Origin of the sequence: Sphingobacterium mizutaii, assembly GCF_900187125.1 — a bacterium.
In the GTDB taxonomy this organism is placed as follows: domain Bacteria; phylum Bacteroidota; class Bacteroidia; order Sphingobacteriales; family Sphingobacteriaceae; genus Sphingobacterium; species Sphingobacterium mizutaii.
The window spans coordinates 1,787,816-1,845,486 of the sequence record NZ_LT906468.1 but is presented as its reverse complement, the minus strand read 5'-3'; the positions used below and the strand labels follow the sequence as shown (position 1 = coordinate 1,845,486).

Genomic DNA, 57,671 nt, shown 5'->3' with positions numbered 1-57,671 from the left:
AATTACCTACGGTATCATGGTTAGCGGGACCTCAGAATTTCTCTGATCACCCCAGTGCACCTTGGTATGGGGCTTGGTATGTTTCTGAAATCCTTGACATCCTGACCAAGAACCCAGAAGTTTGGAAGAAAACCATCTTTATTGTCACCTATGATGAGAACGACGGTTACTATGACCATATTCCACCATTTAGCATTCCGGACAATAACAAACCTGAAACGGGTAAAGTGTCTAATGGCATTGAGACTGAAGAGGAATTCGTTCGTTTGAGCAACGAAATAAAACAAGGGGTACCTGAAAAGCAAGCCAGAGAGGGCGCTATCGGATTAGGATTTCGCGTTCCCATGCTGATTGCTTCACCATGGAGCCGAGGTGGAAAAGTATGTTCCGAGGTATTTGACCATACCTCAACCCTACAATTCCTGGAATATTTCGTGAATAAAAAATTCAATAAGAACATTCACTTTGATAATATTGGCAACTGGAGGAGAACCATTTGTGGAAATTTGACCTCCGCGTTTTCCCCTTTCAATCCAAAAGAGAAAAGCATCAGCTTCATCAACCGGAATCCATTTATTGAAAGCATTTACAATGCGAAATTCAAAGAAGATCCAGGGAATTTCCATGAGGTCAGCGATCAGGATATCCAGGAAGCTCTGAAAACGGGAAATTATTCAAAACTGATGTCCCAGCAAGAACCGGGAAAAAGAATAGCTACAGCTCTACCTTACCAATTAAGTGCTGATTTGGAATTAGTAGGCAATCAGAAGATCCGAATTAATATGAAGGCGGACAATAAATTGTTCGGCAACCAAGCTGCTGGATCGCCATTCACGGTCTATGCACCAGCTAACTATACAGAAAAAGGAAACAAAGAAAGCTGTAGGAACTGGTCATTTGCAGTTAAGGCTGGGGACGAAATCCAATACGAGTGGCATATTGAAGCTTTTGACGCTGGTAAATATTGTTTGCATTTACACGGTCCGAATGGTTTCTTTAGAGAATTTGCAGGAAGTACGCAAGATCCGAGGATCCAGGTCAAGCTAGTGGATGATTTAAAGCGAATGACTAAAACACCTACAGGAAATCTTAGTTTAAGGATAAAAAACACCACTTCCTCCCCTGTGAAGATCCATGTTAGGGACCTGAGTTATAATAAAGGTATCCTATTAGAAAAAAGTATTCCAGCGAACGCGGAGGAGAATCTAAGCATCAATTTGGTTGCAAGTTTAGGCTGGTATGATTTTGCCCTGACGGTAGCAGGCAAAGGAGACTTTTACCAAAGATTTGCAGGAAGAGTGGAAACCGGAAAAGAGAGTATTACAGACCCACTGATCAATCGGGTCTGATTAAATTGACATAGGCTTTTCTATAATGGAAAAGCCTTTTTTAAAATCCTGACTATTTCATTAATGACTCAATCATTAAGGTCAACATCTGTTCATTTTCAGCATCAACAGTAAAATCTGAATAAACAATCCTTCCTTCTTGGTCAATAATAAAATTGGTAGGAGCAGCAACAATTTGATAGTCCTTCTTAATTTCTTTACTTGCTCCCAATGGAGTAAAACTAAAACCCGTATTGTCTAGAAAAGGTTTTATCAGGTTATCCTGTTCTCTGTAGATATTGATTCCCAGGTATTGGAATTTTTCGCGATCAACGCCTTTAATAGCATTTTCAAAGTGAGGCATCTCTCCTCTGCAAGGCCCACATGCAGGATACCAAAAAGTCAGCAAGGTTATTTTTCCTTTTAGATCTTCAAGAGTGACTTTCTTTTCAGAATCAAAGGAATCAATAGAAAAAGGTTTTGCTTCCTTTGATTGCTTTATGACCAGCTGATAAACATCTTTATCCACTTCCTCATTACTCTTATTCAATTTTGCGCCATATTTATACAAGGCTTCTTGGCTGGCTAATGAAGGTTTGTATGCTTGAAGAATTATTAAACTATCAAATGCTGCCTGCGTCTCTTTGTTTGCATCCAATGCCATTGCTTTCTTCAGCATAAGCAAGCTTCCTAAATCATTTCCATTCAATGTTCTGTATCGTAAGTTGATGATTTGGTCTTTTGCTTCAGCAAATTGTGCAGCTTTCATTTTAGCATCAAAACCTTTGAGACTTTGAGCTAATGTAAGTTTTTCTCCTAAGCCTAAATCAGCTTCGCCTTTATCCTTATATTCCATTGCCAGTTCAATGGCCTTGTCGTATTCTTCGGTCATAATATAAGAATCAATCAGTCGAACTACTGCAACCAGGAAAACCAGACTCTCATTGTCAGGAAACAATTTCAACATGCGTTCACCCGACTGGATTTTATCAGCATCATTTTTTAATACTATTCCAGCAATATTAAAAATAGTAATGGCCTGTTCAGAATTAGGGTATGCATCAATAAATTCATTAGCCTTTAGCTTGAATTCATCTGCATCATCCGAAAACAGGAACACATACCTTGCTTTAAGATCCAAGCTTTCAGGGTTGGCTTTAATGGCTTCTTGGATATACTTGATTTCATCTTCCTTATTTCCTTTAAAAGCAGCATCAGAGGCTAAGTTTTCCCAATTTTCAACATTAGAAGGATCGATCTCGGCCGCTCTTAATAAGTATTGTTTTCTTTTAGGATTAAAATCTCCTAATTTATTGGCTATCGCGATTTGGAGAACTGCAGAATTTGGAAACTTAGTGATCAATTTTGCATACTCTTTTTCTGCTTGCTCGGGTTTAGCAAATCCAGCTAAATACTCTTCATTGAGCTCCATACTATCTGGGTTGGCAACTACCGCAGCTCGAAGGTCTGCCATTTCCCTTGCTGAATATAAGTACTCTTCTTCTGTCTGGGCATTTACATTCAGGATAGCCATAAATATGAATATGAATAGGCAGCTTGCTTTAATATGATTGGTTTTCATAACAAATCCGATTTCTAGTATTTATTCTGTTCAATTTTACCATTACTAGCTTCTATATCCGAAACTGGAATTGGTGCGGCCCAACGTCTTGAATCTTTTTCTAAAGTATAATTCTGAATAGCTTGATCATCATTGACAACCGAATTATTATAAGGATAGAAAGTGCGCTTCATGACGATATCATCAGAGGAAATCTCATTATGGTTATACCTACGCACATCAAACCATCGCTGGGAGAATGGCATTTCACGTCTACGCTCTTCAGAAACCTTTTTAATGGCATCCTCCTTGGTTGAAGCATTAAGGTTTACCCAAGGCCCCGCCAGCATGCGTTTTGAACGCAATGAATTGAGGGTTTCCATGGCAGCAGCTGAATTTCCTAAATGCGCTTGCGCCTCTGCTTTAGTCAATAGGACTTCGGCGACAGTCGGTCCAGAAGGGATTCGATCTTTGTAAAAGAAAACATAGCCAGGATAATCATAAGAAGGTTTGATCATCCCGCGATCATAAGAATATCCTTTGACGATATTGTATTTATAGCGCAGATCATTCTTTTGGTCGTATAAAGCCAATAAATCGGGACTAGGCACATACCAGAAACTAGGATTGGAAAGCATCCTAAAGTAAATAAACTCTTTCCATCCGATCATATCGGTATATTCCTCTTGGTTGTTATGGGTGTAAGGATATTGGATTGTAAATGATTTTTGACTTGCCGTACCGGCATCAAGTGTAACCGTTTTAGGAATTCCAAATCGCATTTGGGAATTATAATCAACCAAGGTGCTATAGCCTGATAGAGCCTCATTGGCATATTGCAGTGTTTTGGCATAATCATTCCTGTTCAACCAATACCTAGCCGCAAATGCATTAACTGCCGTCTTGTTGGCTCGCCAATGCACCGCTCTCCCACTTTGAACTAAGGGAGTATTGATTTTTAAGGCTTCAGCAATATCGCTTTCAATCTGCGCATAAGTTTTTGCCAAAGATTGGCGTTCGCTATTTTCCTCAAAACTGATGGTCAATTTGATGGGCAAACCAGGTTCATTAGCATTTGCTTCTGTATATGGCAGACAATAAGTATTCGCCAACAACCAAAGACTATAGGCCCTAATAAAGTGGGCTTCAGCTTTCAGGTTATTTTTCTGTTCAACCGTTCCACCTGAAACTTGGTCCAAATAAGTTAATACGGTATTTGCATAGAAGATTTTCTTATACTCGGCGGTCCAGAAATCATCACCGGTATTATTAGGTAGGAATTTACTATCCCAAAGGGCGTATTTCACAGCAGTGATGGATAATACGGAAGGATCAGCATCATAAATAGAACTGCTCAGATAATAATCATCAGAACTAAAGACCGCAGTCATGTTTAAGTCTTCCGAAAACACTTCGTCATAGTTATTCAGCAATTGGTTCAATTGATCAAGAGTCTTGATTTCCAACTCTGAAGTCTTGCTTGGCGGTTCATTCAAAAAATCATCGATTTTACTACATGAAGCCAATAAAACAGATGTTAGAAACGATATCGCGAATATTCTTTTTTTCATTTTCTAAGTCTTAAAAGTCAAACTTCAATCCGAAGGTATAGCTAGGCATCAATCGCATCCCTCCCATCGGAAACTCTGGATCTTCCCCAGCTTGGTTGGAATAAATGCTGAATAAATTGTTCCCTTGTGCATATAAAAGCACATTATTTATCCCAATTCTTTTGGTCAATGATTCCGGAAAAGTATATCCCAAATAAATTTCCTGAAGTCGCACATGCGATGCCGATTGGATCAAGTAATCCATGGAACCGGTCACATAACTCCAGATATAATATTCGGCATCATCTTTATTCAAAGGCAGTGGTACCATATTAGCAGGATCAGCAGCATTCACTTCGGCAAGTTTTGAATTGGGCAGTACCCTGGAATTCCAGGTTGGTGGGTAATTGAATCCCATGGTTTGGAATACATGGCCAAATTTACCGGTAAAAATAAAGGAGAAATCAAAGTTTTTATACTTGAAGGAGTTCATAAAACCTAAGGTATATGGAGCGACCATAGTACCCATGTTTCTCAAATAGGTTAATGGATTGCCTTCAGGAAATGAGGATAAAGGGAAAGGTTCACCATCAGGCCCAATCCGTGTAGGTTGATTATCTACGATCCCTGAATACTGCCATCTCCATGCTGTATTGGCATCATAGCCTTTGACATAAGCAGCAGAACCGCCTAAAGGCATTTGGAAAGCATTATAATTCACCACAAACAAATCGGTGATTTCATTTTTGTTGTAGGCAAAATTTACATTAGCTGTCCATTGCAATTGTTCACTAAAATTCTGCGAAGTACCAAGATCAATTTCAATTCCTTTATTGACCATCGCCGCATTGTTCAATTTTTGGATAAACGTTCCATGGATGGAAGGAATGGACAATTCTGCCAACAGGTCTTTACCTGATTTTTTATAGAGGTCTATTTTACCAAATAGCTTATGTTCGAAAAACGAAAAATCAACACCTAGATCCCAATTGCTAGTCTGCTCCCATCTCAGGGTTGGGTTACCATAACTTGCAAATCCAGCATACAATGCATTGATATAAAGATCTGGCGACTGGCTTGGCGTAATCAAAGGCCTGAATGTAGTGGAAGGATCATAGTTACCTAATTTACCATAAGTCAATCGAGCGGTTAATCGGTCTACCCAACCCACATTTTCCATAAAGCCTTCTTTATACAGATGCCACATTCCACCAATGGAAAAGAATGGTGCATATCTATATTTAGGGTCATCAGTAATTAAATTGGAAGCATCAAAACGATAACTTCCAGAAAGCACATATTTCTGTTTATAGGTATAGGCTGCATTTCCGTATGCTGAAAAAAGACGTTGGGTGGTATATCCAAAAGTATTGAGATAAGGAAATGTAATTTCCTGACCCATAAAATCATAGATAGGATTTGTAGGCCCACCAGGTCCATTCGGGAAAATACCGACAGACATGGTTTCCTCATTATAACCATAAGAAGGCGGGTTTTCAACAGTTTCGGCTGTTAAACTTTGGAATTCCATCCCTGCAAGGGCATCTAACTCATGGTCGGTTCCAAATTCCCGATTATATCTTAACTGGCCCCTTACATTATATAAATCTGTACGAACCCTTTTTTGCTTTAATATTCCTCCCTGTGGCAGGTTCATGATAAATAAATTAGGTTCAACTGATGAATCCCAAGTGGTTGCTTCATTTACAGCTTTCCTGACTTCAAAACTGTTTTCATTATACAGATCCCGGGTATTCGCAGTTCCATACTCATATTGCCCCCTTAATTCCGCAGACAAGCCTTTAAGTAATTTAAAGTTCATGGCTCCTTGAAATCTAGCCTGCGTATTTTCAACACTTAGGTTTCTGTTTGCGATTTCTAAAATAGGATTGTAGGTCCAATCGGAATAAGGGAAAGAAGAAGTTGGCACATCCCGATCCAGAATAGGCGTATAGTATTTATGGACATTGGTATAGGACCCATCAGGATTGACCAGCATATCATAAGGAGACCAGCTGTTCAAATCTTCCAAGGTAACACCACTGGTATAATCTTTATTGAAAAGGTAATTAGCACCCAATGTGAGATCCAACCATTTAGTGATACTGGTATTGTTCCTGAAGTTGATCAAATATTTTTTACCCTTGGTTTCTTTAAAGTTTGACTGATCACTTTCATGCATTAGGGAAAGATAATTCGTCATTTTTTCAGATCCTCCAGAAATGGAGAAATTATACTGGGTTGCTGCTGGATTGGCCAGCAAATGATCAGTAATCTGCTTTTTGTTATCCAAAGTTTTTAAATGGGCCAATTGCGCATCACGCTCTGCCGTAGTGATATGGCCATAATTCGCTTCATTCATCAAGATGCCGGCTGTTCCCCAATCGTAACCCACATCATAAAAAGAAAAAGGATCCGGAAGAGCACGCCAATTTTCATAGGCTTTCATTTCATAATCAACGGTTTCTGATGAGGAAGCTAGTGGACGAACATAGCTCAAGTCCAATTTCGGAGAAATTTTAGTAAAGACATTTAGCGCTACTTTTAGTGGAGCATTCTTATTGGCACTTTTGGTAGTGACTACAATTACCCCATTGGCAGAGCGTGCGCCCCAGACAGAACCTGCAGCAGCATCCTTTAACACCGTTACAGACTCTACATCATTGGGATTTATGGAAGAGAAATCTCCTTGAATCGGAAAACCATCCACAACAACCAATGGTGAAGCATTCGCCATTAAGCTAGATTGTCCACGGATTTCAAATTTAGGATTCCCTTTATCATCCAGCGATCTGGCTTGCATTCCCGGAATGGTTCCTATCAAACGTTGGGAGATATTAGTTGAAGGCTTTTCTAATTGAGCCTTTGAAACTGTACCGTATGACCCTGTGGAGCGTTCTTTAGAAATGGTCTGGAAACCAGTATTGACAATGGTAACCTCTCCTATGCTTTCAGGCTTGGGGATCAATTGCACAGAATAGAACTGTTTACCCTCAAGCTGAAGTTGCTTTTTTTCATAACCTAGATACGAAATTTCCAAAATATCCGTCGGCTGGACATCATCGATGCTAAAGCTACCTTGCGAATCTGTTGAATAGTTTTTCTTCGTGCGGAGGTTTATGATGGTGGCTCCAATCAGCTTCTCCCCTTTTTCATTTAGAACCTGACCAGAAATACTTTCTTGTATACTGATTTCAGGTTGATTTGGAGAGCTGGAAGGATTATCTTGCCTTATGGGCTTAGAGGAAATTGAAATTGACTTTCCACTTCTCTTGAATTGCAATGGCCTATCTTCTAGCAGTTGAGGCATCACATCAGAAAGCTCTTTGTTGGAGACTTTAAGATTTACTTTCCATTCAGGATTAATAGCTCCATCCTCAAACACAAAGATATAGCCGGTCTGCTTAGTAAGCTCTAAAAATGCTTTCTTAAAAGTAGCATTCTTGAGGTCCAGAGTGACTTTCTGTGCATTAGATTTTGCCATGACTCCTAGCATGGAAAATAAAAATAGAAAAATGGTCAGTTTCATTTTTAATAAAAAAACGTGTTTTTTATTGCTCATCGGAAATTCATAATGAACAATACATTCCCATAAATCTAGACCGACTTCAATTGTAAAATCCAGTCTAATGATTAAGTTTGTATTGTCTGTTTAAAAAATAGTTAGCTATACTTGATTTATCCAGGCATTACTGCCTGAGGTGTCTTCAGCACCTCGGCAGCTTTTTGCAAATGCAAATAAAAAATTGATGTCTATTTGTATGCAGTCACTTTCCTGTCTTTTACACTAAATTTAATATTGGTATTTAATTCTATTGCTTCTAAAACTTCATTTAACTTCACATCCCTTCTAATGGTGGCCGAGAGTTTTTGATTTTTGTATTTCCCCATATCGACCTCCACATCATACCAGCGCTCGATTTTCTTTCCGAAATCTTCTAGGCTCAGGTTATTGATCATATAGAGACCATCTTTCCAAGAGGCATACTCATCCGTATCAACTTCTTTGGTTTCTATTTGCCCATTGTTGGAAAGGATTGCCTGTTGTCCAGGTTTAATTTTCACTATTTCTTTATTCTGGTCTGAACTAATTTGCAAACTCCCTTCAACTAAGGTGGTCAGTACCTGCCCCTTATCACCATAGGCATTGATATTGAATGAAGTTCCCAATACTTGGACAAACTGCTTGTCAGACTGTACGATAAAAGGTTGTTTTGGATTTTTGGCTATTTCAAAATAAACTTCTCCAGTAATTTTTACCTGTCTTTTATCAGCAATAAATTGGGTCGGATAGTTGATGGATGAGGCAGCATTTAACCAAGCTTTTGACCCATCGGGCAAGGTCACCTGATATTGACCCGAGCGAGGCGTTGTTATGGTCGCCAATTGGACTTCAGGAGTTTTCATAATCGGCGTGCCATCTGCATAACTCATTTGATCCGGAGAAACTACAAGCCCTTCTTGTCCTTCACTTAATGAAATAGCATTCCCATTGGAAAGAGTCAAAGTTGCACGATTGGTCCCAGGAAGAATATCTGCCGCGGCAATTTGTTCTTGTACAGGTTTTTTAGCCTTATTGATCATATAGTACCATACCGTTGAGATGCTCAACAGCAATAATACAGCGGCAGCATATTTTATGTATGCTGAAAATCGATTCTTAGGAAATTCTTTTAAATGATTCTCTTCATTGATTCGTAGGTTCAGTTGCTTCCAAGTATCTTCCACAATTGGAATGGACTTCACTCGCAAGTCTTCCTGATCAAATTCATCCTCAGAATACTGGAAATATTCCCGAAAACATTCCTCCATTTCCTCTTCATATTCTTCAGAGTCAATCATGGAAGTCAACAGGTCTAGTTCATCCTTTTCCAAAGTATCGTTAATATACTTATGGAACAAAACACGATATTGTACTTTTCTTTCCATATCGGATTTTAAAATTGGCTTTATTAATAGTTAGTGGATTATACTTAGAATACACCGAATACCAAAAAAGTAACAGTATAGTTTTATTAAAAAAACAAAATAATTTGTATTTAACTGATTATCAACAAGATAATTTTAACAGTCTAACGGAAATAATTGCCTGATACAAAGGGAAGCAGGAACAAAAGTAGCTGCGGGAGTCTACTTTGCAGAAATGTGCGGATCTGCTTATTAGCAATCTGCAGATGTTGGTTGATAGCGGAATGGCTGATCTGAAGTTGTTCGCTTATCTCTTTATAGCTTTTGCCTTCCAGTTTATGGAGCACATAAACTTCTCTCTGTCTTGGGGTCAAAGAGGACAGCGCTTCTTCGAAAATCTTATTCGTTTCTTCAAACTGTAAATTCTCTTCAACATGCGTATAGAATTCACCGGTATTCAATTGGGAAATACGGTTTTGTTCTCTCACTGCAGATCTGAAGGCATTAAGGGACTGGTTGGTCGCCATGGTATACAGCAATGCCCCAAAAGATTTCTCTTCTTTTATCTCCGTTCTGATCTGCCAAATTTTAAGAAAGATGTCTTGCAAGAGGTCTTGGGCAAGATCTTCAGATTTCACTAACTGCAGGAGTTTTACAGTCAGTTTTTCGGCATATTTATGGTATAATTTCTCAAAAGCAATACGGTCTCCTTTCTGCAATTGCAAAAGCAATTCCCTTTCGTCTATATTACCTTGATCGACCATGAATAAATTTACCTTTTGTAATGAACATCCCTAAATTACAAAAAGGATTGGGAATTGATGGAGATTCATGTTTAAACGTACTCTCTATTCTAAGTAAATTAATTTGATCTGTAGATTCTCCTTTCCATTATTTTCTACAAATTGATTAAAAGCGATGATCTTGCCATCACTGGAAAAATTCGGGATTCCCTGAATTCGGGAATCATCGGTAGCAAATCCTGTTAATTTCTCCAATTTTGATTGCTTTAAATGGAAGAGATATACATTATTGTCTGCAATAAAGGTAATCCGTTCTCCTTTTGGGTCTAGATTAATTGGGGAAGAAACCGACAGATCAAAATCATTCAGATAGGTCAATTTGCCAGAACTGATATCGCATTGTATGATCTGGTTTCTATCCTGCTTGTCTTTTGCCAAGGCGTAGATTAGTTTACCGTCAGGGCTCGCCCTTAACCAATGCCTAAAATTAGATAGGCCTTGCTCCGATCTTGAAATTCGAATTGGATTGATTCCAAAGGGTACTGGCGGATAATCGGATGAATTCTGGACAATGGAGTCCTTTAACAATATATCTTTATTTACTTCTACTACATAGATCTCCGTAATAAGTTTGCCTTCCTTATTTCTTGTATTGCCTTGGAAAGCCAATAGATTATTATCTAACCAGCATTCATCAAATGCTTTTTCAATCTGGTCCGAACCGGGAACAGGATTGGATACAATATTGGCAACAAGTGCAGAATAATAGGTTCCTTGGATATTTCCTGGAATTTCATCGACTTTATCCAGCCCATTTGTTTCAACCATGACCCCAACGGTTCTTAAATCCGGTTCTACAAACTCATCGTTATAGGTGAAACTGATCTTATTCCCCTCCGGACTCCATGCATGGGAATGCGTCCCGCCTCTCAAACTACCTTTTGAGTAAGGTTTTGTGATATCCCTTGAATCAGCTGGTATTGCTAGGTTTCCTTGATCTATATCGACCAACATTCCAAATCGACGGGTCATTGTGTATGGTTTTTCGGCATTTGCATTGGGTAACCCGTGTATAAAGATTACTCGGTTTTCATGCGGATGAAAGGATGCAGCACCTACACCAGGTCCAAATTGACTTGGGTTTTTGGTTTGGTATATTATTCTTTCTTCCTTGGTTTTAACATTGACCATTCCGATTTCTGTACATTCCCCAATTTTAGTATCGTCGTTACGGGCATCAAAAACGATCCATTCATTATTGAAGTTGAATACGGAATTATGGTGAAGGGTATGTCCTCGATCTGATTGGGTAAGGGTTTCAATTTTGTACATGGTAGTCGGGTTCGATTTGCAGCTTAATAAAAGACAGCCGCAGATGATAGGGAGCAAATTATGGAAATTTATTACATTCATTGCAACAACAATATTTTTAGGTAGAGTAATTGTTAATTACTCTACCTATATGTTTTATAGATTTCTAAAATTTTCAATTCTATGAAAGGTTAAAAAATTGGCATCATGATTATTATGAGCTTTATTTTTACCATCAAAAAAAGCAGTCCGGGAAAGAACTATGATATCATTTCCTTCAAATAGCCAATCGACATATTGAAAACCTGAGTTTTTCACATCTCCATCTTCCAAAATTATTTTCACATCTTCCCAGGTTTTAAGATCCTTAGACTTTCTAAGCATTAAAACATTTCTCATAGAACTTGGGTTTCGATCAGGAAATTCCTTAGCATATTTTTCTGTTATAACATTTGCCAAAGTATAATAGTTACCTGTTTTTTCATCGAATTTTATCACGAACTTTTTACTACCTCCAGGGAAATCTACAAATCCAGTATTGGGATCAAAACTGAGTTTTTTCCCATCAGGAGAGATTGACACAAATGCTGCTTTCTCTTTTTCTTTTCCCTTAACATCTACTCTAAGGATATTCCAAAGTTGGTTATCTTTACCAACTACAAAATTACCTTCAAGCCAGCCACCAAATTTTCCATCTAGGTAAGTGGAATCATATAGGAGCGAATTCGAAACTTGCCAAGATTTTGATTTCATCAAATCTGAATTTACATCAGCGCTCATCACCATGGCTCCATATCTCTTGCCCCATTGAAGAATGGGTCCATGAGCAGTTTCCATGGGACGCCACAATCTTCCGTTATGTTCAACAACAGTCATCGGAGCACCATGGAAAAGACCAGTTAACAAAACCCCATTTTCTTGGTTGCTAGGTTGGGTCCAAGATTTACCTCCATTGGTAGATTTACGGATCATAACAGTACCATGATGTCTATCAGGCCCTAATAGATATAAATCTCCTTTATGTACAAATAAGGAACTCCAAAAAGCTCCATTGATTGTGCTGATTTCTTTCCATTTTTTTCCTTTATCTTTTGAGGTGAAAATTCTGGTAACAGCCTGTTGCCATTCTGAACTTTTAGGACCAAAGAGATCATGGGATGCTACATAATCACCATTGGGAAGAATCACCAAGCTAGGAGATCCAATATATTTCATTTCTTCTGCAGAAACATGGCAAACAATATTTCCCGGAACTTCTTGACTAATGGAATGGAATGGTAGCGTGTAGATAGCTAACACAAGTAAATAAAATTGTTTGATTTTCATATTTTTCAGTTTAATAGTTTTCATTTTGTTCAATTGCAGTATCAGAATCAATCACTACTTGAGGGATTGGAAATACCACCTGATATGGTTTAGCAGCTTTCCCTCTTTTTATGGCATCTGAGATAAACACCCCCATTCTGATCATATCCGTCCTACGATGGCCTTCATTATAAAACTCATGCCCTCTTTCAGTTAAAATCAAATTCCTTAACATTTCTTTACTGGTAATATTTGAAGCAATTAAATCATTTAATCCAGCCCTCTTTCTTACCATGTTGATATATTTTAAGGCTTCCTGATTTGGATATTGGGTTTCATTTAGAGCTTCTGCAAGAGAAAGATAGATATCCGCGAATCTAATTTCTGGAATATCATTCCCGTGAGCAGCACCTGTATTGTTTTGGTCAGGCCAATATTTAAAAGATCGCACATTATCATTACCCAATAGTGTAATTTCAACATCTGAATTATTGATATATTTTGTGATCATTAATTCCTTCCTATTATCATTGTTTTCAAAAGAATTATAAAAATCATCATATATACGGAATTCATTAGGCCAATTTAGCCAAGTACTTTTGAATGTAAGCCCTATCTCGGGTGCAGATTTAAAATTTTCAGGGAAGGAAACATTGCTCCAACTATTTGCGGTAACCCTATCAGAAGAAGGAATTGCAGGTCTAACCCAAATATATTCCTTATTTCTTTCATTTTCTACCTTAAATAAATCCTTATATACCGGATGCAATGAATAGTTAAAATCGTTTATGAATTGTTTTGCTAGATCTGCAGATTTTTGCCATTGTTTAGAATTAAGATAAAATTTAATCAAAAACCCCATAGCAGCTGCTTTATGCGCACGATAATGTTGAGGTTCATTTCCAGGATTTGGAAGAACCTTTATCGTTTCTAACAATTCATTTTCAATAAAACTATTAAGTTCTACCTGGGTAGCTCTTTTCAGGCTAAGCTCCTGAGTTGTAGAGGTCCTTAAAGGCACAGGGCCAAAAAACAATGATAATTTATAATAAGAAGTAGCCCTCAAAAATCTTGCTTCAGCGGCAAATAATGCTTTTTCAGCATCTGTCAAATTGGATTTATCAATATTTTCTAAAATAATATTTGCATCTCGAATACATTGATAGGGTGAATCCCAATTTTGAATTAAGAAATCCATTGTTGGATCCCAATTGAACTCACGATAGTTTTTGATGGTTGCTTCAACATTATCACCAGATTGGTATAAGATATCTGTTGAAAATTCTTGAGGTCCAAGTACATAAATAGAATTATTACTATTCATATTTGCTCCTTTGGCATAAGCCTCATATAATACAGAAGTCAATCCTTCCTTTGTATTTAAATAATTTTCCGGTGCAAGCTGAGAATATACTTCTTCCTTCAAAAAATCTTTACAAGAAGAAAGGTTTAACATCAAAGCTAGGAAACCTAAATATTTCGCAGTTTTAAACATTCTTTTCATAACTCTATAAACTTAAATTTACACCTAGCATAAAAGTCCTAGCAGTAGGATATGCATTCCAATCAATTCTTGCTCCACTTCCATTTGGATTAATTGTAGGATCATAACCAGAATATTTGGTAATCATGGCTAAATTTTGTCCTACTAGAAACACATTAAGTCCTTTGACATATTTGGTGCTCTGCAATGGAAATGTATACCCTAATTTTACAGTACTCAGTCTGATATAACTTGCATCTTCAACTGTATAGGTATTCACTTCTTTTTTGCCTTGACCATTCGGATTTACAAAAGATGGGTATTGAGTAGAAGGATTATTTTCAGTCCACCTATTCAATACAGGCTCGGCGATCCTATTTCTTTTTAAATTCGCAGGGAAATAAGTATCCACTAGATTATTATTAAGCATATCTACATCAAATACTCCATCAATAAAGATATTTAGGTTGAAATTTTTATAATCTATATTATTGGTTAATGAAGCTGTATATTTTGGAAAGGAATTTCCAATGACTACCCTATCATCTGCATTGACAATTTTATCACCATTAATATCTCTGTATTTAATATCCCCAGCAACGACTTTATCATTAGTTTGACTAAAATCATCAGCTTTTTGCCAAATGCCATCAATTTGATAACCATAAAATGAATACATAGGCAATCCAACTTGAATAATGGAAATATTTGAAGTACCACCTGATGAACCCGAATAAATAATAGAGTTTGATCCAAGATCAAGTACTTCATTTTTCAACCAAGCTAGGTTAAGGTTTGTTTCCCAATTTACAGAGCCTTTAAGATTGACAGAGTTTAACATTAATTCAAAGCCTGAATTCCTTACCGCTCCTATGTTAGTCATCATTGTGGAAAAACCTGTAGTACGAGGAACAGCCAAATTTAATAGCATATCCTTGGTGTCCTTAAAGAAATAATCCAAACTTCCAGATAACCTGCTATTAACAATGGAAAAGTCCAGTCCAAAATTAAGTTGCTCGGAAGTTTCCCATTTCAGGTTCGGATTAGGCAGACGGCTAGGTGTTGTAGTACTCACTTGAACTTCGCCAATGACTGCTTTCTGACCAGCAGCATAAGTTGACATGGATTGGTAATTACCAATTTCTTGGTTACCTGTTCTTCCCCAACTTGCCCTTAGTTTTAGGGAATTAAAAATATCCAAAGATTTAATAAAATCCTCTTGGTCCAATTTCCATCCAAAGGCAAAAGAAGGGAAAACACCATATTGATTATTTTCGCCGAATCGAGAGGAACCATCTATTCTTAAGGAAGCAGTAAACAAATATTTATCGAGCAGATTGTAGTTCGCTCTTCCTAGATAGGATAATAAACTGTTTCTTGATCTAGAACTTGACACGATAAATTTTGTAGGATCTCCAAGTCCCATATTGTCGGTTTTTGTAGCATCAGATGAAAACCCACTTCCCTGAGAATTACCAGCCCTATCATTAAACTGTTGCCCTGTTATCCCTAAAAGGAAATTAAAGTCATGAATATCTATTGTTTTTTTATACCCTAATGTGAATTCAGCTAGGTAACTATTGCTATTTCCTTGCAATATACTTGCAATCCCACCATTAGCCCTACCCTCTATGGTTTGTCGATCAACATAGGTATCTCTTCTTTGATTGGATATATCTGCTCCTAAATTTAATTTTGCAGTAAAGTCGTTTAAGAAGTTTATTTCTCCATAAATAGTTCCTAAAGTTCTATATAAGTTAGAAATGGAAGTTTTTCCATTTGCAATTGCTAATGGATTATCAATGTTCATATCTGGAGAAAGCATGTATCCTCCATTTTCATTATAGATAGGCAAAGTGGGATCATATGCTATTGCTGCATAAATAATCCCAGCACGTTCATTTAAATCCATACCATTAGCCACATAATTATCTTTTATAAATGAGCTTGTCATATTAGCACCAAGTTTAAAAATGGAACCTGTATGCTCTAAATTCAACCTAGCACTATATCGATTGTTATTAGAATTTATTAATAACCCATCTTGGTTGTAATAATTTAGGGAAGTATGGTATTTAGTTTGTTCATTTCCTCCTGAAAAAGACAAATTATGATTTTGTATTGGCGCATTTTTATTGTACATCATTCCTAACCAATCCGTAGTATTTTTCAAGTCCGATATCCTTTGGTTTGCATTGCCACCACCATCATCGATTATAGCATTAACTACAGTCCTATATTCTTCGGCATTTAATATATCCAAATCATGTTGTACATTCTGAACGCCGTAATAGCCGTCATAATCTACTTTTAATCCACCTGTTTTCCCTCGTTTTGTGGTAATCATTACCACGCCATTCGCACCTCTTGAACCATAAATTGCGGTTGCTGAAGCATCTTTTAACACTTCAATTGAGGCAATATCATTCGGATTGATAGCATTTAATGGATTTCTAGCAGATTTCATCCCAGTAAAATTCGCTCCCGTCCCTCCAACTGTTACAGAGTTATCAATAGGGAATCCATCAACAACATATAACGGAGAGTTACTAGCATTGATTGATCCCATTCCACGAATATTTACAGAAATACCTCCACCAGGCTCGCCACTACTTTGTACAACTTGAACCCCTGCAACTTTACCAGCTAATAGTTGTTCAGGTGAAGTATTTACTCCTTTGTTAAAGTCTTTTTCATTTAAGCTACTCACTGCACCCGTTATATCACTTCTTTTTGCAGTTCCATAGCCAATTACTACGACTTCATTCAATGCATTTTCTGAAGATGTAAGGGTAATATCATAGAATTCCCTTCCATCAATTGATTCGGTTTTTAACTCATACCCCACAAAACTGATGGTAATCGATTTGTCATTAGGATTAAGATTAATGGAGAATTTCCCATCTGGTCCTGATGAAGTTTTGATACCTGAGCTTGAAGTTATGGTCGCCCCTATGATGGCGTTGCCCGTTTCTCGATCCTTAATTAACCCTGAAATACTCCCTTGGGCCTGAACTTGGACAGACACAAACACATAGAGTAAAACGAGTAAGTGTTTTAAATTTTGCATCATAACATTCTAGTTTATTTGGTTATTTATTTTTTGGTTAACTATAATTTCAATTGATCATAAGATATTTTTAGTTGTTTTAATTTTTCTTTTGTTTCATCATCTAAAGGCTCAATATCTGTTCTTCTGCAGGAGGTTTGGATTTCAAAACCAGTTAATTGTAGGAAGTACTTGGCTGATGCAGGGTATGCATAATGCATGACATCCATGTTTTCTATGAGGAAATTTTGAACCTTATCAATTTGCACCTGTAGGTTTGGATCGTCGTAATTTTTACAAAGCCACACGATTAATTCTGGAAAATAATTTCCTTGAATACAGGAGAGACCTGCAGATCCTGCTTGGAGGGATCCGACTGCATGTACCATATAAGCATCAAAAAGTCCAAATTCTGGAAAACCCTGCGTTGCATGTAGTTTAGATTTGATGCTATTCAGATCCAAAGAAGTATCTTTATAATATTTAATTCTATCTGATTGAACAATTTCTGACAGGAATGTAGGAGACATTATTCTTTTATAAGGAATCGGACATTCATAAAATCCCAAAGGTATATTGGGAGTTAGTTCCATTAACTTCCGGACATTATCTTCAAATAAGCTCTCCTCATCGTTTTCCTCAGCCAAAAGACTTGTAATTACGATTACCGCTTCAATACCAGTAGCATATACTTCCTTTATAAAATCAGCTTGTTCAGAGATTGTATTTCCAAAAGATCCTGTGGCAACAATTGGAACTCGACCATGAACTTCATTGACAATAAAGTTTATAGAATCAATCATTTCATCTTTTCCCAATTCAAACATTTCACTGGAAAGACAATTGGCAAAAAGTCCTTCTGCACCTGCATTTAAATAGAATTCTACTAAATCTTTCAGGACTTTATAATCGATCTTTTTATCTTCCGTAAAGGGCATAAGCATTACAGGAATAAATTTTTTATTACTCCGAATCATAGTTTTTATATGTTTAAATAATTATTTCTTAGCGAGCTTTTGACTTAGGTTTCCTACTAAAAATATAGCTAATGTACCAACCACGATGATCATGTTGGCATGTAATGGATTTCTCAAAAAGGCAAGATGATCTGGTATTAAAAATGAAAATGTCATCCAAAGAATTACCATGATCCCTACAATTGTTCCGATAATAGCTGCCTTATTTTGAACTTTTTTGCTGATTAAACCCAACAAAAACAAACCGAGCATACCACCAGCAAAAATACCTGATAAGGTCCACCAGACATCTAATAGGCTTTTTACACCAATCATGGCAATACCGCATGACATACCAATTAGGCCAACGATTACTGTAGCAATATAGAGAACCTTTAAATTGGTTTTCTCCGTTCCAGCGGGATTGAAATATCTTTTATAGATATCTTCCGTAAATACCGTAGCAGAGGCGTTCATACCTGAACTAATGGTACTCATTGCTGCTGATAAAATTGCTGAAATTATTAATCCTAATAGCCCTGTAGGTATCATGTTCACCATGAAGTGCGGCATTACCTTGTCTCCGTAATCTTGAGGTTGTAATTTTGCAGCTAAATCTATTACTTGGGGATTTTGAATGGCTAAACCTAATTGTTCAGCTGCAGCTTGTAATTTAATATCAGCTAGTAAATTTGGATTATTCTGATAATAGGTGAATAGACAGGTACCTATAAAGAAAAACAATAGTGAGACAGGAACATAGATCCATACACATAACCAAACTGATTTATTGGCCTCCTTTGCGGACTGTGCAGTGTGATACCTCTGAACATAGTTTTGATCCATTCCAAAATTATTCAGGTTGATAAAAAAACCATACAATAATACTACCCAAAAGGTTGAACTTGAAAAATCAAAATTGAAAGATCCTAAACTAAATTTATTATTCTGCATGCCCACATTCACAATTTCATTCAAGCCACCTGGGACCTTAATCACAACCAAGTAAATAATAATAAGTGCACCGAATGTTTTAAGTATACCTTGAACAACCTCGGTCCAAATAACAGCTTCTATCCCACCCATAACCGTATAAATGACAATACAGATGCCTGTAACTAACATTATTGCCAACATATTATAACCAGTCAATGCCTGTAGTGTAAGGGATATTCCGAAGAAAATAGAACCAATTCTTGCTAATTGTGTAAGGAGAAAACATACAACTGCATAGGTTCTTGCCCAGGTTCCAAAACGTTTCTCCAAATTAGTATATGCTGAAACTTCTCCTGTACTTCTATAAAAGGGAACAAAATATTTAGTAGCAAACCAAGCAGCAAATGGCATCGAAAGACTAAATACAAAAGCATTCCAATCTCCCCCATATGCTTTTCCAGGAACTCCTAAGAATGTATTAGAACTAAGGAAAGTGGCATATATTGAGATTCCAATTGCCCAAGAAGGTATTCTCCCAGATGCTTTAGTAAACTCATCAACCGAATGATTCTTGCGAGAAAAGTATACACCTACGAGTACCATCCCAAGTAAATAGAGAAATATAATAACTAAGTCTATAATAGGTAGGTTATTCATGTTTATTGATTTAAATAGTATTAAGTTTCAGTAAATATTATATCCGATGTTAATCGTATGCTTTTCATTCAGAAGAGGTAATGGTTTACCTATTGGCTACTTTACAAAATTCAGATAATAAATTACTTGAATCTTTTGAAAAATTATCAAAAGGTTCTAACATATTATCATAAAGTATACTATTATAGGGAAAATTCATACATTAGTTATAACCAAAAATAAAACTGAAGTATGAAAGCCAAATTTCATCAAGTTCCAAAACAGACCAATACGACCTTTAGTATAAGACATGATGTTCTTCCTCATTTTGGAACAATCTGGCATTACCATCCTGAAATAGAATTACACTATCTGATTAAAGGAGAGGGACTTAGATTTATTGGAGAAAATATTACTGACTTTAACCAAGATGAATTAATCCTCCTGGGATCTAATATTCCGCATATGTGGAAATGCAATAACAAATTAGATTCAGATGGTTTTGTAGAAGCTATTGTAGTTCATTTTCATCCTGATAGCTTAGGAAAAGATTTTCTTGGGATCCCAGAAGCAAAAGAGGTTCGCAATTTCCTTCAAATTGCAAAACAAGGACTATTGATTACCGGAGAAACAAAAGACAAGGCGAAAAAATTAATGCTTAAGATGAAATCTGAGGTAGGTATTAATAAAATTGTCATTCTACTTAGGATATTTGAATTATTATCAAAATCCAAAGAATATGAAATTATTTCTTCAAGCTACATTAATGAAAACTTCCAAAAATTAGATGAAAAAAGAATCAATAATATCTTTACCTATACTTTCAATAACTTTAAGAGAAAAATATTGATAGAAGAACTTGCTGAAATAAGTAATCTAAGTGTGACGTCCTTTTGTCGATTTTTTAAGACAGCTACCAAAAAATCATATTTTGAATTTCTAACAGAAATAAGATTAAATTATGCTTGTAGAGAATTACTGAATACTAATAAACCTATTAAAATGATTGCTGAAGAAAGTGGGTTTGAGAATCAATCAAATTTTTATAGGCACTTTAAAAATTACATCCAAATTTCCCCATTGGAGTATAAAATCAAAAATAATATCCCCTCTTAGAATTAGTTTATCCAAACAAATAATTCTAAACTAAAGTTCAACCAACAACTAATAATTGAAATAATTTTAGTGTATTACCCATTTCATTCCTTGATTCAGCGTTGATTTAAAGTTTGGCCGGCATTAGTTTTCGATAATTTTTTATCCAAACTGTATCAAAAGCGGTTAATAACTTTAATTTTATTTTCAACTTTTTAAAGTTTTCATTAGAAATTTCTTTAAAAACCTTCCTCAATGCGATCAACCGAATTCCCTATTCCTGTTAATAATTTAACGTTAATTGTGAAAACAAATTGAAAATTAGATGGTTAAACATTTAATTGTTCTTTTTAAATTTATTAACATAAATCAATGGATACTTATTAATCAGGAAATATCTTTGAAATAAGTTTTTGATTTTAAACATTAATTTAATATCCACGAAACTACTTAACTAAATATTTTTTTCACTATTTAATTACAAAGACCATGACATCTAAAAATCCAACCCCAGCAAAATCACTTTTGACACCGGACAATCATGCCTTAGTTTTGATCGACCATGAAGGACAAATGGCTTTTGCAACTTCATCCATCCCAATGATGCAGTTGAGAGCCCACGTAGCATTGCTAGCCGGAGGATCGAAAATCTTCAATGTTCCTACCATTGTAACTACAGTAGCAGAAGAAACTTTCTCAGGACCTGTATTCCCAGAAATCGAAGATGTATACCCTCAAGCATCTCATCCTTATATCGACCGTACGACCATGAACACTTGGGAAGATCAAAATGCACATGATGCCATCGTAGCAACAGGAAAGAAAAGACTTGTTTTGGCAGGTTTGTGGACCAGTGTATGTATTGCAATGCCAGCTCTTTCAGCAATAGAAGAAGGTTATGAAGTGTATGTTGTAACTGATGCCTGTGGTGACATTACGCCTGAAGCACATAACATGTCATTAATCCGTATGCAGCAAGCTGGTGTGATTCCAATTACTGCAGTTCAATATGTATTGGAACTACAGAGAGATTGGGCACGTCAAGAAACTTATGAACCAGTAAACAACTTGATCAAACAAAGAGCAGGTTCATACGGTTTAGGTGTGCACTATGCTAAACACATGCTTAATAAAAACAATTAATCCTCGAACCCTATTATTTTAAGGTAGAAGATGATCAAAACCAAAAACTGGCAAATGACTATAAGCAGATATATTTTTATTTCAATCATATCATCAATTCCAGTTTTTGGTTTTTCCCAAGTCAGAGATTCCATAGACAAATCAAACAAAATCAGTTTCAAACAGGGAGGAGATATCCGCGTGCAATATTTTCATTTCGACAATCAAAATTGGAAAAAGGAAAATGATTCCAATTACTTATTGACCCGATTTTTATGGAATGCTGCATTGGATGTAGGAGCATCCCATCAATTTAAAGTCGAGTTCCAAAGTGGTTTGGCAAATGGAATTCCCCATCCAGTATCTCCTGTGGACGAAAATGTCCTAGATCTACATCAAGCTTTTTATAGATACTCCCATAAGACCGGTAGCTCCAGTAAGATCTCTGCAACCATAGGTAGACAGGAACTCCAATATGGATCGCAAAGGATTATTTCAGTCCGGGAAGGTCCCAACAATAGGCAATCCTTTGATGCCATAAAGCTGAAATATGAGCAAAAGGATCTGACCATTGATGCTTTTCTATCCACATACGTTCAAGCGAAAACCGGTTTTTTCAACGATAAGTTCCTAAACAGAAACAATATCCTCTGGGGCGTATATGCGGTTAAGCATAATGTGCCATTGATCCAGAATTTTGATCTCTACTATTTGGGGATCAATAGAAAAAAGGAAACCATCAACTTACATAGCTATGAAACCAAGAAGCACTCTTTAGGGCTTCGAATATGGGAAGGCACCTCAAACTTCACTTATGATCTAGAAGCACTCCTGCAATGGGGTAAGGCTAGCACAGGTGAACAGATCAACTCCTCTACCGCTTCTGCCCATATCACCTACAAGTTTGATGAAGTAAGTTGGAAACCGATTTTAGGATTAAAAGCACAATACATCAGTGGAGATAGGGATTCAACGGACAATCAATTGAACACTTTTGACCCCATCTATCCTAAAGGAGCCTATTTTGGTTTAAGCCCAATCATCGGTCCTAAAAACTTGACAAACCTTCATGTATATAGCAAGATCAATCCGGTCAAGGATCTCACGGTTTCGCTAGAGTACATCTATTTCTGGAGGAACTCTCGTGAAGATGCTGTTTATGATGTAGGTGGAAATCCTCTGATAAAAAGTTTGAATCAGGAATCTTATAATATTGGTAGCCAATTTCAGATCAGCCCGCAGTATCATCTTAAGGAAAAACTTGTCCTAATGGGTGACTTTGCCTATTTCAAAACCGATCAGTTCTTAAAGGAATCGGATGCTGTAGATCTGTTCTCAGCTGCATTGGGAATTCAATATTCATTTTAGAAGTATAAATTTTAAAACATAAATAATCATGAAAGCAGACATTATATTATATAACGGAAAGATTAATACTTTAGATAAAGAAAACCAGATAGCCAGTGCAGTGGCTATAAAAGACGATAAATTTATTGCTGTTGGTACCGACAAGGAAGTGATGGAGTTTTCGGACAACAAGACCAAATTGGTAGACTTGCAGCAAAGAACCGTGATACCAGGCATCAATGATTCCCATACCCATTTAATCCGTGGTGGTCTGAATTACAATTTGGAACTGCGTTGGGATGGGGTTCCTTCTTTGGCTGATGCCTTGAGAATGTTGAAGGAACAAGTGGATATTACACCTAGCCCACAATGGGTAAGGGTTGTCGGTGGATGGACTGAGCAACAATTTGCTGAGAAAAGAATGCCGACCTTGGAAGAAATCAATGCCATTGCTCCTGATACCCCTGTTTTTATCCTCCATCTATATGATCGTGCTTTTCTAAATGCAGCTGCTTTACGTGCTGTAGGTTATGATAAAAATACGCCTAACCCTCCAGGAGGAGAAATCCAGAAAGATGCATCTGGCAATCCAACGGGTTTGATTCTGGCTACCCCAAATGCAACAATCCTGTATGCAACCTTGGGTAAAGGTCCAAAATTGGGCTTTGAGGAGTCCTTAAATTCCACTAGACATTTTATGAGGGAGTTGAATCGTTTTGGAATTACCAGTGTAATCGATGCTGGTGGTGGTTCCCAAAACTATCCTGATGACTATAAAGTCATCGAAACCTTAAGGGATGAGGATGAATTGACCGTAAGGATTGCTTACAACCTATTTACCCAAAAGCCGAAGGAGGAATACCAAGATTTCCAAGGTTGGATAGACAGTGTTAAGCTTTTCCAAGGCGATGATAAATACAGACATAATGGTGCCGGAGAAATGCTGGTGTATTCAGCTGCAGACTTTGAGGACTTTTTGCAACCAAGACCTGACCTTCCAGAAACCATGGAAGAAGAATTGGAAAAAGTGGTTAAGCTATTGGTCACCAATAGATGGCCATTTAGGTTACATGCCACTTATAATGAAAGTATCAATAGATTCTTGAACGTCTTTGAAAAAGTGAACAAAGAAGTTCCTTTTGATGGTTTGCATTGGATCTTTGACCATGCAGAGACCATTACGGAACAAAACATTGAACGTGTTAAGGCATTAGGTGGTGGTATTGCAATCCAGCACAGGATGGCTTATCAAGGTGAATATTTCACCGAACGCTATGGCAAAGAGTCCGCAGAACACACGCCACCAGTGAAAAAGATGTTGAAAATGGGTGTGCCTGTTGCCGGTGGTACAGATGCAACCCGGGTTGCGAGTTATAACCCATGGATAGGATTGTATTGGCTGGCCGCAGGAAAAACAGTTGGTGGTCAAAAAATCTATTCCGATCAAACCGTGCTTGACCGTCAAACGGCACTTGAGCTATATACCAAAGGTGGCTCATGGTTCTCGAACGAACAAGGTAAGAAAGGAGAAATCAAAGTGGGGCAGTTAGGTGATTTAGTTGTCTTGGATCGCGATTCTTTCAATGTTCAGGAAGAAGAAATCAAAGATATTGAAGCGGATCTGACCGTAGTTGGCGGTAAGATTGTCTATGCAAAAGGAGATTTCCGAAATGAAGCCCCTCCTGCCCTTCCAATTCTACCAGATTGGTCGCCAACCAAAAACTATAATGGTTATTACCCAGGATCAAACAATCTGGAATTATCAAGCTACAGCAAGAATGCCAGCGATGCGAAAACAGCGAAGGCAAAGGCTATGGCACAAGCGCAAGCTCAATATATCCATGCATGTATAGGTTCCTGCAACGTTCATGGCCATAACCATAATGTAGCCAGAATGAGCAATGTCCCAGTTAATAATTATACCTCTTTCTGGGGTACTCTAGGCTGTTCTTGTTTTTCATTTTAATATAAATTCATGCAAGAGCTAATAACCAAAATATTATACTCTGATTTAGGATCAGAATTTAACAATTGGGTATTCCTTGGATTCAGGGTGTTATTGATGATTGAACTGATGCGAGTTCATGGTCTAAAAAAAACAGACAGCCATCACGACACCCCAAATCCTTTGGGTTTGCCTCAAAAACTGAATAATTTAATTTCCCTATTCGCCACCCTTTATCTTCCATTATTAGGGGTCATCGGGTTTGGTACCCGCTTAGTTCTGCTGCCAGCATTGATGATCACGGCCATAGGGTATTTTGTGATCCACAGGAAAGACAGCGTGGTTGAAAGGGATGTACCCTATATGTACAGCCTTTCCTTACTGTTGCTTGTCCTTTTGGGAGCAGGGACCAAATCGGTGGATTACTGGATCATAAACAACTTTCTACAATAAAAAACATGGAAAACAACATTTCAAAAATCATCTCTAATTTTCTTTTAGTATTTGTTGCAGGCTATGCCGATACCGCAACATTCACTTCAGGAAATGAAGTCTTCTCTGCCCATGTGACAGGAAACTTTGTAGTCTTTGCCAATAAATTGGTTCACAATCCGCAACTTTCCGACTATAGGATTCTGCTGACTTTCCCGGTATTTATAGTTGCAGTCTATTTTACAGGATACTTAAATAGCATCATTAAGAATGAACGCAGTCTTTATCTGATAATGGGTACTATCTTGGCCATTTCTGGACTCCTTGCCCATTTTATTGGTAAAAACTATGCTATTGAATCGGTAGTGAATTTTTACATAGTCTTGGTTGTCGTTTTTGCTTTAGGAATAAAAAATGCAATCAATAAGCTCTATGGTAAATCCACTTTTGGGCCTACTACGGTGATGACGGGAAATGTGACTAAAGCAACATTGGATTTCTGTCATGCTTTTATGGGCAAAGAAAAAGATGTTGATGCTAGAAAAAGTTTCTGGAGGATGCTCATACTAATCGTTGGATTCTTGATTGGCTGTATTTCAGGGGCTTTACTTTCTGCACAATATGGCTTAGTTGTATTGTTGATTCCAGCAACATTGATCCTCCTATATTATTCCTTGTTTTTTTCGAAAAAAGAAATCGCTAGCAGTTAATCCTTAAACTTATCTATCATGAGAAAATCAAATCACATTATCACACTTAGTACAACCATTCTTCTATTATTTTTTTGCAGCTACCAATTATCAGCGCAAGGAAAGGCCGATATCATAATCCATAACGCCAAAGTACATAGCATGGATAAAGGCAATCCGACTGCTGAAGCCATCGCCATCAAAGGCAACAAGGTCATGGCAGTAGGTAGCAATGCCGAGATCAATAAGTTGAAAGGAAAAGCAAGCAAAAGTATTGATGCGAAGGGCAAAACGGTAATTCCCGGCCTTTTTGACTCGCATGCCCATGTAATCCGAGCGGGCCGATTTTACAACAGTGAATTGCGTTGGGATGGTGTCCATAGTTTGGAAAGAGCACTGCAAATGCTGAAAGAACAAGCGGAACGTACTCCGAATGGTCAATGGGTTCGAGTAGTTGGAGGTTGGTCTCCTTATCAATTCAAAGAAGAACGCTTTCCAACCTTAGAAGAAATCAATAAGGCTACTGGCGATGTCCCGACTTTCGTCCTTTACCTTTATGGCAAAGTATACTTGAACAAAGCGGCAGTTGCTGCCTTGAAACTGAATTCGGAGAGTGAAAACCCTCCAGGTGGTTTGATAGAGAAAGATAAGCATGGTAATCCAACAGGAATGCTATTCGCGGAGCCTAATGCTTTTATCCTATACTCTACCCTTTCTAAACTCCCAGAATTGAGCGACGAGGAAAAAATCAATTCTACTTTGCTTTACATGACTGAATTGAATCGTTTGGGTATCACTTCAGTGATGGATGCCGGTGGTGGTTTTCAAAATTATCCAGATGATTACAGCATCACAGACAAGTTAAATGAAGAAGGAAAGATCAGCATTCGACTGCCTCACTATCTTTTTGCGCAGAAAAAAGGTGCAGAACTCAATGACTATACCAAATGGGTAGGTATGGTCGATGTGGGTATACATCCAAAAGCTACTGCAGTTCCCAAGGATTATTATGTAGCTGGTGCTGGCGAGAACATTGTTTCTGATGCTGGAGATTTTGAGAACTTCCTTTTCCCAAGGCCTGAATTACCGGAGTCCATGGAAACGCAGTTGCTGCCTGTAATCCGATTATTAGTGAATAATAAATGGCCGTTTAGATTGCATGCTACGTATGATGAAACGATCGGCAGGATGTTGGATGTGATCGAAGCTGTAAATGAAGAGATTCCATTGGGTGATTTGGTTTGGTTTTTCGACCATGCGGAAACCGTAAGTGATGCAAACCTAAAAAGAATCAAAGCATTGGGTGGCGGTATTGCCATTCAAAATCGGATGTCCTTCCAAGGGGAAAACTTTATCAGAAGGTACGGCAAGAAGGCTGCAAATCAGGCGCCCCCTATCCATAAGATCCTAGAAATGGGAATTCCAGTAGGATTAGGAACGGATGCAACACGGGTCTCATCCTTTAACCCTTGGTTAGCCATCCATTGGTTAGTCTCAGGTAAGACCGTTGGAAACACCGAAATCCTACAAAAAGAAAACAGATTGGACAGGACATTGGCGTTAGAACTCATGACAAAAGGTGGATACGACCTGATCAGACAAAGCAATGAAAAGGGCTTGTTAAAACCTGGCTATTTCGCCGACTTGATCATTCTTGATCAGGATTATTTCAGTATACCAGAGGATGACATCAAGAAACTGAAATCTAATCTAACCATCGTTGATGGGAAAATCGTATATGCTGATGAACAATTTAAGGCATTCAGCAAAGAAAAGCTAGAGGTAATTCCGGCTTGGAGTCCCGTCAAATATTATGGTGGATACCAAGACAATTAATTAAATCTTAAAAAATGGGCTACAATAAATTTGGAGCCCATTTTTTTATTCTAAACCCAAACCTTATTCTTCCTCGGTATTCTTTAATTTCATCAATAGCGTATAGGCATTCTTGCTTACCACTTTCTTCTTTTGGAAATCCTGATCGTTCAATACCTTGACAAATCCTCTATCGGACTCTCCGATAATAATTGGAACCATTCGGTAGGTATTCTTGCTTTCATTGACAAACACATAATTCTGTCCTTTGAAGTCCACTATGCTTTCCTCAGGCAGGGCTTTAGAGAATGCAGTCTGCGAGGCAATATCTACATTCATGTATGTTCCTGGAACCAAGTTCATATTACTGTTAATGAACTGGCATTGCACGTCCGCCAATCCATTTTCGTCAAGTACAGATCCTATCAATTGAATCCTTGCGGGATACTTTGTTTTCGGATCTAGATTAGAATATGCTTCTAAATCCTGCCCGATCTTTAACTTCTCTAGATCCTTTTCAAGAACTTTGATGTTCAGATGGATATTGCTAGGGTTGATCAATTCGAAAAGAACATCTGTTGGACTTAGGTACTTTCCAATATTCACATTTACCTTACTAACATATCCACTGATCGGGCTGTAGATAGCTACACTGTTGACAATATTCGATGAACTGATTTGTTCAGGATTGATATGCACCATCCTCAATTGCTCTGCAATAGTGTTCATTAGGATTTGCTGGTGGTTCATCTCAGATTGAGCTGCTTGCATTACCTTATCACTGCTGGCTTGGGCCTGATTCAAGTCTCGCTGACGGATATAGTCGAGATTAGCAAAATTGTACTTCGACTTAGCTGTCAAATAATCTTGTTGCAACTGGATAAACTGCGGGTTTTCCAAAACAGCCAATACCTGTCCTTTCGATACCTTCATCCCAACAACTAAGTCAGTTTTCTTTAAATATCCCCCCAGTGGAGCACTAATGGATATTAAGTTTTGCGGTGGTACATCAATTTTGCCGTTCATTTTCAACATAACGGAGATCTGCTGATCGGAAATCTCCATTTCTTCGATTTCCGCATTCTTCAATTGCGCATCGGTTAAGGTGACAACATCCTCATCTACTCCGGTTTCAACGTTTTGTTTTTCACTTACCTTAGTAGAACAGCCAAACAGGGAGCTCATAAAGAATAAGGATATGTATAAATAAAATGATTTTCTAATTTTCATGATTATTGATTTAGGAGTAGAAATTTGTATTGTATGGCCGCTTCATTAAGTTTCCATAGGGCATCTACGTAATTGTTATTTACAATTACAGACTGGTTTAACAACATCACGTAATCCAAATAATTTATCTCTCCATTATTGAATTGATTCTGAGCGGTCTCCAAAATTATTTGGGCATTCTTTAAATCACTTGCTTCGAATTGGTTGACAATCTTCAAGTTATTTTTGTAAGTCATCAACAGTTGTTGTTTCTGAACTTCCATTGTGTATTTGAAGTTTTGAAGATTGCTTTCGGCAATACTTTCGGAGATCCTAGATGCTTTTACCTTTGCTTTTTGTCCTTCAGAAAATATAGGCAAGCCTATTCCGAATTGCACGGAATGGAACCTCGGCACAGCATCATAATATATATCATTTGGCCCCATCCCTTTGAAACTATTCAAGCTATAGCCTAAGGTCAATTCAGGTAATAGCTTGGATTTTTCCAATTGTGTTTGCCGCTCGGAAATAACGATATCTTGTTCCAATAGACCAATTTGGGGATTCTCTTGAAATTCTTGAAAAACAAGCTTGGCATGGCTTTCATCCTTTACGGTTAATGCTGAACTAGCATTGAGCAGCCAGTTGAAGCGCTTATGCAACAGATCGAGCTCTTGATTGATCTGCATAATTTGTACAGCAATCGATGAACGTTGGTTTTCGACGGTACTGAGCTCTAAAATATTGCTCTCCCCAGCCTTCTTGCGTAAGGTCGCTTTTTCAACCATGTTTGAATACAATTGATGAAATCCCTCCAAAAGCTTGACCTTATCTTTCCAGAATAATATCTCATAATAGGTCAAGGACACAGCTTTCTTAAGCTCGTACTCTTTCAAAGCTATGTTCAATTCACTTTTCTTCCATTCTTCAATAAATAAGCTTTTTTGTTTTGAATACACCGTTGGAAAAGCAATGCTTTGGGAAGCATTTAAGCTAATGTCTGTATAGGCACTATTTACCTGTCCATATTCAGAGTTAATTCCTAATTGAGGGACCTCGGCGGTAGCAGTTTTAATCAAGCTCTTCGCATAGTCTGCTTTAAGTTTTTCATGTTTTATATTTCGGTTCTCTTTTACTGCCATCTGAATCGCATCCTCCAAAGATATTGGAGTTTGGGCTATCAATTGATTTCCAAATAAGGAACTCAATAGAAAGAAAATAATTACTGGCAATTTAGGCTTGATGCTCTTTCTTTTAAAGCCATTTTCAATAATTACGAAAAGCAAAGGCAGTACGAACAAGGTCAGCAAAGTTGCTATCATCAATCCTCCAATAACTACAGTTGCCAAAGGTCTTTGGACTTCAGCTCCGGCTCCTGAACTGATCGCCATAGGTATAAAACCTAAGGATGCAACGCTCGCAGTCATCAATACGGGTCTCAATCGGCTTTCACCACCATCGATTACTATCCGCACGATATTCTTAATTCCCTTTTTCTTCAACCTGTTGAATTCCGAAATCAGTACGATTCCATTCAGTACTGCCACACCAAATAAGGCTATAAACCCAACTCCGGCGCTGATACTGAACGGCATCCCTCTTAAGGCCAATAGAAATACCCCGCCAATGATGGAAAGTGGAATGGCGGTATAGATCAAAAGGCTCTCTTTTATGGATTTAAATGCTAGGAACAGCAAGATAAAAATCAAGGCCAATGCAATAGGAACTGCTATCATCAAGCGACCTTTTGCATTATTCAAGTTTTCAAAAGAACCGCCATAAGAGATCGAATAACCTGCCGGCAGTTTAATATTTTGTTCTACTTTCCCTTGAAGTTCTTCTACAATACTCTGTACATCCCTGTCCTTGATATTAAAGCCGACCACAATCCTCCTTTGTGCATTCTCCCGCTGGATTTGATTGGGCCCTTGTACAATATCCACTGAGGCTAATTTTGACAAAGGGATCTGCATGCCCTCCTTCGTAGGGATAAGCAGATTCTGAACTTGTCGAAGGTTTTGACGGAGATCTTGGTTTAATCTGACCACAATATCGAAGCGCTTCTCCCCTTCAAAGAACTGCCCTGAGTTCTGCCCTGCAAAAGCAGCATTGATGACTTTATTGATCTCTGCAATCGACAGATGATATTGGGCAATGACTGGACGGTTGAACTTCACAACGACTTGGGATAATCCCGAAATTGGCTCAATATAAAGATTCTGCGTTCCTTCAACCTCATTAATGATTTTGCCGATCTTCTTTGCACTTTCCATCAAGGAATCGAGATCATCTCCGAAGATCTTGAGCACCACATCCTGCCTAGCTCCTGTCATCAGCTCATTGAAACGCATCTGAACAGGATATTGAAAACCTACCGTGATTCCCGGAACATCTTCCAATGCCGTCGCCATCTTCTCCGCCATTTCAGGAAAGGTTTTTGCCGAGGTCCATTGCTTTTTATCTTTCAGGATTACCATCATATCCGAAGCCTCCATCGGCATCGGATCGGTAGGCACTTCTCCACTACCAATTTTTGTTACCACTTTTTCGACTTCCGGGAAATTAGTTTTTAAGATTTTCGCTGCCTTCGTAACACTTTCAATCGTAGTATTTAGGTTGCTTCCCGGCAAAATCCTTGTATCAACAGCAAAATCCCCTTCCTCCAGCGAAGGGATAAACTCTCCTCCCATTCTACTCAATATCCAAATTGACAGTCCAAATAGGATTATTACTACGGAAAAAATAAGCTTAGGAAACCTCAATACCTTGATCAGGATTTTCTGATATAATGTTTCCAGCTTTTTCATCATTCGATCCGAAAAAGAAGGTTTTAGTTTCCTTTTCTTTAATAATACCGAACTCATCATAGGGATATAAGTCAACGAAAGCAGGAATGCTCCCAAAAGAGCAAAAGCGACTGTCTCTGCCATGGGTTTAAACATCTTCCCTTCGATCCCCTCCAAAGTCAGGATCGGTAGATAAACGATCAAGATAATGACCTGTCCGAAAACCGCACTGTTCATCATTTTACCTGCTGAATCAACCACAATGGAATCCATCTTTTTATTTGGAATATTGGTCAGTTCTTGGAATTTCTCATTCTTGCTCAATTGATGCATAACCGCTTCAACAATGATAACCGCACCGTCAATGATCAACCCGAAATCCAAGGCTCCCAAACTCATGAGGTTTCCACTGACTGAAAACAGGTTCATCATACAGATGGCAAATAGCATGGCAAGAGGTATCACGGAAGCCACTAAAAAGCCTGCCCGAATATTTCCAAGGAATAAGACCAATACAAAAACGACAATCAAGGAACCTTCCAAGAGGTTGGTCTCCACGGTGCTGATTGCATTGTTCACCATCTTAGTCCTATCCAAAAAAGGTTCTAAAACCACCCCTTCCGGTAGAGTTTTTTGGATTTCCGCGACCTTCTTCTTTACTTCTTTGATGACTTGGCTGCTGTTGGCACCTTTCAGCATCATAACCACGGCACCTGCCACCTCGCCTTCATCATTATAGGTCATGGCGCCATACCGAGTAGCATAGCCAATCTTCACTTCCGCAACATCCCGAATAAAGAGCGGGACCACTGACTCCTTGTTGATCGCAATATTTTCAATATCTGCAATGGAATCAACCAGCCCTTCACTGCGGATGTACAAGACCGTAGGTCCTTTTTCAATATAGGAACCACCGGTATTCTGGTTATTATCATTCAATGCTTCGAAAACATCGTGGATGGTAATTCCATAGGAATTTAACTTATCGGGATTTACAGCAATTTCATATTGCTTCAACTTCCCGCCGAAACTGCTGACCTCCGCAACGCCCTGTACACCTAAAAGCTGACGCCTTACCACCCAATCCTGAATGGTCCTCAGCTCGGTGACATTATATTTTCGTTCAAAGCCGGTTTTGGCGCGAATGACATATTGATAGATCTCGCCAAGGCCTGTAGAAATAGGTCCAAGTTCAGGTTTACCTATTTCAGCTGGAATCTCTTGTTGTACCTGTTGGAGACGCTCAGCCACTTGTTGCCTAGCCCAATAGATATCAATATTGTCTTCAAAAACAATGGTGACCAAAGAGAGGCCAAACCTTGAAAAGCTCCGTATTTCCTTCCTTCCGGAAATATTGTTGTTGGCCTGTTCGATTGGAAATGTAATCAATCGTTCAATGTCCGTTGCTCCATAGGAAGGAGCAACCGTAATGACTTGCACTTGATTGTTGGTAATATCTGGAACAGCGTCAATGGGCAGCCTCGTCAACTGATAAGACCCCACCGCAATAAGCCCCAATACCAAGAGTGCTATAATGAGCTTGTTCCTGACGGAATACTCAATAATTCTTGTAAGCATAATCTGGATTCTGTTAATCTTAAATAAATGAAGTAGGCCTAATTGCTGAACCCTTAAATACAGTCCAAATCCCTACAATTGCGGAAATGGATTGTAAAGCATGAAGGTTACAATTTCTTATTAGGCAGAAATGATTAACAGGATTTTGGGGGCTGCCAAATGGATGAAAGGTAGATTTGGTTTATTAAAAATTCATTTTCAAAAGGGAAATCACTTGCCTTCTCGACATAGGTTTTGTCTGCAACATCAAGGTTGATATTTAGCGGAGAAATAAATACGAAATTCAGCGTCGAGCTATGCATCATAAAAGGAAGTCTCCTATCTTGATCATAATCTTCATCATGTGGATGACCCTTGAAATGGTCTTCGGAGTAATGTAATTCTAAGAAAGCTGAAAAACTGAGGTCTGAGTTTTTTTCTTTATGTTCAAAATAATGCTCTATTAGAATAGGTAATTTCAACAATTGACTTAATTCAGTTGTCGAAAAAACGTATAGAAATAGAAACAATATGGCGAACTGTTTTTTCATTAAGTCGAATTTAAGAAACATTGTTCTGAATAATTGATGGGTTTACTTATTTAAATCTGTTCAAAATAAGGCTTTTAGGAATCCTTTTACCCTATGTCCCGCTCCTATCCTATTTATTTTGATCTTAAAAAGGTCTTACAACCATATATTGTTTAATTCATAGATACCACAAAAATACCTAAGAAGCTCTTAAGCAAGAAATTAACTACCAATTATCAATACCGAAATTATAAAAAAGTGATTGCCTAAAAATTTATTTTTGAATAAAGAAAGATTTGCTGGTTTTACCCTCTACTATTAATAAGGCAAACTAGGTGAATTGTTCAATTTTCTCTGTAGAGAATAGTAATTGACCTAATTTTCAAAGTCTACAATATTTATGGACTTTTAAATAATATTGCTATTTTTTTAATTATTTACCAATTAATTTCATTCTCTGTAAAAATATTGATAACAAATCCGGTAAAGGTAACAAAGTCGTGACAACGATAATTCTGAATTGTAAAGCTGTTCCAATTAAATTAGTTTTACCGCCTATTAACTTAACAAACCGAATTTAGCCGTAGCCTAAGCCTAGAAAATTTTCTAGAAATTTTTACTTTTTTAACCTAAAAACAAACCCTAATTAATCAATCTTATGAAGAAACATAAGCTGCTCTATGTGCTTTTATTTTGGCTTAGTCTTGTTCAAATGACTTATGCCCAAACAACCATCTCAGGAAAGGTGGTTGATGGACTTTCAGGTTCAGCACTTTCAAATGTCAGTGTAAGAATTAAAGATACCCGAATCGGGGGTGTCACTGACAACAATGGAAATTTTTCCATCAATGCCCCAAAACTTCCTGCTACCTTTCTCTTTACGATGGTCGGATTTGAAGACCAAGAAGTCCGGGTTTCTGCGGCAAGCAATAACCTCATGATCAAAATGCAGGAAAACATGAACAACACTTTGAATGAAGTTGTTGTGACAGGTTTGGCATCTTCTATCAAAAGAAAAAACTTAGCAAATGCAGTCAGTTCGGTTAATGCGGCTGAATTAACCGGCGTTGCTAAACCGCAAACAACTGACGGTGCCCTATATGGTAAAGTCACGGGCGCAAACATCCGTTCCAACTCGGGTGCTCCAGGTGGTGGTATGTCCATCCAACTACGTGGCCTTTCCAGCCTTGTTGGTGCTTCCCAACCTTTGATCATCTTGGATGGGGTCTATGTGAACAATACTACGCAATCAACGGGTAGAGCGACTGTCAGCGGAGCAGGAAACTCAAGCCAAGATGATGGCTCTAACCGACTTGCTGACATCAACCCAGACGAAATCGAAAATATCGAAATCCTAAAAGGTCCTTCAGCTGCTGCGATTTACGGAACACGCGCAAATGCTGGGGTAATCATTATTACTACCAAAAAAGGTAAAGAAGGCCGTACGAAAGTTTCAATTTCGGAAGACTTTGGCTTAACTACCCCGCTGAAACTGCTTGGCTATGATGATTGGTCAGAAGAAAAAATCAATTATTTCTATGGCGGTACAACGCAAAGTCAAACCAACCGTAGAAACCTTGAACTGGAAAGATTCCGTGAAACTAAAGCAAACAACAATTTTGTGGACTATGAAGATTACTTCTATAATCACCAGCATTTTTCTAGTAACACACGTTTAAATGTTTCTGGGGGTACGGATAAAACAAAATTCTTTGTTGCCGGCGGTATCAATGATGAAAACGGATTGATCAAAAATACAGGTTTCCAACGCTATACCGTTCGTGCTAACATCGATCAAAAGATCACGAATGCTATCCAATTGTCCGTAAACTCAAGCTACATCCGTTCGAATACCGACCGCGGATTTACAGGTAACCAAAACAGAACTGGTGCAAGTATCGGTTATGCCATCGCTGCAACACCAAATTACTACGATTTGAGACAACGCCCTGATGGAACCTACCCAGACAACCCTTACTTTACAGAAAACCCAATTGCATTAACTGATAAATCAACCAACAACTCTCTGGTAAATAGATCAATCAGTTCTTTCAACTTAGGTATCGACCTATTCAAAGGCGAAAGCAGCTACATGAAATTCGTATTGAATGGAGGTCTAGATTATTTACAGAATACAACCAACATCCACCTTCCAGAGGATTTACAATACCAACGCAGTATTGCCAATCCTGGTGATATCATGAACGGAAAGCAAGAGAGTTTCAATACGAACTTACAAGCTGCCTTAGTTTACAACTTCAACTTGAAGCGTGTAAACATGAACTCCCAAGTCGGTATGGTGAGATTGGACTTCAAGGATGACCTTCTATTCGTAAGAGGCCAAGGCTTGGCACCACTTCAAAAAAATGTTAAACAAGCTGCTGTACAGACCATCTTCAACCAGTTCTTTATGAGAACCCAAGAAGCCGGTATTTTCTTGCAACAGGAAGCAAACTTTGAAGATAAGATCATTGGAACCTTAGGTGTTCGTTTCGATAAATCTTCTTTGAATGGAGATCCTAGTAAATTATTTGCTTTCCCTAAGGCATCCTTAGCGATGAACTTGACAAGTTTCGACTTCTTAAAAGATCATTTCATTTCGCAATTGAAACCTAGGATTGCCTATGGTGAAACGGCAGGTCCTGTAGCTTTCGGAGCAACCTACTCTTCATTGGTTGGTGTCAACATTGGCGGACTATTAGGTTCTTCCCTTTCCACTACGGTAGGAAATGTAAATATCCTTCCAGAAACTGCAAAAGAATTGGAATTAGGTGTGGATGTCGGTATTCTGAAAAATAGACTTTCCTTGGAAGCTACCTATTACATCAAAAATACAGCAAACAATATCCAACCATTGAACCTTTCACCTTCATCCGGTTTTACTTCGACTTCCAGCAACCTTGCTGAGTTGAGCAATAAAGGTATCGAGTTGAGCCTATCAGGTACTCCATTCGAAAGAGAAAACTTTAAATGGAACAGTAGATTGATGTTCTGGAAAAACGATATCACCATTAGCAAACTAGGTATCCCTACTTATACTACGGGTGGTTTCGGTGTTAGTTACGGAACGTTCTTGATGAAAGAAGGCGAAAAGCTAGGAACTATTGTAGGTACTCCACAGATCAATCCAGGCGAGTATACTGTTTGGGGCAACTCACAACCGAAGTTCAACATGAGTTTCAACAACAACTTCACGATCTACAAAAACTTCGATTTCTCATTTTTGTTTGATTGGAAAAAAGGTGGCTACAACGTCAACCTAACCAACCTGAACTTGGATGAAGGTGGTAACTCAAAAGACTGGTTCGGAGATAGAAACGGTGATGGTATCCCTAATGGTAAACAAAGAGAACCGGAACCATTCAACAATGCTGGCCGTTTTGTGGAAGATGCTTCCTACATCAAATTAAGAGAAGTTGGTTTATATTACAGCATGCCAACTGAGGTTACCCAAAGATTGTTCAAAAACAAAGTTCAACGTTTTAGAGCTGGTATCTCTGGTAACAACCTAGTAATGATAACAAAATACTCGGGTTATGATCCTGAAACTTCAACATTTGGAAATGGTCTTGCCAACAACATCGACGTTGGTCCATACCCAAGTGCCCGCAGATTTTTCTTAAACCTTAGCCTAGATTTTTAACCACATTATCATGAAAACGACAACATTAAAAAACTCCATATTCATGCTCTCGTCAGTTTGCTTGCTAGCTTCTTGCAATCCGTTTGACATCGAGCCTATGATAGACCCAAACAACCCGTCGGTTGCTTCGGTCAATAACAATGCAACTCCACAACAGATCCAATATTTAGTGACAGGCTTAGAATCTAGACACCGTGATTATGTCTCCAACGTAACGAATGGTTGGGCGAGCTTAGGCCGTGAAATCTGGTTATTGAACTCTTCCGATACTCGAAACATGACCGAATGGTTAGGATTGAATGACTATACCCTTAACTCCAACGTCTTCGGCTATGGAACAACAGGTGGTGGTTCTTATGCCTCTCCCTACGGTGCAATCAACCAGGGAAACTTGATCTTGGATGCCTTGGCTAATACCGACAAAATGAATGAAACTGATAAAGCTGCAGTTTCAGGATTTGCAAAGACCATCATGGGATATCAATACATGATTCCTGCCAACTGGCTGTACCAAAACGGTATCCGCGTGGATGTTAAAGATGAGTTGAACCCCGGACCTTTTGTATCTTATGACGAAGCTCTAAATTACATCAAAGTTCAGTTGGACGCAGGTTTCGAGGACCTTAAAAAAGCAGGTACTACCCTTCCATTTAAATTAAGCACTGGATTTTCTGGTTACAACAATCCTGCAGGCTTGGCCAAGGTTAACCGTGCCATCTCTGCCCGCTTAGCGATCTATCGCAAAGATTGGCAAGGGGCTCTGGATGCATTATCGGGTTCATTCATCGCAGAGAACGGAAATTTAGAAGAAGGTCCTAAACATACATTCAGCAGTGGCGCGGACCTGAACAACCCCTTATTTATGGCTTTAAATATTCCAAACCCTGGAAACTTAAGAGTCGTGAATCCGGGACTGATTGCCGATGCGACTCCTGGGGATAGCCGTGTTGCCAAGAAGTTCTTGAAAATGACTACGCCTTTCGTAGTTACCACTTCTACTGTGGCATTAACCGGTGAATACCAAGACAACCGCTATCCGACCAATACCCTGCCGGTAACTTTTATCAAAAACGAAGAACTGATCCTAATCAAGGCCGAAGCGCAAGCACAATTAGGACAAACCAGCAATGCAGTGGCTAGCATCGATATTATCCGCGAAGCAGCTAACATTGGCAAATACACTGGTCCTACAGACAAAAACAGCCTGTTGAAAGAAATCCTTTACCAACGTAGGTATTCTCTTTGGGCAGAACCTGCTGGTCACCGCTGGGTAGACGTAAGACGCTATACCGGACCAGGTCTTTTATATACCAATATGAATGAAGCAATTGATGCGACTTATGATAAAGGAAAAGTATTTACCCAATTCCCATTGCCGCAAGCTGAGGTGAACTGGGACCTTTATAAAAATAAATAACATCAAAAAAGTAAAGTAATATGAAGTTAAAATATCTATTATTGATGGGAGCTGTATATATGGGCAGCTCCCTTCAAGCCCAACAAAAAATAACAGAAGAAACGAGTTTTTCTATGCCATCCATCGCTGGGCAAGCATTATCTCCAAATGGCGAAAAGTTAGCTTATGTTCAAGCAAAAACCAATTTGGAAGCCAATAAAGTACAATCTGAATTGATTATCCTCGATATCAAATCAGGCAAGAAAGAAACCGTTGCTACCCAAGTCAGCGATCCACAATGGTCTCCTGATGGAACTAAACTGGCATTCCGCGGCAATATCAATGGCCAATCGGGAATATTCTACATTACAACTGGCGATAATACCCCTAAATTTGTTGCTCCAGTATATTCAAGCAACCATTTCCTAGGCCACTCAGCTAGGAAGAATTATGCATGGAGTCCTGATGGAAAATATATCGCTTACGTAGGTGCAGATGCCGAAAAAGCACAGGTCAAAATCGACCCTGCTGCCCCTAAGGTTATCGAAAGGATCCTCTACAAATCCAGAACTTCCTTCTCGGATAATGTATTGACGAAAATCCATTTGGTGGACGTAGCTTCCGGCAATGTAAAGGTATTGACTGATGATAAATTCGACAGCCATTCCTTGACTTGGTCACCAGACTCAAAAAGGATTGCTTACGTATCCAATCACACATCCGATCCGGACAACAATTACAACAACGACCTGTTCATTGTCGACATCTCCAACTCTAACGTAAAACAGATTACCAATACCATTGGTACTGAACATAACCCGAATTGGAGTCCCGATGGAAAATATATCCTTTACCCTGCTACTATCCGTCCACTAAACACCAAAGATAGTTCCCCAGAAGACCTTAAGCTTTACCTATATCAAGTTGCTAATGGCGAGGTTACTTGTCTAACGACTGATTTGGACGAACGCTTAAGCGGTGGCGAATGGATGGATGATAGCAAGCATTTCTACTTCGGATTCCCAAGACATGGCAAACGTGTCTTATACAAAGGAAGTATCGATGGCAAAACCTTTACTCCAGTAATTGACAAGGAAGCTAGCGTTGGAGCTGTCAATGTATCCAACAAGAGAATCTCCTTTACCATGTCGGACTTCAATTCAGCAAATGAAGTATACATGTCTGATAATGAAGGCAAAACAGTCACCCAATTGACTAACGAATCCAGCAATTGGTTAAAAGACAAGGACCTTTCTAAAAAAGAAAGCTTCTGGTTCAAATCGCATGATGGAGTCGATGTACAAGGGTTTATTGCTTATCCAGCCAATGTTCCAGCTGGTACCAAGATCCCGGTTATCCAACGGATCCACGGTGGTCCTCACGGCGCTTTCGGTTATAGTTATACCGATATCGTAGAAGTGTTGACCGGAAAGGGATATGCCGTAGTATTTATCAACCCTAGAGGATCAACAGGCTACGGACAGAAATTTTCTGACGGTACTTATCAAGCTTGGGGCGGAGGAGATTACCTAGACCTGATGAAAGGATTGGATTATGCCCTTGAAAAATATCCATTCTTGGATAAGAACAGAATGGGGGTAACCGGTGGTTCTTACGGCGGATTTATGACGAACTGGGTAGTTACCCAAACCGATCGTTTCAAAGCTGCTGTAACCAGCGCATCGGTCAGCAACCTGATTTCATTCTATGGTACCTCGATCTACCCTGATCTGATTGAGACTGAATTCAATGGCATGCCTTGGGATAATTATAGCCTCTTATGGCACTTCTCTCCTATGGCTCACATCAACAAAGTGAAGACTCCTACCCTTATCGTCCATGGTGAAAACGATATGGATGTTCCAATTACCCAAGCTGAAGAATTCTTTATCGGCCTGAAAAAAGTAGGTATCCCTACTCGATTCGTTCGTTATCCGAATGAAGGCCATGGAATGGCTCAGCCAAAAAATAGGCTACACAACAACAAGGAGTTATTAGCTTGGTTTGACAAATACCTAAAATAATGGCTAGATCAATATTATGGAAATGGACGGTTAGTCTATTCCTTTTGCTTGGCATCTTTTGCTCGCAATCCATTGCCCAAGCAATCAATCAAGATTCCATTTACTTCCGCGAACATTACGATAAAAAGGAGTATATGGTCGGCATGCGCGACGGTGTAAAATTATTCACCGTAGTTTACAGTCCAAAGGACAAAAAAGAAAACTACCCTTTCTTGATGATGCGTACGCCTTATAGCTGCGCACCTTATGGTGAGGAAAATTACCCTAGCAGTCGTTTTGGCCCTTCCATGGAACTGGTTCGCGAAGGCTATATCTTCGTTCGCCAAGATGTACGTGGCAGGTTTATGTCCGAAGGAACATTTACCTGGATGGCACCTAATCAAGCTGATCCAAAAAAATGGGATGAGAGCATGGATACCTACGACACCATCGACTGGTTAGTCAAAAACATCAAGAACAACAATGGAAAAGTAGGCACTTACGGAGGCTCATATCCTGGCTTCTATGTGGTTGCCGGAATGATTGATGCCCACCCTGCTTTAAAAGCCGCAATGCCTTCTGCTCCTATGGCAGACCTATGGCAAGGGGACGACATGGTCCACAATGGTGCATTTCTGATGCCACATAACATCAATTTCATTAACAATTTTGGTGTAAAGAGACCAGTTCCATTGAAAAAGTACCCAGCTGGAAACATGCAATACGATACTCCAGACGGATATGATTTCTGGTTGCGCCAGGGACCACTTTCCAACCTGAACAAAAACTTTTTCAAAGGTGAAAACATCCACTGGGAGGAATACCGAAACCATCCTACTTACGATGAGTTTTGGAAATCCAGAAATGTTCGTCCACATTTAAAGAACATCACACCAGCGGTAATGACTGTGGGTGGATGGTTCGATGCACAGGATATCCGTGGACCATTTTATGTGTACCAAGGCATCAAGAGTCAAAGTCAAAACACCTCCAACCGCCTGATCTTAGGCCCATGGTACCATGGCAGCTGGTCATCCCAAAAAGGTGACCGTTCTGCTAATATCTACTGGGATAGCAATACTGGTGAGTACTACCGTCAGGAATTGGAATTGAAATTCTACAACTATCACCTAAAAGGAAAGGGTTCTATGGACCTTCCAAAGGTCATGGCTTTCAATACCGGAGCAAACAAATGGCATAATTTGGATCAATGGCCACCAAAAGAGCTACAAACTAAAAATCTGTATTTAAATCCTAACGGCGAGCTAGCTGAAAATGCTAAAACGGACGGTGAAAACTTTGATGAATTTATCCACGACCCAAAGAAGCCAGTTCCTTTTACCCAAGAAATTACCACAAGGTTCGGCAATGATTGGATGGTTGAAGACCAGAGGTTCGCAAGCAGAAGACCAGATGTCCTGGTTTATGTTTCTGAGCCTTTACAAGAGGACTTAACGATTGCCGGCAGTATCGGCGTTCATTTAGTAGCCTCAACCTCTGGAACAGACGCAGACTTTATTGTCAAGGTGATCGATGTTTATCCAAACGACAGTAAAGACCCTAAGGAAAACCCTCAGAACATTAAAATGGGAGGATACCAGATGTTATTACGTGGCGATCCTATCCGTGCTAAATTCAGGAATAGCTTGGAGAAACCAGAACCAATGGTTCCTAATCAAGCTACCAAGTTGAATTTTGACCTTACGGATGCATTCCACACTTTCAAAAAAGGTCATCGTATCATGGTACAGGTTCAAGGATCATGGTTCCCAATGCTGGACATCAACCCTGGTAAGTTTATGGATCTTTACAATGATTCAAAAGAATCCGATTACCAAAAAAATACCCAAAGAATTTACAGGTCTAACACGGAGAAATCCTTTATTAGCCTACAGGTTTACCAACCTTAATAAAGATTCTATTTAATTGAACTAAGCAATAAGAGCAGAAGAATTAATTTTCCTCTGCTCTTTCTTTTATCCCTTTTAAAGCTCTTTGCATATACACTTGAATCCCCATAACATCCCAATCAATTCCATCCTCCAGACATATCGCTTCTAAACACAACTTTGTTCCGAGTATGTTATCCTTCAACCGATAAGTATAATCTATATTTCTATCGATATCCCAATGCGTAATACACTTCTCTTTGTGGTCCACTATCAATTCCTTATAGATTTCAAACCCTCTTTCCCAAACCTTAATATGATCATATCGAACCAATAATTCTTCAATCAATTCTAAATCTGCATTGATAGCTATTTCTTGATAATACTTCATAAACTAATTTATTTACCCTTAAAATGAATCTGTTCAAGGGCCAAATTAATAGTTTACCAAGCTCATTATGTTTTGAGTTATAGATCAGAACAACAAAAGCCTATCCATATATAACACACTAATATTCTACACTTTACAAGTTCAAGTTTATAAATTAGCACCAATTAAATATTGAAAAACTGCTATTTCCTGGAATTTCTGAACTCAGAAGGTGTCTGTCCAGTAATATTTTTGAAAACGGTATTGAAGGCAGTCTTGGAATTAAAGCCTGAAGCATAGCCAATTGAAATCATATTATAGGGCATCATTGCTTCATCTAGCAATAACTCTTTCGCTTTATCTACTCGATACCTATTGATGAATTGAAAGAAATTCATCCCAAACCCAGAATTAATAATGTAGGATAATTGATGGATCGTTATCCCTAAGTGATTTGCTAATTTCAGTGAATTAAGTTCACTATCTAAAAACAACTCCTCCCGTATCATCAATTGACTTAATTTTTCTTTATAAACAGCCAACTCTTCATCTGACAAGAGTTTAATTTTTAGTTCAGTTCGATCCCCTTCATCCTCATCTGCCATATCCAAGGTTTCTTCTACATCGATCCCTTTAGGATAAATTTCCCCTTGACGCATTGAATAAAATGCCACTAAATAGAGTACAGCCAAGAAAAACATATTGATAATGGTATTGAGGTTACTTTCAGGAAATAATAGGTTATAGATCAGAATTAGAATCGAAGAAATTATGCAACTGTAAATAATGTATTTTATCCAGCGCAAATCAATGTTTAAAGTACTGGAAGAAAAGGATTGAATGACCTTTTGATGTTTCCTTACTTTGAGGTAGGCTAAGACAGTACACAACAAGGCTTGTACAAAAAACAACATCATCAATATCGTTTTATTATATCCTTGAGGATTCCCCTTCCCAATTATTAAAACACAAAGAAAGACTAGTGGTAATAAAAACAACAAGTAGTCTTTCTTCTTTAATTTATATTGTGGATTTGTGTAATAAAAAACGCTAATTAAAAAACTCAATGGAACTAAGAATTGAACAAATCGGAAAATGATATTGATTGAAATATTCGGGAATACATTATCTGGAAAAATCATTTCATCTAACCAGAAGGTAGACCATAATAAAACAAAAAAGCCAAACCAAATATTTGCTTTTCTATTTACTCGGATGGCATTACTAAAATTTAGAAAGGCCAGCAGAAACATCCCGCCAACGATCACACCTTTGATTATCAATTCTAGACTCATCCTTAAATCTTTAATTTGATGGTTAATTTATACCCTAAAGAAAAATAAAACAAACCAAACCCCAAAACTTATTGTTATGTTCACAATTTGTGATAATTTTTTTATCCTAAAATCTATTTGTTTAGACATAAATCCATTTAAAGAGATTACCTTTGTTCTCTATCGAGTCAATCTACTTATGAATCTAAAAACGCAACTATTAACTATTCTAGTCTTTTTTTTGAGTTTTGGTATGCAGGAGCTATATGCTCAGGAAAGCAATTTGAATGCTGATGAGTTGTTCCAAGCCGCTCGCAAAGAAGCATTTGACAACAAAAACTACCCCGCTGCAGTAAATTTAGCAAAAACAGCCTTAGCAAAAAACCCAGATTATACTGATATCTCTGTATTCTTGGGAAGGTTATATACTTGGATGGACAAGATCGACTCTGCTCGAATCGTATTCAAGCAACTTGAGGTCAAAGAAACCAAAGATCCTGATTTTTATTTTGCTTTTGGATCCCTTGAATACTGGGAAGACAATTATCCCGAAGCACTTCGAATTGTCAATAAGGGAATGACCTATGATGCAAAATCAATGGATCTTCTTTTGTTAAAATCCAAAATCGCGAATAGTACCAAAGACTATAAGACGGCTAAAGCAACTTTAGATGAAATCTTGGAAATTGACCCAAAAAATGCAGATGCCAGAACCCTTCAAATGGCCATTAAAGAACAGGTAGGCATCAATGAGGTCGGTGTCACTTACAACTGGATGTATTTTGACAAGCAGTTTGAAGACAATTGGCACAATATAGCCTTAAGCTATAAAAGAGGTACTCCAATCGGATCATTTATTTTCAGGGCAAACCTGGCAAACAAATTCGGAAGCAATGGAACTCAATTTGAACTAGAGGCCTACCCCCGCATTTCCAAAATGTTCTATATGTACCTAGGAACAGGTTACTCAAATAGCACAGGATTGTTCCCAAAATTCAGAACCGCAGCATCCCTTTATGCCAACCTTCCGGCAAGCTTTGAGGCAGAGGTCGGTTTCAGGCAACTAAAATTCACTGATAATGTTTGGATGTACACCGCATCTATCGGTAAATACTATAAAAACTTTTGGTTCAATGCCAGAACTTACCTGACCCCAAGTGAAAATAATATCTCTCAATCTTATGCGGCTACAGTTAGATATTACACCAAGGGCTCGGATGGCTATCTAGGATTTATCGTGGGAACAGGTATCAGTCCCGATCAAAACAGAGATTTCATGCTCTTTGACAACCTCTATAAATTGAAAACTTTTAAATCTGGACTAGACTACAACTTCAGTATAAAATCCAAGAATATATTCAACATCTCATCAACTTATTATAATGTTGAATACAAACCAAAAACTAGAGACAATCAGGTTGATTTCACCGTTGGATATAGAAGAAGATTCTAAAACCTATCGTTTAAAATAAGAAGTAAAAACACTGTCAGGCAATAGCTTCATTTTTGAGGTAAATTGCCTATTCATTTTTTTGAAGGTCTCAAACCTTTGGCTCAGCTCTTCAGCACTGGTTTTATTATCAATCCTATCTTCGCTCAGGTCCTTATTTAATTTATATACAGCTCCAGAGTTCAAATGGAGATCCGCAGAAACAAAATCAATCAACTGCGATTTACTCTGCATCATTGGAATCCCCAAGCTTTTTTTGCTAGCCCCAATATCCAAACCCTGTCCTACCCAGGTTACCTCATGCGGTACCTTCAATTGATAATTCTGTTTATAATAAGCTAGAATGGATGGGGCAAGATCAAAATGGCTGACTACATTTTGGAACCTTCTCTTTGTCTTTAATAAAGGCGAATAAACAATCAATGGTACATGGTAGCGATCTATCTTGCTCTGCAATGGAATCTCAGGCATACTGTGGTCTCCAGTAATGATGAAGATCGTATTCTTGAAATCACTTCGCTGTTGATAGGCCTGAAAGAAATTCTTCAAAGCATCATCCACATTCAATACCGAGATCAATTGCTTTCTATTTTCTAGGGCAAAGTTCTTTTGGATATTGTTCAACTTAATCTTCTGCACTCTTTGATCAAACATGGCAGCATACTTAGCCTCGTCGTTTATCAGAAAAGGATTATGGGTAGACAAAGTCAGGGCAATATGGAAATGTGGGTTATTCTTAGCCTGATCGGCCAATCTTAATTGATCCAACACCGCTTGATCCTCATAGCCCCAACTTTCACCATTACTGCTCGGGAGTTTCTTATAACCTTCTGGGAAGCTTTTCTCATCTACCAATCGATCAATTCCATTGGCATTCAGATATTTGCTCATGTAGTCGAATTCAGCATTTCCTCCATAGAAAAAAGCCGTCGAGAAACCGTTTTGCTTAAGAATATTGATCAGGTTAAAATGGTCCGGATATTCCTTTAATTCCAAAAATCCTGAATTCCCAAAAGGTAATGAACCAAGTAGCGTTGGAAGTACAGAGAAGGTCCTTCCAGAAGAACTTAGGTTATTTTCCCAAACCAAGGAACTATCCTTTAATGAACTTAAGAAAGGTGTAAAGTCTCCGATATAGCCATTTGGATTACTGTAGGCTTCTCCCAGTCCCTCCACGATGATAATGACCAGATTCGGCACAGAATCACTCTTATGGAACAAAGGTCCAAGCAAATCTTTGCTTTGGTCTACTCTCATAAAAGGGAATTCCCCAGAAAATTGAGCATAGCTAGCAGTAGATGAACCCATACCTAATCCTTCCTCGATATCCTCCAGTAACAACTTGGCATTGCTTTCCATAAAAAACCCAAGTTTACTTCTTTCAGCAGTTTCCAGAAATTCATTTTTCGCAGAGCTCTTCACCTCTTCCCCAATCGTTAGATAACCAAAGGCAAGGATCGCTAATCCCAAAAATACTGCTGCCAATTTACCGGAACCTTTGAAACGCTTACTCGATTTATAGAATACAAGGAACAGAACGCCTAAACCAAGAATTAAGATCAACACATTTAACCAATTCAACACCCCACTTGCCAACAAGATATTCTTTAACTCATCTGCAGAATAAAAGAATAGATCAGTACCCAATAGATTTCTGGACTCTGCAAAATAAAAAGCCAATACAAGTTGAGAGACTAAAATCAAACTCGCCAATGTATGAAGCGCAATCCTGGACAGATTCCTATTAAAAATTGCTAGAATAGCATAAATCACAAAGAAAAGGACAAGGATCACAAATCCAATCAGCACATTGTTCAACAACAGCACAAAGAATGAACCCAGCCCACTGAATTGCTGGATATTATGGCTGTAAATAAAGTATTCCAATATACTGAAAACCGAAATCAGGATCATAAAAACACTGGCTACGGAACTGAACTCACGGAACATGGATTTTGCTATCCGAATTGCCTTCTCCTTGAAGGTTTCATGGACTTGATCCGAGAACCCTTGCCTCTTCATCTCGCCCCAAGTATGGCCTTTCTTGAAATAATCGACCATTCCTCTGATTCCTGCCATCGTGACTATGGGATGAAAATAAAAGGGCTCAATTACTGCCGTCAGGATTAATTTGGTCAAATCCTTCCGCTTCGTATAGACTTGATAACTAACCAAGTCCACTGAAATGGCATAAATTGAATAGAGAATACTTGAAAACAAGACTAAAGCAAATAAGGCAAAGAAAAAAGTCCAATTCAAAAGACCCATAAAAAGAAATATCCAGAAAATAACATAACCTGAAAATTCAACCAATGGACCTAGAAACTCGAAAAAGAACCAATAAGGTAAACTGATCATACCCATCTTGCCATAACGCGGGTTGAACATCATTTTCCTGTGTTTCCATAGCGTCTCCATTGTTCCACGCATCCATCGGTTCCGTTGTTTTTTCAAAACAGCCTTATCCTCGGGAACCTCAGTCCAACATAATGGATCAGGAATGGTAATAACCTGATGGGGCAATTTATGCTCTTTCATGTACCTGCGCATCCTAACCACAAGCTCCATGTCCTCGCCTACGGTCTTCGGATCATAACCTCCACTTGCAAGCACAATCTCCTTGTCAAAGGCTCCAAATGCACCTGATATCAAGATCAAGCCACTGGCTCTGGACCAGGCCATTCGCCCTAATACAAATGCTCGGATATATTCCAATGCCTGACTTCTACCCAACCAGCTCTTTGGCAAATTAACCTCAACGACCTTCCCCTTCTCAATCTTACAATTGTTCGCTAGACGGATTGTACCTCCACAAGCTATCAAACGCTTATCAGTCTGCTCCATAAATGGTTTAGCCAACCTCAAAATAGCATCCTGCTCAATGATACAATCCACATCAATACAGACGATATACTCAGCCTTCGAAATATTGATCCCTACGTTTAAGGCATCTGCCTTACCACCATTGACCTTATCGACAACTATTAATTTCTTAAATGCCGGGTTCTTACTCTTGTAAACCTGCCGTACTTCTTTGGTCGGTATATTTCCAGGAATTATATAGGAAACCTTTTCTAATTGATATGCTTCAATCAGCCTGTCCATAGAATCATCCTTAGAACCATCATTGACAATAATGATCTCCAGTTTATGGTAATAAATGGATAGTAATGAACGAACATTTTCCACCACGGTCATCCCCTCATTATAGGCAGGAGCAATCAAACTGAAACTTGGTGCATTCGGATTGGAAGCAATTATGGAATAATCCGTAAAGATATTTCCATGCTTATAGCGCAGAACTGCACCGTAGGAAAATAGAGCAATCCAGGTGTATACACTGAAAATTCCAATGGAATAAAGTAAGAATAACCAAACTATGATTACATAGATAATTTCCGCCATAATTAGGATTTTTTCTGAAGAGCGTGATTTAAAACCATCAAAGTAGGATCCTCAGGAGCCAACTGATTACTTAAGTCTATTAAATATTTAAATTCTCCCAAATTCGCTAGAGCTTCAGCTGCAGAAACCTTAACCCGATTGGAAGGATTTTCCATTAAGTTCGATTTTAAAAAATCTAATTGATCAAAGGCCCTCGTCTGCCCAAATCCCTTGAGGATTTCAAGCTGTAGGTCTTCTTGCATTTTGCCATAATATATCGCCAATAGCTTGGAGGTATCTTGCGAATCCAAACTGAAAAGAGTTTTTATGGCATCTTTTATTATTTGCTCATTATCATCTCCCAAGAGACTGATCACCTGATCATGCAACTCGAAAATTTGAAATTTACGAACCAGCTTCAAGGCAAAATGCAAAACCGATGGATTATTGGAACCCAACCATTTGCTTATCTTTTCAACGGCATTTTTGGGTAAAGATTTAATATTGTTCAAAATCCGCAACTGTTGCCAATTTGAAAGAATCCCCTCACTTGAATCTAAGAAGGACAAACCTTCAAAACCATTGAAATAAACCATAGCATATTGCACCTCATGCTGCACATTCATTTTTCGATGCTGTAGTTTTGATTCTATTTCGGGTAAGGCTTCCCGAACGTTCATAATCGTCAAAGCCTGAATTCCACGAGCAATTAAATGCCCTTTATAGCTTCTGAGTAAACTATAAGATTCTTGATCTAACTGATACGAATAAAAGACTTTTTGCAGCACAGCAGCAGAAACTCCAGAAAACTTACGATCTGCTTCTATGAGTTGCCCTAAGAAGAACCGCCTGAAATTCTCATGCTTAAGCAATTCCGATAAATTAGGATCAATATATAAATCCTTATGGTTCCCCTCCACGATTACTTGCATCAAGTATTCGTTCAACATATTCTTCCAATATTTTCTATTGATTTCCAGCTTATATGCTCGGAAACTATAGATAAGTAAGCCAAGCGTAAATAGGAAAACCAAAATCAATATGGTTAGAATTCCTAATGTCAACTCATGAAGGGTAAACATTTTTTCCATAGGCTATTTCAGCAGTCTATTTACTCGAATGATCAATTCATTGGGACTGAATGGTTTGACCATAAAGTCTGATGCTCCTAAATCAAAGGCTTCCAGAACAGTCTCCTCTTGTCCCATACTGGAAAGCATGATAATAGGGATCCTCTTTTCTAAATTCTTCAGTTCGGAAAGGATTTCAATACCCGAAGCAAAAGGCATCATGATATCACTGATAATAAGGTCGATCTCTTCCTTATTCAACAGATCGATCGCTTCCATTCCGTTCCTTGTCAAAATAACTTCGTAACCCTCTTTTTTTAGTTTATGTTCGATAGTTTTGAGGATTAATTCATCGTCTTCAGCTAATAACACAACCATTTCTTCACTCCTTTATATCAATTAATAATTTCTGTAATATCTCTACCTCTAATAACACCTTGGGCAAATGCTCCCATACCTCAATCCCTCTAGAAAACTGACTGTCCAATTCAACCAACATATGGTTCAATTCTGTCAATCCGGCACTTCCCGAAGTTCCTTTCAATTTATGCAAAACTCGACCTAATAGATTTTCATCGCGGTCTGCTATCAATTGCTTGATATCCATTTCCTGCATTTGCAGTTCTTGGATGATCAATCCATAAAACTGTTGCTTAAATTCAGGATCAGAATCTGTGGCTTCTTCAATCACATCGAAATCAATATGTTTTACTTCATTTATTTTAGATAGGCTTTTGTTTGCTGCCTGGAGCAGGGATCCATAAACCACATCCTTAAAGGTCTCAACCTTGATAGGTTTGGTCAGAAAATCATTGACACCGACCTGTAAACATCTTTCCCTTTCGCCCACTACATTCCCCGCAGTAATCCCGATAATGGGTACATTTTTATATTTCTTAATCTCCCGAATTCTTTTGGTTGCTTCCAACCCATCCATTACTGGCATCTGAATATCCATTAGGATCAGATCAAAATGTTTCTTTTCACAAGATTCCACTGCCAATTTCCCATTCTCTACACATTCTGTCTTACAATGAGGCAGGATATTCTCGATCAAGCGATTATTCAAGGCCATGTTAACTGGATTATCATCAGCAAGCAGGACTTGATAGGACTTGTTGAAAACCTTATCCTCCTCATTGCCCTCTGCAACTTGCGCTTCATTAAGTGATTTATTGCTTTCTGAATCCTTTCTCAAGATCCGGTATAGATCTTCAGAAATAATGGGTTTAGTTAGAATAAAAGAATTTGGTTCTTGACGGAAATGTCCGATATGTTCTTCATCATCAGATGACGTATGCAAGATCAAGATGGGTAAATCCTCTACATTTTGCTTGTACAATTCCTTGATCTTAGAAATGGTTTCCAGTCCATTCAAGATTGGCATTCTATAATCCATCAATATCACATCAAATCGCTTTCCAATAGATAGCAGCTGTAAGGCTTCAAAACCATTTTCAGCCGTTTCGGTCTCTACACCTTTATACGCCAGCATGTGCTCTAATATCAACCTATTGCTCGCATTATCATCCACGATCAAAGCTGTCTGAACCGCTAAATTATGTTCAGCCTCAATGGGATTTTCATAAGGTACTTCTATCTCAAAAAAGAACTCTGAACCTACGCCAACTTGACTTCTTAAGGACAGGTTGCTACCCATATAATTCAAGATATTATTGGAAATCGTCAATCCCAATCCAGTTCCACCAAATCGTTTGCTAACCGAACTGTCTTCTTGGATAAATGCGTCAAATATCCGTTGCTGTTTTTCCTCTGGGATTCCAATTCCGGTATCTCGAACTGTAAAACGCAAACCTACCTTTTCTTCATTTTTATAAGTTTCCTCAACCCGCAATTCGATCTCCCCTTTTTCAGTGAACTTTACCGCATTCCCCAAAAGATTAATAAGGACCTGCTTAACCCTAGATTCATCAATATAGATCATGGTTGGCAAACCTTGCTCTATATTCAGCAAAAGCTCAATATCTTTATTTTGGGCTTGATAAAGGATCACATGGATGACCTGATTTACTAATTCATATAGGTTGTATTGATCGATATAGAATTCAAGCTTGCCAGATTCGATCTTCGAAAAATCCAGGATATCATTAATGATCGCCAGTAGATTACTGCCGGATTCATTGACATATTTTAAATACTGCTTTTGTAAATCGTTTAGTGGGGTCTTCAATAAAAGATCGGAAAAGCCTATAACCCCATTTAATGGGGTCCTGATTTCATGGCTCATATTAGCCAAGAATTCTGATTTAGCCTTACTGGCTAGATCGGCAAGCTGCTTCGCCTTTCTTAATTCCTCGTTGTTCTCAACCTGTTCGGTGATATTCTGTGAGAAAATGATGATGCCCCCGATGGTTTGGTCAGAAATTCGCCATGGTCTGACTTCCCAATTATAGTGTTGGTTTTCTGCAGCTCCCTCGACCTGAACAACTTCATCCACATTTTTATATGGGACTCCCTCCAATGCACGCTTATAGATCTGCTTCCTACTTTCTGGAACATTCGGAAAGAGCTCAAAGAGATTCCTCTTCTCTTCCGAATTCTGACCTTGATGGAATTCTTCAATCCATTGCTGGCTGAGAGCCAAATAATTAAGATCAGTATCAAACATGGCTACTGCAGCCGGAACATGCTTGACAAAGGTTTGAAGCATCGCTTCTTTTAACTCGATATCTAAATATAGTTTCTTGCTCTGATCGATATCCTGTATAATCCCAAATACGCGTTCACAGCGCCCTTCGATAATTTCCGGAATACCTTTAATCCTGACCCATATTTGTTCAGCATTAGCTTTTCTCATCAGCATTTCGAAATCATAGGAATGCCCAGTCTCCATGGCTTCAGCAAACTTACACTCAATAAATTCTCGCTCAGCAGGATCGAAAAAAGAGAACACATTTTCCATATTGGGCTCAAAATCTTCTGATACCCCGTGGATTAAACGGGTAGAGTCGGACCAATAGATTTCATTTTTCTTCACATCCACTTCCCATCCACCTACCTGTGCTACGGTATTGGTTTGTTCGAGAATCTGTTTGGTATGCTCCAGATCCTTCTCTAACTTAATTCTATCCGTTAGGTTCAATGCTGAGCTGACAATATACTTCTTCCCATTCTGATCTTTCTCCAGCATATTGTTATATAACCAATATATCCACTCTCCAGTCCGTTTCTTCAACACCATCATGCCGGAGTCCTCTCCGTTTTTTAGGATCCTGTCCAAATAAGGCTGTATGAGCGATTTGTTTTCTTGTGGTACTAAATCCCTAAGGTTTAAGTTAGGAATCTCCTCCAATTCATAACCTAGGACTTGTCTACCCTTCTCATTGACTTCCAAGATATTCCCATGAATATCATGCATGCTGGTCAAACCAATCCCATTTTCAAAGAAATTCCTAAAGCGTCTTTCGGAGACCTCAAGCTTGACCCTTTCTGAATTTTCCTTGGTCATATTTCTGCCAAATGCAAAAATCTCTTTATTCTCCTGCCCATGCTTCAGATGCCAATCTATGGTTACCGATTCTTCCTCTGATAGTGCAGTTTGGGTTTGCACCATGACTTCTAAATCTGAATTGGAAACTGATTTTATTTTCGATGCGATCTTATTATCCCTAATTTTCAAGACCTCTAAAAAAGGAAGGTCACTGAAAGCTAAGATTGGAATCTGCAGCAGATCTGCAAACGCTGGATTTACTTCCTTTATCGTAAAGTCTTCATTCAGTACACAGATCATGTTCTGCGTCACAGAAAGGATATCTTTGAAATAACCAGCCTGGTTTAATTTTCTCTTTGCCAAAAGCACCGATAGGGCAGCTTTAGCTAAGTCCTGAAGTTCCTTTAATTGTTGTTGGTTCAAGGTTTTCGGATGGTAGTCGATGACACAAAGTGTCCCTAATGCATGGCCACGTTCGTCCAATAGAGGTACACCAGCATAAAACCTGATCTGTCCCGCTATGATAAGTGGATTATTGGCAGTCCTAGGGTCCAAAAAGGTATCCTCGATCATCAAAGGTTCCTCACTCAATATGGTATATTGACAAACCGTGTTCTTACGATCTACCGTATCTAAATCAAGACCAATACAGCTTTGTATTCGCTGTTGGTCCTTTTCCATAATGGCAATTATAGATGATGGGCAATTCGTAATTCGACATGCCAGTTCAGCAAATACATCGAGTTCCGGCATTTTCCCAATAGCAATCAGTCCAAAAGAATATAGGATATTTAAACGCTCCGATTCATTTTCCGGGACAATAGGCATGCTCATACAATATTGGTAGATTAATAACTAATGCAAGATAGTTATTACTTATGTTATAACTTCTTTTTTATTAATTTAAACCATAAAATTGCCATATAGTTCTAAAATTATTTTATCATTTTAAAAAAAATTAACAAAACTAAAATCATACTGAATAAATAACTTTCATATAGCAATATATTAGCGCTTTTAATAACAGAACTGAAACGCTAGAATATTCTTTGCCGATAATCCAAAATCTTATTTCAGCCAAGCCTCAATCCACAAAAAGAGGGATGCAAAACATCCCTCATAAAATCCTGTATTTAACAAAAAACTATCCTATTTCAAGAATTCCTTAATGTTTTTATTGCTTCCATAAATCACAATAATTTCACCTTCCTGTAACATGGTATCAGGCTTTGGAATTCCATGCAAAATCGTTGTGACGATCCTGCTTTTCCCAAATAGGGTATCTCTTTCAGCACTTTTCAGGATAGTTAGCACCAAGATTTCGTATTTTTCCCTGAAGCCAATTTCCTGTATGGTTTTTCCGACATATTGCTGGGGAATAATAGCCTCTACAATGCTATAATTGGCGTTTAATTCAAAGGAATCCACCAGACCTGATAGACAGAGCTTCTTCGACCAGCGCTCTGCAGTCTCTTCTTCGGGATGTACAATTTCCGTTACGCCGATCGCATTCAATACTTTTTCATGCAAAGCATTTACTGCCCGGCTCACCAATCGCTTCACTTGTGCTTCTTTACACAATGCCGTGACCATGATATTCGCGCCTTCATCCTCGCCTATGGCTACGATGACCACATCGGTATTTTTCAAGGGCAAAGAATGGAAAGCACTCGGTTCGGCAGCATCAAGTGCAATGGTATGTGTGATTTTTTCTTTCAATGCGGTAATTCGCTCCAGTCTCAAATCCACCCCAATCACCTCATTCCCTTGGGCGGTTAGTTTCATGGCCAATGAGGCTCCAAAATTCCCTAATCCTATGATGATAAATTTCATTGCTTAATTTATTGTAAGTTCTTCTTTTGCGTATCTATAATTTGTGAATTTCACTTTCTTGAACATGGCAATCATGATGGTCAGCATGGTCACCCTACCTATGAACATCAGTATGATCAGGGTAATCTTACTCCCAGCAGATAGCTTTGCTGTAATCCCTAAGGTCAATCCCACTGTACTATAGGCGGAAAAACATTCAAAAGCGATTTCAACCAATGTACATTCAGGATCAAAAACGGAAATGGAAACTATGCAGCAACCAATCACAAAGAGTGATAAAGTCATGATGGCAAATGCCCGTTTAATGGTAATCCCGGCAATTTCTCGTTGAAATACCTCTACCCTTTCTTTTCCTTTTACCAAGCTCAAGATATTCAATACAGCAACCGCAAAGGTACTGGTCTTGATACCACCTCCTGTTGAATTTGGAGACGCACCAATCCACATCAATAGAATAATGAACAAAATACTATAGATATGCAATGATCCATAATCAATGCTGTTATAACCCGCCGTACGCGGTGATACCACCGTAAACAGTGCTGTCACAAACTTCCCTATGCCCTCATGTGTCACCAAGATATTATCATATTCCAATATAAAGATCAATATCGTGGCAAAAACTGTAATGCTCAATGTAGTGATCAAATTGATCTTACTGTTGATATTGATCACCCAAGGCTTATAATCGAATTCCCTGTATGCTATTTTTTTGAAAATCCGATTGAATACGTGTTTTAGGTATTTCAATATATTGATAACAATAGGAAAACCCAATCCACCAAAAATAATCAATATGATCAGGACCATCTGGAATGCATAGTTATGGATCACCAAAGGATTGGTCAGGCCATCCGGCACTACGGAGAATCCAGCATTACAAAAGGATGAAATCGAATGAAAGACCGAAAAGAACAAATGCTCCAGAAAGGATTGCTCCATCAATTTTGCGGTAAAAAGAAAAATAAAAATAGCTCCCACCAGCTCTATGGAAAAAGTAATTATGATAATCCTTTTCAGCATCAAAAAGACTTCGCCTAATTTCTCGTTATTAGAAAAATTACTGGTAGCGATTTGATTTTCATATGTGCTTGCGCCCTTGAAAAAATAAGCGAAATAGTTGGTAAAGGTTAGGATTCCTAGTCCTCCGATCTGGATCAATAGGATTATAATAAAATGGCCTATTGGGGTAAATGCAGTCCCCGTATCTAAGGTGGTCAATCCAGTGACACAGACCGCACTGGTCGCTGTAAAGAGTGCATCGATGAAATTGATAGGAACCTGTGTTGAAAATGGCGCCATCAACAATAAACATCCAGTCAAAATGATCATAATAAAACTGAACGTAAAGAGTTGCGCAGGGTTATAGAATGCTTTAACGTTTTTCATATTTTCAGCGTGCAGGCAAAGTAAGGATAATTTCAAAAAAACTGCAATAATTCATCAAACCGACGCTAAAATTGCTTATAGGTTTATTTTTTAGTACCTTTGTATCACATTTATTAAAAACAAGTGCAAATTAGCATTCTTAATTTGCATCCAATCCCATACTATCTTTAACGCTTCGAGGTGATTAACCATGGGATTTCTATTGTTCCCTGTAAGGGATCATCTT

General features: G+C 38.4%; 35 protein-coding genes (1 of these 35 cut by a window edge). 13 read left to right on the top strand and 22 right to left on the bottom strand.

Going from position 1 to position 57,671, the window contains the following annotated elements; all coding sequences use genetic code 11:
• Positions 1 to 1,349, top strand: partial view of a phosphocholine-specific phospholipase C gene (locus CKW03_RS07865; RefSeq protein ID WP_093095596.1) — the 3' portion only. Its footprint begins 1,180 nt before the window's first position; the window shows 1,349 of its 2,529 coding nt (coding positions 1,181-2,529); its start codon lies beyond the left edge, outside the window; its stop codon occupies positions 1,347 to 1,349.
• Between the two features lie 52 nt (positions 1,350 to 1,401).
• Here the strand turns inward: CKW03_RS07865 and CKW03_RS07860 are convergent, their stop codons facing one another.
• The 11 genes from CKW03_RS07860 to CKW03_RS07810 form a co-directional block, all read right to left on the bottom strand.
• On the bottom strand, positions 1,402 to 2,910 hold the full coding sequence (locus CKW03_RS07860; protein ID WP_093095594.1) for a redoxin domain-containing protein: 1,509 nt from the start codon (positions 2,908 to 2,910) through the stop codon (positions 1,402 to 1,404).
• Positions 2,911 to 2,924: 14 nt separating this feature from the next.
• Positions 2,925 to 4,460 (bottom strand): RagB/SusD family nutrient uptake outer membrane protein, encoded by a 1,536-nt coding sequence (locus CKW03_RS07855; RefSeq protein ID WP_093095593.1) that lies wholly within the window; start codon positions 4,458 to 4,460, stop codon positions 2,925 to 2,927.
• Positions 4,461 to 4,470: 10 nt separating this feature from the next.
• Positions 4,471 to 7,923 carry a SusC/RagA family TonB-linked outer membrane protein gene (locus tag CKW03_RS07850; RefSeq protein ID WP_169918986.1) on the bottom strand — a complete coding sequence of 1,151 codons (3,453 nt, stop codon included), beginning with the start codon at positions 7,921 to 7,923 and terminating at the stop codon, positions 4,471 to 4,473.
• 269 nt (positions 7,924 to 8,192) lie between these two features.
• Entirely contained in the window at positions 8,193 to 9,368 is a 1,176-nt protein-coding gene (locus tag CKW03_RS07845; protein WP_093095590.1) for a FecR family protein, read from the bottom strand.
• Between the two features lie 143 nt (positions 9,369 to 9,511).
• The gene (locus CKW03_RS07840) at positions 9,512 to 10,111 is read right to left on the bottom strand and encodes an RNA polymerase sigma factor (RefSeq protein WP_093095588.1); all 600 of its coding nucleotides are present in this window, start codon (positions 10,109 to 10,111) and stop codon (positions 9,512 to 9,514) included.
• 84 nt (positions 10,112 to 10,195) lie between these two features.
• Entirely contained in the window at positions 10,196 to 11,422 is a 1,227-nt protein-coding gene (locus CKW03_RS07835; RefSeq protein ID WP_093095586.1) for a DUF3748 domain-containing protein, read from the bottom strand.
• Between the two features lie 135 nt (positions 11,423 to 11,557).
• Positions 11,558 to 12,727, bottom strand: coding sequence for a sialidase family protein (locus CKW03_RS07830; protein ID WP_093097715.1), 1,170 nt, complete (start codon positions 12,725 to 12,727; stop codon positions 11,558 to 11,560).
• A gap of 10 nt (positions 12,728 to 12,737) precedes the next feature.
• Entirely contained in the window at positions 12,738 to 14,210 is a 1,473-nt protein-coding gene (locus CKW03_RS07825) for a RagB/SusD family nutrient uptake outer membrane protein (RefSeq protein WP_197700993.1), read from the bottom strand.
• 4 nt (positions 14,211 to 14,214) lie between these two features.
• Positions 14,215 to 17,262, bottom strand: coding sequence for a SusC/RagA family TonB-linked outer membrane protein (locus tag CKW03_RS07820; protein ID WP_093095581.1), 3,048 nt, complete (start codon positions 17,260 to 17,262; stop codon positions 14,215 to 14,217).
• Between the two features lie 38 nt (positions 17,263 to 17,300).
• Positions 17,301 to 18,215, bottom strand: a complete 915-nt coding sequence (locus tag CKW03_RS07815) for a dihydrodipicolinate synthase family protein (RefSeq protein ID WP_093095579.1) — start codon at positions 18,213 to 18,215, stop codon at positions 17,301 to 17,303.
• A 21-nt stretch (positions 18,216 to 18,236) separates the two neighbouring features.
• A complete protein-coding gene (locus CKW03_RS07810) occupies positions 18,237 to 19,787 on the bottom strand; it encodes a sodium:solute symporter family protein (RefSeq protein WP_093095578.1) in 1,551 nt (516 codons plus the stop codon).
• 231 nt (positions 19,788 to 20,018) lie between these two features.
• On the opposite strand from CKW03_RS07810, the gene CKW03_RS07805 reads away from it, so the two are divergent.
• The 7 genes from CKW03_RS07805 (at position 20,019) to CKW03_RS07775 (ending at position 28,232) form a co-directional block, all read left to right on the top strand.
• The gene (locus CKW03_RS07805) at positions 20,019 to 20,882 is read left to right on the top strand and encodes an AraC family transcriptional regulator (RefSeq protein ID WP_093095576.1); all 864 of its coding nucleotides are present in this window, start codon (positions 20,019 to 20,021) and stop codon (positions 20,880 to 20,882) included.
• A 468-nt stretch (positions 20,883 to 21,350) separates the two neighbouring features.
• Complete coding sequence (locus CKW03_RS07800; protein WP_093095574.1) at positions 21,351 to 22,004, top strand: hydrolase; 654 nt, start codon at positions 21,351 to 21,353, stop codon at positions 22,002 to 22,004.
• A 54-nt stretch (positions 22,005 to 22,058) separates the two neighbouring features.
• The gene (locus CKW03_RS07795) at positions 22,059 to 23,351 is read left to right on the top strand and encodes an alginate export family protein (RefSeq protein ID WP_157739429.1); all 1,293 of its coding nucleotides are present in this window, start codon (positions 22,059 to 22,061) and stop codon (positions 23,349 to 23,351) included.
• A gap of 28 nt (positions 23,352 to 23,379) precedes the next feature.
• On the top strand, positions 23,380 to 25,296 hold the full coding sequence (locus tag CKW03_RS07790) for an amidohydrolase (protein ID WP_093095572.1): 1,917 nt from the start codon (positions 23,380 to 23,382) through the stop codon (positions 25,294 to 25,296).
• Positions 25,297 to 25,305: 9 nt separating this feature from the next.
• Positions 25,306 to 25,728, top strand: coding sequence for a DoxX family protein (locus tag CKW03_RS07785; RefSeq protein WP_093095570.1), 423 nt, complete (start codon positions 25,306 to 25,308; stop codon positions 25,726 to 25,728).
• A gap of 5 nt (positions 25,729 to 25,733) precedes the next feature.
• Positions 25,734 to 26,417 carry a YoaK family protein gene (locus CKW03_RS07780; protein ID WP_093095568.1) on the top strand — a complete coding sequence of 228 codons (684 nt, stop codon included), beginning with the start codon at positions 25,734 to 25,736 and terminating at the stop codon, positions 26,415 to 26,417.
• An 18-nt stretch (positions 26,418 to 26,435) separates the two neighbouring features.
• Positions 26,436 to 28,232 (top strand): amidohydrolase, encoded by a 1,797-nt coding sequence (locus tag CKW03_RS07775; protein ID WP_093095566.1) that lies wholly within the window; start codon positions 26,436 to 26,438, stop codon positions 28,230 to 28,232.
• 63 nt (positions 28,233 to 28,295) lie between these two features.
• Here the strand turns inward: CKW03_RS07775 and CKW03_RS07770 are convergent, their stop codons facing one another.
• The 3 genes from CKW03_RS07770 to CKW03_RS07760 all read right to left on the bottom strand — a co-directional run bounded on the left by CKW03_RS07770 (position 28,296) and on the right by CKW03_RS07760 (position 34,314).
• Positions 28,296 to 29,441, bottom strand: coding sequence for an efflux RND transporter periplasmic adaptor subunit (locus tag CKW03_RS07770; RefSeq protein WP_197700992.1), 1,146 nt, complete (start codon positions 29,439 to 29,441; stop codon positions 28,296 to 28,298).
• A gap of 2 nt (positions 29,442 to 29,443) precedes the next feature.
• Positions 29,444 to 33,784 (bottom strand): CusA/CzcA family heavy metal efflux RND transporter, encoded by a 4,341-nt coding sequence (locus tag CKW03_RS07765; RefSeq protein ID WP_093095563.1) that lies wholly within the window; start codon positions 33,782 to 33,784, stop codon positions 29,444 to 29,446.
• 134 nt (positions 33,785 to 33,918) lie between these two features.
• The gene (locus tag CKW03_RS07760; RefSeq protein WP_139185414.1) at positions 33,919 to 34,314 is read right to left on the bottom strand and encodes a hypothetical protein; all 396 of its coding nucleotides are present in this window, start codon (positions 34,312 to 34,314) and stop codon (positions 33,919 to 33,921) included.
• Between the two features lie 637 nt (positions 34,315 to 34,951).
• On the opposite strand from CKW03_RS07760, the gene CKW03_RS07755 reads away from it, so the two are divergent.
• From CKW03_RS07755 to CKW03_RS07740, 4 genes are read left to right on the top strand one after another with little or no spacing between them, the layout of a single operon-like run.
• Positions 34,952 to 37,936 carry a SusC/RagA family TonB-linked outer membrane protein gene (locus tag CKW03_RS07755; protein WP_093095560.1) on the top strand — a complete coding sequence of 995 codons (2,985 nt, stop codon included), beginning with the start codon at positions 34,952 to 34,954 and terminating at the stop codon, positions 37,934 to 37,936.
• Positions 37,937 to 37,946: 10 nt separating this feature from the next.
• A complete protein-coding gene (locus CKW03_RS07750; protein ID WP_093095559.1) occupies positions 37,947 to 39,353 on the top strand; it encodes a RagB/SusD family nutrient uptake outer membrane protein in 1,407 nt (468 codons plus the stop codon).
• A 20-nt stretch (positions 39,354 to 39,373) separates the two neighbouring features.
• Positions 39,374 to 41,356, top strand: a complete 1,983-nt coding sequence (locus CKW03_RS07745) for a S9 family peptidase (RefSeq protein ID WP_093095558.1) — start codon at positions 39,374 to 39,376, stop codon at positions 41,354 to 41,356.
• The gene (locus CKW03_RS07740) at positions 41,356 to 43,245 is read left to right on the top strand and encodes a CocE/NonD family hydrolase (RefSeq protein WP_093095556.1); all 1,890 of its coding nucleotides are present in this window, start codon (positions 41,356 to 41,358) and stop codon (positions 43,243 to 43,245) included. The genes CKW03_RS07745 and CKW03_RS07740 overlap by 1 nt, the downstream gene beginning before the upstream one ends.
• A 43-nt stretch (positions 43,246 to 43,288) precedes the next feature.
• Here the strand turns inward: CKW03_RS07740 and CKW03_RS07735 are convergent, their stop codons facing one another.
• The gene (locus CKW03_RS07735; protein WP_093095554.1) at positions 43,289 to 43,615 is read right to left on the bottom strand and encodes a hypothetical protein; all 327 of its coding nucleotides are present in this window, start codon (positions 43,613 to 43,615) and stop codon (positions 43,289 to 43,291) included.
• Between the two features lie 182 nt (positions 43,616 to 43,797).
• Positions 43,798 to 44,889 (bottom strand): helix-turn-helix domain-containing protein, encoded by a 1,092-nt coding sequence (locus CKW03_RS07730; protein ID WP_093095553.1) that lies wholly within the window; start codon positions 44,887 to 44,889, stop codon positions 43,798 to 43,800.
• 232 nt (positions 44,890 to 45,121) lie between these two features.
• Between CKW03_RS07730 and CKW03_RS07725 the strand changes: the two genes are divergently transcribed.
• Positions 45,122 to 46,321 carry a YaiO family outer membrane beta-barrel protein gene (locus CKW03_RS07725; RefSeq protein ID WP_197700991.1) on the top strand — a complete coding sequence of 400 codons (1,200 nt, stop codon included), beginning with the start codon at positions 45,122 to 45,124 and terminating at the stop codon, positions 46,319 to 46,321.
• A 3-nt stretch (positions 46,322 to 46,324) separates the two neighbouring features.
• Here the strand turns inward: CKW03_RS07725 and CKW03_RS07720 are convergent, their stop codons facing one another.
• From CKW03_RS07720 to CKW03_RS07695, 6 genes are all read right to left on the bottom strand, one after another.
• Positions 46,325 to 49,723 carry a sulfatase-like hydrolase/transferase gene (locus CKW03_RS07720; protein ID WP_093095549.1) on the bottom strand — a complete coding sequence of 1,133 codons (3,399 nt, stop codon included), beginning with the start codon at positions 49,721 to 49,723 and terminating at the stop codon, positions 46,325 to 46,327.
• A 2-nt stretch (positions 49,724 to 49,725) separates the two neighbouring features.
• The gene (locus tag CKW03_RS07715) at positions 49,726 to 50,793 is read right to left on the bottom strand and encodes a HEAT repeat domain-containing protein (RefSeq protein ID WP_093095547.1); all 1,068 of its coding nucleotides are present in this window, start codon (positions 50,791 to 50,793) and stop codon (positions 49,726 to 49,728) included.
• Positions 50,794 to 50,796: 3 nt separating this feature from the next.
• A complete protein-coding gene (locus CKW03_RS07710; RefSeq protein WP_093095545.1) occupies positions 50,797 to 51,150 on the bottom strand; it encodes a response regulator transcription factor in 354 nt (117 codons plus the stop codon).
• Positions 51,151 to 51,154: 4 nt separating this feature from the next.
• Positions 51,155 to 55,057: a response regulator gene (locus CKW03_RS07705; protein ID WP_093095543.1), complete on the bottom strand. Its 3,903-nt coding sequence runs from the start codon at positions 55,055 to 55,057 to the stop codon at positions 51,155 to 51,157.
• 315 nt (positions 55,058 to 55,372) lie between these two features.
• Positions 55,373 to 56,056 carry a potassium channel family protein gene (locus CKW03_RS07700; RefSeq protein ID WP_093095542.1) on the bottom strand — a complete coding sequence of 228 codons (684 nt, stop codon included), beginning with the start codon at positions 56,054 to 56,056 and terminating at the stop codon, positions 55,373 to 55,375.
• A gap of 3 nt (positions 56,057 to 56,059) precedes the next feature.
• Complete coding sequence (locus CKW03_RS07695) at positions 56,060 to 57,445, bottom strand: TrkH family potassium uptake protein (RefSeq protein WP_093095541.1); 1,386 nt, start codon at positions 57,443 to 57,445, stop codon at positions 56,060 to 56,062.
• Between the last annotated feature and the right edge of the window lie 226 nt (positions 57,446 to 57,671).

Excerpts from the sequence above, each read along its gene's own strand:
- CKW03_RS07700 (WP_093095542.1), bottom strand. The coding sequence starts at position 56,056 with ATGAAATTTATCATCATAGGATTAGGGAATTTTGGAGCCTCATTGGCC.
- CKW03_RS07815 (WP_093095579.1), bottom strand. The coding sequence starts at position 18,215 with ATGATTCGGAGTAATAAAAAATTTATTCCTGTAATGCTTATGCCCTTT.
- CKW03_RS07800 (WP_093095574.1), top strand. The coding sequence starts at position 21,351 with ATGACATCTAAAAATCCAACCCCAGCAAAATCACTTTTGACACCGGAC.
- CKW03_RS07810 (WP_093095578.1), bottom strand. The coding sequence starts at position 19,787 with ATGAATAACCTACCTATTATAGACTTAGTTATTATATTTCTCTATTTA.
- CKW03_RS07840 (WP_093095588.1), bottom strand. The coding sequence starts at position 10,111 with ATGGTCGATCAAGGTAATATAGACGAAAGGGAATTGCTTTTGCAATTG.
- CKW03_RS07775 (WP_093095566.1), top strand. The coding sequence starts at position 26,436 with ATGAGAAAATCAAATCACATTATCACACTTAGTACAACCATTCTTCTA.
- CKW03_RS07795 (WP_157739429.1), top strand. The coding sequence starts at position 22,059 with ATGACTATAAGCAGATATATTTTTATTTCAATCATATCATCAATTCCA.
- CKW03_RS07755 (WP_093095560.1), top strand. The coding sequence starts at position 34,952 with ATGAAGAAACATAAGCTGCTCTATGTGCTTTTATTTTGGCTTAGTCTT.
- CKW03_RS07730 (WP_093095553.1), bottom strand. The coding sequence starts at position 44,889 with ATGAGTCTAGAATTGATAATCAAAGGTGTGATCGTTGGCGGGATGTTT.
- CKW03_RS07835 (WP_093095586.1), bottom strand. The coding sequence starts at position 11,422 with ATGTACAAAATTGAAACCCTTACCCAATCAGATCGAGGACATACCCTT.
- CKW03_RS07845 (WP_093095590.1), bottom strand. The coding sequence starts at position 9,368 with ATGGAAAGAAAAGTACAATATCGTGTTTTGTTCCATAAGTATATTAAC.
- CKW03_RS07740 (WP_093095556.1), top strand. The coding sequence starts at position 41,356 with ATGGCTAGATCAATATTATGGAAATGGACGGTTAGTCTATTCCTTTTG.
- CKW03_RS07745 (WP_093095558.1), top strand. The coding sequence starts at position 39,374 with ATGAAGTTAAAATATCTATTATTGATGGGAGCTGTATATATGGGCAGC.
- CKW03_RS07820 (WP_093095581.1), bottom strand. The coding sequence starts at position 17,262 with ATGATGCAAAATTTAAAACACTTACTCGTTTTACTCTATGTGTTTGTG.
- CKW03_RS07850 (WP_169918986.1), bottom strand. The coding sequence starts at position 7,923 with ATGGCAAAATCTAATGCACAGAAAGTCACTCTGGACCTCAAGAATGCT.
- CKW03_RS07770 (WP_197700992.1), bottom strand. The coding sequence starts at position 29,441 with ATGAAAATTAGAAAATCATTTTATTTATACATATCCTTATTCTTTATG.
- CKW03_RS07780 (WP_093095568.1), top strand. The coding sequence starts at position 25,734 with ATGGAAAACAACATTTCAAAAATCATCTCTAATTTTCTTTTAGTATTT.
- CKW03_RS07785 (WP_093095570.1), top strand. The coding sequence starts at position 25,306 with ATGCAAGAGCTAATAACCAAAATATTATACTCTGATTTAGGATCAGAA.
- CKW03_RS07825 (WP_197700993.1), bottom strand. The coding sequence starts at position 14,210 with ATGAAAAGAATGTTTAAAACTGCGAAATATTTAGGTTTCCTAGCTTTG.
- CKW03_RS07735 (WP_093095554.1), bottom strand. The coding sequence starts at position 43,615 with ATGAAGTATTATCAAGAAATAGCTATCAATGCAGATTTAGAATTGATT.
- CKW03_RS07805 (WP_093095576.1), top strand. The coding sequence starts at position 20,019 with ATGAAAGCCAAATTTCATCAAGTTCCAAAACAGACCAATACGACCTTT.
- CKW03_RS07860 (WP_093095594.1), bottom strand. The coding sequence starts at position 2,910 with ATGAAAACCAATCATATTAAAGCAAGCTGCCTATTCATATTCATATTT.
- CKW03_RS07830 (WP_093097715.1), bottom strand. The coding sequence starts at position 12,727 with ATGAAAATCAAACAATTTTATTTACTTGTGTTAGCTATCTACACGCTA.
- CKW03_RS07750 (WP_093095559.1), top strand. The coding sequence starts at position 37,947 with ATGAAAACGACAACATTAAAAAACTCCATATTCATGCTCTCGTCAGTT.
- CKW03_RS07790 (WP_093095572.1), top strand. The coding sequence starts at position 23,380 with ATGAAAGCAGACATTATATTATATAACGGAAAGATTAATACTTTAGAT.
- CKW03_RS07725 (WP_197700991.1), top strand. The coding sequence starts at position 45,122 with ATGCAGGAGCTATATGCTCAGGAAAGCAATTTGAATGCTGATGAGTTG.
- CKW03_RS07695 (WP_093095541.1), bottom strand. The coding sequence starts at position 57,445 with ATGAAAAACGTTAAAGCATTCTATAACCCTGCGCAACTCTTTACGTTC.
- CKW03_RS07760 (WP_139185414.1), bottom strand. The coding sequence starts at position 34,314 with ATGAAAAAACAGTTCGCCATATTGTTTCTATTTCTATACGTTTTTTCG.
- CKW03_RS07715 (WP_093095547.1), bottom strand. The coding sequence starts at position 50,793 with ATGGAAAAAATGTTTACCCTTCATGAGTTGACATTAGGAATTCTAACC.
- CKW03_RS07710 (WP_093095545.1), bottom strand. The coding sequence starts at position 51,150 with ATGGTTGTGTTATTAGCTGAAGACGATGAATTAATCCTCAAAACTATC.
- CKW03_RS07765 (WP_093095563.1), bottom strand. The coding sequence starts at position 33,784 with ATGCTTACAAGAATTATTGAGTATTCCGTCAGGAACAAGCTCATTATA.
- CKW03_RS07855 (WP_093095593.1), bottom strand. The coding sequence starts at position 4,460 with ATGAAAAAAAGAATATTCGCGATATCGTTTCTAACATCTGTTTTATTG.
- CKW03_RS07705 (WP_093095543.1), bottom strand. The coding sequence starts at position 55,057 with ATGAGCATGCCTATTGTCCCGGAAAATGAATCGGAGCGTTTAAATATC.
- CKW03_RS07720 (WP_093095549.1), bottom strand. The coding sequence starts at position 49,723 with ATGGCGGAAATTATCTATGTAATCATAGTTTGGTTATTCTTACTTTAT.